Source organism: Ruegeria sp. HKCCD7251 (genome assembly GCF_013031165.1).
Classification (GTDB): domain Bacteria; phylum Pseudomonadota; class Alphaproteobacteria; order Rhodobacterales; family Rhodobacteraceae; genus Ruegeria.
In genome coordinates this window covers 114,252-171,541 of sequence record NZ_WPZC01000005.1, presented here as the reverse complement: position 1 = coordinate 171,541, position 57,290 = coordinate 114,252, and the positions used below count along the sequence as shown (strand labels likewise).

Sequence of the window (57,290 nt, the reverse complement as noted above, 5' to 3'; positions counted from 1 at the left end):
GTAAGGCGGAACAAGGTTTGCGATATTGCGGTGAATGAAGAACTCACCCTGATCAGCCCCGAAGATCGAAGTGACATGAACCCGACTATCGCAGCACGAAATCACCATGGCGCGCGGACGCTGTCCCTCTGTAGCAAGACGGCGATACCAGACCTGGTTCTCGGAATAAGTGGTGGCTTTCCAGCCATGATACCGTTTGACCAGATAATTCGGCAAAGGCTTGGCATGATCCATGTTCGTGTCCCTGATTTGTTCGCTGTGGGCTGCTCTAGCCCGAATTCGAGGAAAATTCGAGCAATTATCCCTCAGGAACGCAAGGTTTTGCAAAGAAGTTCTCGGTCAAAGTCGCCTTGTACCGTGGGGGTATAGTGAATTGGGGAATAAGTGGTGGAAAATATAATCACGCTTGAACACAAAGAAACTGTCCGACTGGACCCGGACCGGGTGAACGGGTTGTATCGGCAGCTTGGAGAAAAGAATGCACTGGACGTGTTGTGCCGCACGGTCGAGGAGCTGGCCGTTCGCCTGTCGAATTGCGAACGGTTCTGGCGGCAGCGCGATTGGACCGGGCTGCGAAAATGTTCGCGGTCGTTGGTGGCGATAGCCGACCAGGTCGGCATGACAGCACTGGCTGATGTCGCAGATGACGTCGCCCGGAACGTAGATGCAGGAGATGCGGTCGCCACGGGCGCCACCCTGTCTCGTCTGATCCGCGTGGGCGAGAAATCCCTGACGGTGATCTGGGATCAGCAGGACCTTTCTGTCTGACAGGGGCTTGCAGATGGAATGTGGGCGGCTAGGCTGGGCGCAAATCGAACCAGCCGAGTTACCCATGACCCTGACCTTTGCCTCGCCCTCAGACAATTCTGTCCCGCTGCACGTGATCGCCCAACCCGATCTGGATGATTGGGTAAAGGATCAGCCTGATGCCGTGCAGAACTGGGTCACGAACAACGGGTTTACGGGGGCGATGGGCCAGACCTTGTTGGTTCCCGGAACGGACGACGCGCCGCTTTACGCTTTGGCGGGGTATGGCAAACCCGCAGGCCGCGCCCGCAAGCGTTTTCCACTGGCGGCTGCGGCAGAGGCTCTGCCGAAAGGCACCTATCACATCGCTTCGGGCGTTCCCAAGGACGCTCTGGAAACCGAATGCTTTGGCTGGTTGATGACCGGATACGCATTTGACCGCTATGCCAGTCAGTCGCCGGCCAAAGCCCGGCTGGTTGCCCCCGACGGCATTGATGCCGCGCGTCTTGAGGTTCTGGCCAAAGCCGAAGCCCTGATCCGGGATCTGGTCAACACCCCCGCGTCGGATATGGGGCCAGAGCAATTACAGGCCGCCTCCGAGGGCCTCGCGCAGGAATTCGGCGCATCCTGTTCGGTGATCGCAGGCGATGCGCTGCTGGATCAGAACTTTCCGATGATCCACACGGTTGGCCGCGCTGCCGCGCAGGAACCGCGGCTGATCGAGATGAACTGGGGCACAACAGGGCCAAAGCTGACCTTGGTCGGTAAAGGTGTGTGCTTTGACACGGGCGGTCTGAACCTGAAACCCGGCGCGTCGATGGGGTTGATGAAGAAAGATATGGGTGGTGCCGCCAATGTTCTGGGGCTGGCCCGTATGATCATGGCGCTGAAGCTGCCGCTGCAACTGCGGGTTCTGATCCCCGCTGTCGAGAATTCGGTGTCCGGAAACGCCTTTCGGCCCGGCGACATCCTGACCTCGCGCAAGGGCCTAACGGTCGAGATCAACAATACCGACGCCGAAGGTCGCCTTGTTCTGGCAGACGCGCTGGCGCTTGCGGACGAAGGGACACCGGACCTCGTGATCTCGATGGCGACGCTGACCGGGGCTGCGCGCGTGGCGGTTGGAACCGATCTTGCGCCCTATTTCACCGACAGCGACGCCGCGGCAGACGCGCTGACCCGCGCGGCGCGCAAGGCCGCCGATCCGGTCTGGCGCATGCCGTTCCACGACCCGTATGAAGGGTTGATCGAGCCGGGCATCGCCGATCTGGACAACGCCCCGGCCGGTGGGTTTGGCGGTTCCATTACCGCCGCGCTGTTCCTGCGTCGCTTTGTAGGCGACAGCCGTTACATGCATTTCGACATCTTCTCATGGCAGCGCAGCAACGAACCCGGTCGCAGCAAGGGCGGGTTTGGCCAAGGGCCCCGCGCCTTGTTGACGGCCTTGCCCGAGATGCTGGACCTATGACACGCCAACGCATCATCCAACCGGTTACCGACCTGTTGCGCGAGCCGGACGGTCCGCGCGACCGACAGTTGCTTTTTGGTGACGCTGTCGAGCTCTCAGAACGGGCAAACGGCTGGAGCCGGGTCATCGCAGAAAAAGATGGCTACGCGGGCTGGGTCCGCTCGGAACAGCTTGGCCCGGACCTAAGCGCAACGCATTGGATCACGGCACCAGCCACCCACGCCTATGCTCGGCCAGACATGAAAAGCCCCGACCGGACCTCTTTGAGTTTTGGAAGCAGGGTTGCGGCCACGTCCGAGGTAAATGGCTTTCTGGACACCGAGCTTGGGTTCATCCCGACCGTTCACGCCAAACATGTGGGCGTTCCGCTGACCGATCCTGTTGCAGTAGCCGAACTTTTTCTGGGCACACCCTATCTTTGGGGCGGAAACAGCCGGTTCGGGCTGGATTGTTCAGGACTGGTTCAGGCCGGGCTGCTAGCCTGCGGACAACCCTGCCCAGGAGACAGTGGCGATCAGGAACGCGAAGTTGGTCATCTGCTGCCGCAGGGCACCCCTCCTCAGCGCGGCGATCTGCTGTTTTGGAAAGGGCATGTGGCCTGGGTTTATTCCGAGGATATGCTGCTGCACGCCAATGCTTTCCACATGGACGTGACGTTTGAGCCAATGGAACAGGCGATCACGCGCATTCTGGAACAGGGTGACGGGCCGGTGACGGCCCATAAGCGGCTCTAATCAAGGTCAACTGAACGGATCAGCTTTCGCTCAAGCACGCGCAGCACCGTGCGCAGATCGTGGCCGCGTTTCAGGATTCGGCCATCCATGCCCACGACCGAATACATCCCTTGTTTCTGTCGAAGCCGGGGGTGTTTCTCGACCCGATAGATGGGATGTTCCGCAGTTCGGCGAAAGATCGAAAACACGGCCATGTCCCGCAAGTTGGAAATACCGTAATCGCGCCATTCTCCGGCGGCGACCATCCGGCCGTAGACGGACAGAATATGGGACATCTCATGCCGGTTAAACGCGACGGGCATCTGGGCCGAGTTTGCAGAGAACCGGCTGGGAGGCTGCATGTTCATACCCCAAGCCTTGCCGGAAAACGCGTCTGAATCAAGTCCGGCGACACCCGGGTGTGATATTTTTGGATCGCTCTAACGCCGCTGACCAACCTGTTGACAGATCAGGATGACCGGCAACAGCCCCACCGCCAGGATGACCAGAGAGGGGACCGCAGCCCCCTCGAGCCGTTCATCCGAGGCCAACCGATAGGCCTGCACCGCCAGCGTATCAAAGTTGAACGGGCGCATGATCAGGGTCGCGGGCAGTTCTTTCATCACGTCCACAAACACAATCAGCAGCGCCGTCAGCAAGGACGGTGTCAGGATAGGAAGATGAACCCGGCGCAATGTTCCCAGCGGGGTTTGCCCCAAAGACCGCGAGGCCGCGTCCATGTTGGCATGAACTGTGCTTTGCCCACCTTCATAAGCGCCGAGCGCCGCCGCCAAGAACCGCACCATATAAGCGGCGACCAGCAGCCATATTGAGCCCGTCACCAGCAAACCCGTCGAAACATCAAAGGTCGCCCGCATCCAAGCATCCAGTGCATTGTCGAAACTGGCAAATGGCACCATCAGGCCCACCGCAATGACACCTCCGGGCACCGCATAGCCCAACCGCGCCATGTACCCCGCGCCAGATGACAACCGCCCGGGGCGCAACCGCTGAAAGAATCCGACGGTGATCGCGGCGCAAACCGTAATCACGGCGGCAGTACCGGCCAAAGTCAGCGAGTTCTTAATGAAGCCGATATAGCGGCGCGACAGCAGGTTCTGCTCTGACTCCAGCCCCATCTGAATCAAGATGAACACCGGCAGCAGGAAGCCCAGAAGAACCGGAATGGCGCACAGCGTAAAGCCCGCAGCAGCCTGCCAGCCCTTTAGCCGCGCCGAGGGCAGTGACGCATGACTTTTCCCTGCCTGATAGTATTTCGCCTTACCGCGCTGCATCCGTTCGGCCACGGCCATGACCAGCGCAAAACCCAGCAGGCACAAGGCCAACTGCGCGGCGGCAGCGCGGTCTCCGATGGAAAACCAGCTTGTGTAGATACCGGTGGCGAATGTTTGCACGCCAAAATAGGCGACAGTGCCGAAATCGGCGATGGTTTCCATGATCGCCAGCAGCACACCCCCCGCAATTGCCGGGCGCGCCATGGGCAGCGATACGTGCCAGAACGCCAGCCAAGGGCTTTTGCCTAACGCCCGCGCCGCAAGAAAAGCCGTGGCGCTTTGCTGAAGGAACGCGGCGCGGGCCAGCAGGTAGACATAAGGATACAGCACGAGGATCAGCATCACCGCCGCACCCTCGGTCGAGCGTATCTCGGGGAACCAATAGTCGCGCGGCCCCCAGCCGGTCACATCGCGCAGGGTGCTTTGGACAATGCCGGGGTGATCCAGAATGAACGTATAGGCATAGGCCAGCACATAGGCCGGAAAAGCCAGCGGCAACACCAGCGCGATTTCCAGGAACCGAACGCCGGGAAAGCGTGTCATGGTCACAAGCCACGCAGCACCGACACCGATGGCAAACGTACCAATCGCCACCAGAACGACCAAAATCACCGTCGTAAGCGCATAGCGCGGCAAAACGGTCTGCAACAGGTGCGAGATCGTATCCGTTCCGCCCGTTGCAGCCGCCAGAACGACGGCGAGCATCGGCAACAGGCAAGCGGCCGCAACAAGACAGGCGACCGTGCCAACCAGCCGGGTACCAAACGCGCCGTGGTTGCGCGTGCCATGTTCTGAAACTTCTATGTCGGCCATGATCCCGGCTTGTAACTGGCGAATGCGCAGAGTTGGCCATTAATCGACCAAAACGCTAAGAAACACCAGTCTACAGGGGAACAAATCTGCGGCACAAACTGCCGCAGACTTTATTCATAGACCCGCTGATCCTCGATCACCAAACCATCCTTGGGCAGCGAACCGGGTTCAACAACCTCGATCGCGCCTTTTAGCTTCAGCACTTCGATCACGGATTTGGCATAGGTCATGTCATCTCCGCTGGGGCTTTCAATCTGAACGGTCATTGTATCCATCTCGCCCTGACGGGCTGCGATGACACGCGCCTTTACGATCTCGGCGTGTTTGTCGACCAGCGCGGCCACCTGTTCAGGACGCACGAACATGCCCTTGATCTTGGTCGTCTGGTCGGCACGACCCATCCAGCCTTTGATCCGCGCATTTGTACGACCGCAGGGCGACTGGCCGGGCAGGATCGCCGACAGATCACCGGTCGCGAACCGGATCAACGGATAATCGGGGTTGAGCGAGGTTACGATCACCTCACCCACTTCACCCTCGGCCACAGGGATGCCGGTGCCGGGGGTCACGATCTCGACGATGATGTGTTCGTCCAGAATCATCCCCTCCATCGCAGGGCTTTCGTAAGCGATATTGCCCAGATCAGCGGTGGCATAGCATTGCAGGCACGAAATCCCGCGATCCGCATATTCCTGACGCAAGGATGGGAACAGCGCGCCGCCTCCCACAACAGCCGTAGCGAATTGCAGGTCCACACCCATCTCATCCGCTTTATCCAGTATGATCTTCAGATAGTCGGGCGTTCCGGCATATGCGGTGCAACCCACATCACGCGCGGCGGTCACTTGCAGCTCGGTCTGGCCGGTGCCTGCGGGCAACACGGCGGCGCCCACGGCCCGCGCGCCGCTTTCAAATATCATGCCGGCAGGCGTCAGGTGATAGCCGAAACAGTTCTGCACGATATCGCCCGGCCCCACGCCTGCCGCGTGCAGGAACCGGCCCATGCGCCACCAATCGGGATCGGTGTTGCCCGGTTCGTAGATCGGACCCGGAGACTGAAACACATGATGGAAATGCCGCGCCGGAGTGACCGTGAACCCGCCGAACGGAGGTCGCTGAGCCTGTGCCTGCGCCAGTTCAGATTTGCGTAGAACCGGCAGTTTGACCAGATCTTCGATGGTTTTCACCGCATCGGTATCCACCCCGGCCAGATGAGCCTGAAACCCCGGCGCGGATTGGGCGCGTTCCAGCTGAACTCGCAACCCTTGCGCCTGATCGGCTGCGCGCTGATCGGCTGATCGGGTTTCGAGTGCGTCGTAGTAAGTCATCGCCAGATCCTCCACCCGCTCACAACCACCTCTTGCGGCGGCGGTATGAGCGTACATCTCGGAAACTTTTTCGGCCTTCATCGGACATGCCCAGATAGAACTCTTTCACGTCCGGGTTTTCACGCAACTCATCGGCAGGACCGTCCATAACGACACGGCCCGATTCCAGAATGTACCCGTAATGGGCGAACCGCAGAGCAACGTTTGTATTCTGTTCGGCCAGCAGGAAGGACACGCCCTCTTTTTCATTGAGATCCTTCACGATGCCAAAAATCTCTTCGACCAATTGCGGGGCCAGCCCCATTGAAGGCTCGTCCAGCAGGATCGTTTCCGGCCGCGACATCAACGCCCGGCCCATGGCAACCATCTGCTGCTCACCGCCCGAGGTATAACCCGCCTGCGACCGGCGCCGTTCAGCCAGACGCGGGAAGTAGGTGTAAACCAGATCAAGGTCTTTCTGGACCGCAGCCTTGCCGTCCTTGCGGGTATAAGCTCCGGTCAGAAGATTTTCCTCGACCGTGAGGTGTTCGAAACAGTGACGGCCCTCCATCACCTGAATCACGCCTTTTTCAACCAGATCCGCCGGATCGCTTTCATGCACGCTTGCGCCGCGATACTTGATCGACCCTTTGGTGACTTCGCCCCGTTCCGAATGCAGCAGGTTCGACACCGCCTTGAGCGTCGTCGTCTTGCCCGCGCCATTACCACCGAGCAGAGCAGTAATACCGCCTTTGGGAACGGTCAGGCTGACACCCTTAAGGACGAGGATCACATGGTTGTAGATCACCTCGATATTGTTGACTTCAAGCAGGGTTTCCGCCTGCACGTCAGTGGTTTGAGCCGCATCCAGCATCAGCGCGTGTCCTCGTGCGAGTGTTGGGGTCGGGACGGCGGTCTGCCGCCGCCCCGGATTTCAGTACGTCGGATCAGCAGCGCGATCCGATGTTGTTTTCCGACGCATAAGCGCTCGAGTCTTCGTCGATCAGCGGACCGATCACGTCGCCATCGGTTGCCTTGAACTCGGAAATCAGGCTCCAGGTTTTGTTGGCCGCATCCCATTGGGTCACACCAACCAGAGCGTCCCCGCCGTGGTTCTCACACGAGACCGAGAATGCCGGACCAAAACCAGGCAGACCCAGTTCGGTCATCTTGGCTTCGTTGATTTCCAGCGCCTCCATACCGTCGCGCATCATCGCAGGGGTGATGTCGGCAGTACCGTGGATTTCCTGCGCTTTCTTGGCAGCTTCGGCCGCAAGCATCGCGGCATAAAGACCACGGTTGTACAGAACCGTACCGACCTGATCGCCAGCACCGGCAGCTTTACCCGCATCGACGACATGCGTCTTCAGATCGTCAAAGACCGGGAAATCCGTGCCCACGTTGTGGAAGGTCAGCGCCTTATAGCCGTTTGCGGCCTCGCCCGCTGGCAGCACATCGTTTTCAGAACCGGACCACCAGATACCGATGAAGTTTTCCATCGGGTAACGGATGTTGGCAGCTTCCTGAACGGCCACCTGGTTCATGACACCCCAGCCCCACATCAGAACATAATCGGGGCGATCACGGCGGATTTGCAGCCACTGCGATTTCTGTTCCTGGCCCGGATGGTCAACCGGCAGGGCGACAAGCTCAAAGCCATGCTTGGCCGAAAGCTCTTCCAACGTGCGGATCGGTTCCTTGCCATAGGCCGAGTTGTGGTAGACCAGAGCAATTTTCTTGCCGCTCAGGTCCCCGCCATTCTCTTCCAGCAGGTAGTTCACCGCGCCCGAGGCACCATCCCAATAGTTTGCAGGATAGTTGAACGTGTGGCTGAACACATCGCCGTTCTTGGCGGACGTACGGCCATAGCCCATCGTGTGCATCGGGATGCCGTCTGCCGTGGTCTTAGGGATCAGCTGATACGTGATACCGGTCGACAGCGGTTGATAGACCAGCGCACCTTCGCCCTTGGTCGATTCATAGCATTCCACACCTTTTTCGGTGTTATACCCTGTCTCGCATTCAATCACCTTCGCCGGAACGCCACCGATCCCGCCGTCACGTTCGTTCAGCAGGGTAAAGTAATCCGCATACCCATCCGCAAACGGAATACCACCCGCCGCGTAAGGTCCGGTACGGTAGCTGAGTGACGGGAATACGAGATCGGCCATAACCGGTCCTGCCGCCATTACGGCGCCCAGCGCCACGGTTGCCAATTTCAATTTCATCGGGTTTCTCCTCCCTTGGTTGGTCCGATGTTGGGTTCGGGCTTTGCACCCGTTATCTGATTGGGCCTGCCCCTAGTGCGGGAATGGCCAGAGTCTGAGTTTCTCTTTGGTGACGCGCCACAACTGCGCCAGCCCATGTGGTTCCAGGATCAGGAACATGATGATCAGCCCACCGACGATCACCAGCTGCAAATGCGCCACGATATCCGTGGGCCAACCCAGCATATCCGCGCCAACCACTTTCAGGACCACCGGCAACAGCACAAGGAACGCCGCCCCCGCAAAGGACCCGAAGATAGAGCCCAATCCCCCGATAATGATCATGAACAGAACCAGGAACGATTTGGTAATGCCGAACACCTCGCCAACCTCAACCGCGCCGAGGTAGACCGCAAAGAACAACGCGCCCGAGATGCCTACAAAGAATGAGCTGACAGCAAAGGCGGTCAGTTTCGCCTTTAGAGGGTTCACCCCGATGATCTCGGCCGCGATATCCATATCGCGGATCGCCATCCACGTACGCCCGGTAGTGCCGCGTGTCAGGTTGCGTGCGATCACGGCGCAGACGGTCAGAAAGATCAGGCAGAACAGATACGTGGCCCATGCCGGAGCATTCGGTCCAGTGATGATGATCCCGAACACATCGCGTTCCGGTGCGTTGATCTGACCCGACGCCGAGTAGTTGTAGAACCACGGCACCCGGTTGAACAGCCACACAAGAAAGAACTGCGCGGCCAGCGTCGCCACCGCCAGATAGAACCCCTTGATCCGCAACGATGGAAGACCGAACAGAACGCCGACAATGGCCGTGATACCACCTGCCAGTATGACATGGATAAACATGCTGACGTCAGGAAAGGCCGTCATCAGCTTGTAGCAGGCATAAGCCCCCACCGCCATGAAGCCGCCCGTACCAAGGCTGACCTGCCCGCAATATCCAACCAGAATATTCAGGCCGATCGCCGCGATCGCGTAGATCAGGAACGGCAGCAAAAGCGCGTTAGCCCAGTAATCGTTGATGATGAACGGTATGATCCCGAACGCGACCGCCAGAACCACATAGTACCGATACCGGTCGAACTTGATCGGGAAAGTCTGGCTGTCATCCACATAGGAAACTTTGAAGTCTCCGGCTTCACGATAGAACATGTGTCACTTTCCCCATTGTTCCTGCGCCCGGTTCCGGGCTGCGGCGTCCAGTTGATTGGACCCTTTTGCGTATCCGCTCGCCTCTGACGCGCGCACCAGTTTCATGTAGGCCATGATGCCCGTGACCAGCCCGGCAAAGGCAAGGATCGCAGCGACAACCAGTTGGGTTGCGGTCAGATCGTCCGAGGTGACGGCGATATAGCCAAAAGCCCAAAACCCCGACCACGCGATCACATTGATGATGGCAATCATTTTCTGCATCGCTACACCCTCTCGATGATCTTCTCACCGAACAGACCCTGCGGTCGGAATACAAGGAAGATCAGCGCCAGAACATAGGCGAACCAGTTCTCGGTCGCGCCACCGACCATCGGGCCGATTGCGAATTCAAACAGCTTTTCACCCACTCCGATGATCAGCCCGCCCACAATCGCACCGGGGATCGAGGTAAAGCCGCCCAGCATCAGCACCGGCAACGCCTTAAGCGCGATCAGCGACAGCGAGAACTGAACGCCCGACTTGGTGCCCCACATGATCCCGGCGACCAGAGCGACAAACCCAGCAACCGACCAGACCATGATCCAGATGAAGTTAAGCGAGATTCCCACCGACAGCGCGGCCTGATGATCATCCGCCACCGCTCGCATCGCCCGACCCTGCTTGGTGTATTGGCTGAACACCACCAGCGCGGCCACCAGCAGCGCCGCAATCAAGGTCGCCACGATGTCCAGGTTGTCGATGAAGAAGCCATAGCCAAAGATGTTGAACGTGGTCTCGTCGATCCACAGGTTGATGCCTTGTGGCAGGCCAACGTCCAGGGTCTTGATCTCGGATCCCCACATCAGGTCGGCCACGCCTTCAAGCAAATAGGCCAGACCGATGGTCGCCATGAACAGAATGATCGGTTCCTGACCAACCAGATGGCGCATGACGAACCGTTGCACCGCCCAGGCAAGGAACACCATCACGGCCATGGTCAGCAGGATCGCCAGCAACGCCGGGACATTCCACCCGAAATAGTGGATATGCGTCCCGAAGATCGCGTTGATCAGATGCGCGAACGGCACTTGCCCATTCATGATCCCGACAAGGGTCATGGCCGCGAACAGGGCCATAACACCCTGAGCATAATTGAAAATCCCCGAAGCCTTGTAAATAAGCACAAAGCCCAGTGCGACCAGCGCATACAGAACCCCGGCCATCAGGCCATTCAGGATGACCTCCATCGCGAAAATCAGCTGATCAGGCATGTTCGCCCCCTCTCATGTCTGTCAGTTGGTCAGTCATGGCTCACCCCCAAATAGGCGTCGATGACTTCCTGGTTGTTGCGCACCTCGTCCGGTGTGCCGTCCCCGATCTTCTTTCCGTAATCCATCACGACAACCCGGTCGCTCAGATCCATCACCACGCCCATGTCGTGTTCGATCAGGGCGATGGTGGTGCCGAACTCGTCATTCACATCCAGGATAAAGCGGCTCATGTCCTCTTTTTCCTCGACGTTCATGCCTGCCATCGGTTCGTCCAACAGCAACAGCTTGGGTTCGGCCGCCAACGCACGGGCCAGCTCTACGCGTTTTTTCAATCCGTAAGGCAGGCGCGACACCGGAGTTTTCCGGATGTGTTGGATTTCAAGAAAGTCGATGATCTTCTCGACCGCCTCGCGGTTTTCGGTTTCTTCCGCCTCGGCTTTCCCTTTCCACAGCGCCTGCTGGAAAATGTTGGTCTTCATGTAACCCAGCCGCCCTGTCATGACGTTATCCAGAACGCTCATGCCTTCGAACAGGGCAATGTTCTGGAAGGTTCGCGCAATCCCCTGTTGTGCCACCTCAAAAGGCCGCATCGGAGGGCGCTTCGCCCCGTGAAACCAGACCTCACCCTCTTGCGGGACATAGAACCCCGATATCACGTTCAGCATCGAGGACTTCCCCGCGCCGTTCGGGCCGATAATGGCGCGGATCTCACCTTCGCGGATGTCGAACGAGATATCCTTGATCGCGACCACACCACCGAAACGCAGGGTGATATTCTTCATCTCCATCACCACGCCGCCGATCTTGCGGCCATCCTCGGTGACATATCCTTCGGAACTATCCAGCATCAGTCACTCCCTGACTTGCGCAAAAACGGGACGGAGGGCGGGGCGACGACCGCAGGTCGAGCGGCGCTCGAACGGCCCTCATTCCGCCGCCACCTTGTGCTGTGCCGCCGGTACAACCGCTGCGTCGATGATTTGCAGCGTAGCGCTGATCGACCCTTTGCGCCCGTCCTCATAGGTCACTTCGGTCGTCGTCGAGACATTGGGCGAGCCATCATAGAGGGCGGCAATAATGTCGTGGAACTTCTCCTCGACGAACCTGCGCCGCACTTTGCGGGTCCGGGTCATCTCACCATCATCGGCGTCCAGTTCCTTGTGCAGAACCACAAAGCGATGCACCTGACAGCCCGACAGCATCTCATCGGCCGCAACCGACTTGTTCACCTCTTCCACATGGGCCTTGATGGTCTCTAACACACGGGGATGGCTGGTCAGTTCCTGATACGACGCATAGGCAACGTTGTTGCGTTCTGCCCAGTTGCCTACCGCCATCAGGTCAATATTGATGAAGGCCACGCAACGATCCTTGCCGTTTCCGAACAGCACAACCTCAAGAATATCAGGATAGAATTTCAACTTGTTCTCGACATATTTAGGCGCAAACATCGATCCGTCGGCCATTTTGCCCACATCCTTGGCGCGGTCGATAATCCGCAGATGGCCGCTGCTTTCCTCGATGAACCCGGCGTCCCCGGTCGCGACCCAGCCCTCGGCATCCTTGGTGGAGGCGGTCGAATCCGGGTTGTTGTAATACTCCACAAACACGCCCGGCGAGCGGTAGTGAATCTCGCCACTGTCATCGACCTTCAGCTCGACCGCGGGTGAGGGCACACCAACCGTATCGGCGCGCACTTCGCCATCGGGCTGCTGGGTGATGAACACCGTGGCCTCGGTCTGGCCATAAAGCTGTTTGAGATTGATCCCCAACGAGCGGTAAAAGTCGAAAATCTCGGGCCCGATCGCCTCACCCGCCGTATAGCCCACCCGGAACCGCCCATAGCCCAGCGTATCCTTGAGCGGGCCGTAAACCAGCATATTGCCCAGCGCGTATTTCATCTTGTCGCCAAAACTGACCGGCTTGCCATCCAACAACAGGCCACCGACTTTTTTGGCGTGGGCCATGAAATTATGGAACATCTTCCGCTTCAGGCTGCCCGCGTCCTCCATGCGGATCATCACATTGGTTAGCTGGGTTTCGAAAACGCGCGGTGGGGCGAAGAAATAGGTCGGCCCGATTTCGCGCAGGTCGGTCATCATTGTGTCGGCACTTTCAGGGCAGTTCACGCAGAAGCCGCACCAATAGGCCTGACCGATGGAAAAGATGAAATCACCCACCCAGGCCATGGGCAGATAAGAAAGAATATCCTCATTCCGTGTCAGGTGGTCGAACTCAGAGGAATTCTTTGCGCTTTCGATCACGTTACGGTTCGACAGCACCACGCCCTTGGGCTTTCCGGTCGTACCCGAGGTATAAAGCATCACGCAGGTGTCGTCATAGGTGATCGCGGCGATCCGCTTATCCAGCTCGGTGTCGAACCGTGCGTGTCCCGCGCCGCCTTCGGCCATAATGTCGTCCAGCGCGTTCATCTGGGAATGGTCGTATTTCCGCATCCCGCGCTTGTCGGTATAAAGGATGTGTTTGACCTGATGCAGGTTTTCCTGAATCTCGATGACCTTGTCGACCTGCTCCTGATCACCGCAAACGACGTATTTCGCGCCGCAATGTTCCAGCACATAGGCCATCTCTTCGGCGACCGAGTCCTGATACAGAGGCACCGGTACAGCACCCACCATCTGAGCGGCTACCATTGACCAATAATGCGCCGGGCGGTTTCGCCCGATCACGGCGATATGGTCACCCTTTTCCACGCCGATTTCCAGAAATCCCAGCGCCAGTTTACGGATTTCAGCGGCGGCCTCGGCCCAGGACCAGCATTGCCAGATCCCGAATTCCTTTTCCCGGTAGGCCGGGGAATCCCCGAACTGCGTCGCATTGCGGTGTAACAGCGCCGGAAGAGAGGTCATCCCTTCAGCGCCCGACTGCGTCTGAGCCAATCTCTTTCTCCTCCCTATCCAACCCCTCCCTTGGGTCGGAAATGGCGGGTCCGGTTCAGACCCGGACACCACTGCCCCTATGACGGGACACGAGGACGATCAGCGGCAAGTTTTGCCTGATGTTTTCTCAATTCTTACGAATTGTAACAGGGGGGTGCGGTACAGCGCTCAGACATATCTCTACCCTTGTCGCCGCAAGGCTGAAGAATGTGTCAGGAATTTCAAGATTATGTCGAATTTCCGAGCCAATTCCCACTTAACCAACTGAATAAATTAGGTCATTGGGAAATTATGAGGACACTTTATGAAACGCATTGTTCTTTCGAGTATCTTGTTAACTGCTGCTGCGGGCTGCGCTCCTGAACCCGTTCAAATGGCTGCTCCATTTCATTACAACGGGAATTACTACATGGCCGGAGACAATGCCTGTGCAAGGGTGACACAAGTCGCTAAAGGAAGGGTCATGTGCACAAACAAGGCTGGTAAAATACCGGATACCGGGATGCGATGACCGACCAGCAGTTACAGATGTATAGGCACAATCAATTAATGGCACAGCAGAGACGCGCTCAGGCCGCTGCGGAACAGGCCGCTCTCATGCAGCAGATGCAACACGCCTCGAATTCCATTCAGTTATCAACGCCGCAGTATACGCCAATGCCTGCTCCGGTAGTGGCGCCAATCAGCATGCCCGGTAGCAATACTATTTCTTGTATCAGTGTTTCGGACGGCTTTTACACAAACTGCCGCTACTAAAATCACGTAGTTAAGAACCCGTACCGCTGTATGCAGGTCGTCTATCCTTGCGGGCCCGCTAAATTAGTTGGCCCGTGATACTGTGTTGGGAATCTACAACCAATCCCGCAAAATTGGGATCAGCGGCACATCCGCAGCTGGCATTGGGTAATTCCGCAACTCATTCGCACGCACCCATTTCAACGCCTGCCCTTCTTTCGACTGCGGTATCCCCTCCCACTTGCGGCAGGCAAAAAGCGGCATGAGCAAATGAAAATCGTCATAGCTGTGGCTGGCAAAAGTCAGTGGCGCAAGGCACGAGGCCCAGGTGTTGATCCCCAGTTCTTCCTCCAGCTCGCGGATCAGGGCGGCCTCGGGGATTTCGCCGGGTTCGATCTTTCCGCCGGGGAACTCCCACAAACCAGCCATGGACTTGCCCTCCGGGCGCTGCGCTAGCAGCACCCGGCCTTCGACGTCGATCAGGGCGACAGCCGACACCAAAACGGTCTTCATGAACGATAATCCGCGTTGATCTCGATATAGCCGTGGGTCAGATCGCAGGTCCAAACGGTGGATGCGCCCTCGCCCAAACCCAGATCGACCGCGACCACCAAGTCTTGGCCTTTCATATAAGCGGCCGCGTCTTCCTCGCGGTAGTCAGGGCTAACCCAGCCTTTCTCGGCCACCAGAATATCGCCGAAAGAAATGCTCAGCAGGTCGCGGTCGGCGGCGGCACCGGATTTCCCGATGGCCATGACCACGCGGCCCCAGTTGGGGTCTTCGCCCGCAATCGCCGTTTTCACCAGCGGTGAGTTGGCAATCGCCAGCCCATGCACCTTGGCATCCGCGTCCGAGACCGCGCCAGTCACACGGATTTCCACGAATTTCGTGGCCCCTTCGCCGTCGCGCACCACCTGCTGTGCAAGGTCCAGCATCACAGCCTCAAGCGCCTGCGCAAAACTCGCGTTGCCAGTGGCATCCACACCCGAGGCCCCGGTTGCACATAACAATAGGGTATCCGAGGTCGAGGTATCGCTGTCCACGGTGATACAGTTGAAGGTACGATCCGTTTGCGTGCCCAGCATCGACTGCAGCGCCGATTGCTCGACCAAGGCGTCGGTGAAGATGTAAACCAACATCGTCGCCATATCCGGCGCGATCATACCAGAACCCTTGGCGATCCCCGCAATAGAGACTGTTTTTCCATCAATCTCAACCTGCGCCGAGGCCCCCTTGGGGAAGGTGTCGGTGGTCATGATCGCCCGCGCAGCATCCTCGATCGCGTGGCGGCTGAGGCCCGATTTCAACGCTTCAAGCTGGGCGGTGATCTTGTCATGGGGCAGCGGCTCACCGATCACGCCAGTTGACGAGGTGAATACCCGTTCCACCGCAACACCAGTGGCTTTGGACACGGCTTGCGTCAGCTCGGTCACCGATGTCTGGCCGTGATGCCCGGTGAACGCATTGGCATTGCCTGAATTCACAAGGATCGCCGCCGGGCCATCGCTGGCCCCGCCGATTTTGTCCTGACAATCCAATACGGGTGCCGCGCGGGTGGCCGAGCGCGTGAACACCCCCGCCACCGAGGTACCGGGATCCAGCACCGCCAGCATCACATCGGTCCGGCCCTGATAGCGCACGCCCGCTTCAACCGTGGCAAAGCGCACCCCGTCAATCGCGGGCAATTCAGGAAACGCCGCCGGAGCCAGCGGCGAAACTTTGGTGATCGTCGCCACGGTCGCTTACTCCTGAATCAACTCAATCTGACGAACGACGTCGGGGCTTACCCCTTCCAGTTCGGGCCGCTCGATCTGTGCTGCCTCAGTCAATTCTTCGATACGAGCCTGAATCGCTTCGTTTTGAACCGTCTGTGTCAGTTCATCGCGGATGGCATCCAGCTCCGGGGCTTCGGATTTGCGTCTGTCATTCAATGTCACGACATGCCAGCCGAACTGGGTTTGCACCGGGTCGGAAACCTGACCTCGCTCCAGTTCCAGAACAGCGGCCTCAAACTCGGGCACCATCTGGCCTTTGCCGAACCATCCCAGTGAACCGCCATTGGGTCCCGACGGGCCTGTCGATTTCTCTTTGGCCAGTTCAGCAAAATCCGCGCCGTCATCAAGCTGTGTCTTGATTTCCTTTGCCTCGTCTTCCGTCGCCACAAGGATGTGGCTGGCGTTGAATTCATCCTCGCCCTCAAACTGCGCATACTGCGCGTCGTAGGCAGATTGGATGGCTTCCTCGGTAACCGCATCCTCGACCAACGCATTCACGGTCTGAACTGCCAGCAACGACCGGGTCTCATTCGCCAGCGCAAGGGCGTTCAATTTCGTCAGCGCTTCCTGCTGCTGTCCCAGCAATTGCTGCTGAACCAGTTGCTCGATGATGAAGTCGTACAGAATATCGTCTTCAATCTGCTGATAGTTGGGCGGCAGGGTCGCAACAGTGGCGATGACATGGCCCAAAGTGATCTCGTCCCCGTTCACGCGGGCAACAACCGTACTGGCATCAGGCTGTGTTTCGGCGGCCAGCGGCAGGGCCATCATGGCAGTCAGGGCCAGAGATGGCAGAAAAGTGAAGCCTTTGGGCATTGAATCATCCTATTTCTTTGCCACGACGGGGCGCAGCGTTGACACTCAGGAACCTGCCGCTTACATCGCTTTGAAGCCTTGGACAGGGCCGCCTTTCACCCCCCGTATCTATGGGTTGCGCGCAAGGTGGGCAAGCCTGTCGCAACCAAGACAAGAACAGATTCGCTGGAGTGAACATGCTGGGACTCGGAACGCTCGCCAAAAAGGTGTTCGGAACACCGAACGACCGCAAGATCAAGGCGACCCGCCCGCTGATCGAACAGATCAATGCGCTGGAGCCCGAGTTCGAGAAATTGTCCGATGAGGGTCTGATCGAAAAGACTGCCGAGCTGCGCAAACGCGCGCTGGACGGCGAGAGCCTGGATGCCCTTCTACCCGAAGCCTTTGCCAATGTCCGCGAAGGGGCCAAGCGCGCCTTGGGTCTGCGCGCCTTTGACGTGCAGTTGATGGGCGGGGCCTTCCTGCATCAGGGCAACATCTCGGAAATGAAAACGGGTGAGGGCAAGACGCTGGTCGCCACTTTCCCCGCTTATCTGAACGCACTGACCGGCAAGGGCGTTCATGTTGTTACGGTGAACGAATACCTGGCCAAGCGCGACTCGGAATGGATGGGAAAGGTGTTCGGCGCTGTCGGCATGACCACTGGTGTTATCTGGTCGGGCCAGCCCGATGCCGAGAAAAAAGCCGCCTATGCCTGTGACGTGACCTACGCCACCAACAACGAACTGGGCTTTGACTATCTGCGCGACAACATGAAGGCCGATCTGGCCGAGATTTATCAAGTCCACCACAATTTTGCGATCGTGGACGAGGTTGACTCGATCCTGATTGACGAGGCTCGGACGCCGCTGATCATCTCGGGCCCGTCACAGGATCGGTCCGAGCTTTATACCACGATTGATGCGCTGATCCCGTCCTTGCAGGACGACCATTTCTCGTTGGACGAAAAATCCCGCAGCGTGACCTTTACGGATGAGGGCAACGAGTTCCTCGAGCAGCAACTGATCGCCGGCGGACTGATCCCCGAAGGCCATTCGCTGTATGATCCTGAAAGCACCACGGTTGTTCACCATGTGAATCAGGGCCTGCGCGCGCACAAGCTGTTCACGCGCGACAAGGATTACATCGTGCGTGATGGCAACGTAGTTCTGATCGACGAATTCACCGGCCGTATGATGCCGGGCCGCCGTCTATCGGAAGGTCTGCATCAGGCCATCGAAGCCAAGGAAGGTGTGCCTATTCAGCCGGAAAACGTGACGCTGGCCAGCGTGACCTTCCAGAACTATTTCCGTCTGTATGACAAGCTGGGCGGTATGACCGGCACCGCGCTGACAGAGGTCGAAGAATTTCAGGAAATTTACGGTCTGGGCGTGGTCGAAGTTCCGACCAACAAGCCGATTGCCCGCGTGGATGAAGACGACCAGGTTTATCGCACCGCTGGTGAAAAATACGGCGCGATGATCCAGGAAACAAAGGAAGCGCAGGAACGCGGGCAGCCCGTCCTTCTGGGCACCACCTCGATCGAAAAGTCTGAGCTTCTGAGCCAGATGCTGACGAAGGAAGGTGTCGAGCACAACGTCCTGAACGCGCGCCAGCACGAGCAAGAGGCGCAGATCGTCGCCGATGCAGGCCGGTTCGGTGCCGTCACCATCGCCACCAACATGGCGGGCCGCGGCACCGACATTCAGCTTGGCGGCAATGTCGAGATGAAGGTCCTGCAGGCGTTGGCTGAAAATCCCGAGGCCGACCCTGCCGAGCTTCGCTCTGCCGAGGAATCCCGCCACGCAGAAGAGAAAGATAAGGTTCTGGCTGCAGGTGGTCTTTATGTCATGGCGTCCGAACGCCACGAAAGCCGCCGCATCGACAACCAGTTGCGCGGCCGTTCCGGCCGACAGGGTGATCCGGGCCGCACCGTGTTCTACCTGAGCCTTGAGGATGACCTGATGCGCATCTTCGGGTCGGAACGTCTGGATAAGGTCCTGCACACGCTGGGCATGAAGGAAGGCGAGGCAATCATTCACCCTTGGGTGAACAAATCGCTGGAACGCGCGCAGTCCAAGGTCGAAGGGCGCAACTTCGACATGCGCAAGAACGTCCTGAAATTCGACGACGTCATGAACGACCAGCGTAAGGTGGTCTTTAGCCAGCGGCGCGAGATCATGTCGTCGGATGACCTGTCCGAAATCGTGTCGGATATGCGGGAACAGGTGATTGACGACCTGATCGATGAATACATGCCACCAAAATCCTACGCCGATCAGTGGGACACCGAGGGTCTTCATGAGGCGGTCAAAGACAAGCTGACCATCGACGCCCCCGTGCAGGACTGGGCAGCCGAAGAAGGCGTAGATGACGAACAGGTGCGCGAACGCCTGATTAATGCCTCGGACGAGATGATGGCGCAGAAGGCCGCAGCCTTTGGCCCCGAGAACATGCGCAACATCGAAAAGCAGGTGTTGCTGAACACGATCGACAGCAAGTGGCGCGAGCATCTTCTGACGCTGGAGCATCTGCGCTCGGTCGTGGGATTCCGCGGTTACGCCCAGCGCGACCCGCTGAACGAATACAAGAACGAAAGCTTCCAGTTGTTCGAAGGCATGTTGGACAGTCTGCGGGAAACTGTAACCCAGCAATTGTCGCGCGTCCGACCGCTTACCGACGAAGAACAGCGCGAGATGTTGGCGCAAATGCAGGCGCAGCAGGCACAGGCGCAACAAGCCGTCGATCAGGCGGTGGATCAGGCCGAAGCAGAGGCCGAGGCAGAAGCCTCGGGTGATGCGCGCCCCGGCTTTGTCGAAGATGACCCTAGCACATGGGGCAACCCGTCGCGCAACGACAGATGCCCCTGCGGATCAGGGAAAAAGTTCAAGCATTGCCACGGTCGTCTGACCTGACGCCGACGTAATTCAGACACAATGAGTCCGTTTCACGGCCACATATTGGCCGTGATTCATCTCCAGTATGCGACTCGCTCCTTCAACTGGGGAGGGTGTCTTGTTTGTAATTAAGAACTACGTGACCACCGGGGGCACGGTCGCCTGCGCCCTTGCGATCGGTTACCTGATGCAGAATGGATCACCTGCGCAGCCGAACGGTACGCAGACCGTTGTCAATGCGACCGCAATGACAGACCAGGCTTCGATCATCGCCGGGCTGGAGGATATTGTTCTGACCTCCTCGTCTCCAGCCACGGACGCGACCCAATCCAGAAAATCCCTGCAACCCAACCGTTCGGCCCCCTCAGAACCGATGGATTGCAATCTAAGCGCGCGGGCGCATGCCGTTCCGGGTGCAGCCGCCGCGCTGACTGTCAGGGCGCCCTGTCACGCCAATCATCGGGTTGACGTGCTGCACAGTGGCCTGACCGTGACGCAGATGACCGACGAAAACGGGCGGATGGAGCTGACGCTTCCGGCGTTGTCCGAATATGCAATCTTTCTGATCTCGGTCGACGATCAGAATGGTACGGTCGCAACCACGCATGTCCCGGACCTGAACCAATACAACCGGATTGCCCTTCAGTGGACGGGCGAGACCGATCTGCAAATCCATGCCCTTGAATTTGGGGCAAGCTATGGCGGCGCGGGTCATGTTTCCTCTGATCCGAATGCGCAGGGCGCGGGCAATGTCGTTACTCTTGGCCATTCCGGTCTGGAAAGCGCGCGCAATGTCGAAGTGTATTCCTTTCCAGCCGCTCAGATCAGCCAGTCAGGGTCAATTGCCCTGACGGTCGAAGCCGAAGTGACAGACGCCAACTGCGACCGCGATCTGAGCGTTCAGTCCTTTGAATTGCGCTCGGATCGCCGGCTGACATCGCGCGAGATGACGCTCAACCTGCCGAATTGTACACAAACGGGTGAGTTTCTTGTGTTGAATAATCTGATCGAAGACCTGACAATCGCCGCAAATTAAACGCAGGCAGGCTCGATCTTCTTATGACCTTTCTTCGTGTGGCGGTCGCTGCACTTATTTCGCTGACGCTATCCAAAAACGTGTCCGCGCAGGATATCACCCTGACATCCCACGACGGTAAGGTTGAGGTTGTCGGCAATCTGCTTGGCTTTGATGGTGAGTTCTATCGGGTGGACACTCCGTTCGGAACGCTGACCGTTGATGGATCAGGCGTCACGTGTGACGGCCCAGCATGCCCCAGCCTGACTGATTTCGTGGCAGAGGTGCGTTTCTCAGGCTCGTCCGTGATGGCCGAAAAAGTTCTGCCGGCACTGATCACAGGTTTCGCCCGGCAAGAGGGGTTGCTGGCCACGTCTCATGATTCCGAGTCTGGCAACCTCGTGATCGAGCTGCAGAAAACGGGTCGGAATGCACCGCTGGGGCGGTTCTTTTTCAGCGCAAACAACACAGGGCAGGGTTTTGTCGATCTGACCAATAACGAGACCGACATCGTGATGGCCCTGCGCGAAATACGCGATGATGAGCAAACCGCGGCAGAGGCGGCTGGTCTGGGCGACCTGACCCACGTGCGCCGGTCGCGTGTTGTGGCATTGGACGCGCTGGTCCCGATCGTTGCAATGGATAATCCCGTGCGGCAGATTTCCCCATCCGATCTGGTTCGGGTTTTTGCCGGAGAGATTATGAACTGGGCCGAATTGGGGGGGCCGGATGCGCCGATCTCAACCCATTTGCCTAGTGCTGGTTCAGGACTGGCCCAGATTGCCGAGGACCAGTTGTTTGTGCCATCAGACGCAGCCCTGTCGGAAAGCGTGGTTCGCCATATTCACAGCGGTTCGCTTGTGCAAAAGGTGGCAAAAGACCCGTTCGCCGTCGGGTTGGCAAGTCAGGCTGAACTGGACACTGTTCGTGCGCTGCCGTTGACCGGGGGGTGCGGTCATGCGCTTTCTGCCACGCGGCAGACTATCAAGACCGAGGATTATCCCCTTACTTCGCCTATGTTCCTGTATCTGCCCAACCGCCGCCTGCCCCGGATCGCAAGGCAGTTTCTGGCCTATACCCAAAGCGATGCGGCACAGTTACAGATCCGAAACTCTGGTTTTGTCGATCAAGCCCCGGAAATGATGCGGATCGGGTTACAAGGGGATCGGCTGGCAAACGCCATAGCGTCAGGCGGCCCCGAGGTCGGGCTGGACGAATTGCAGCGCATGATCGAAACGCTGCGTCCCCTCTCACGCTTGTCACTGTCCTTTCGGTTTGAGGCGGGGTCGTCCCGGCCTGACGCGCAATCGCGGTCCAACATACGGCAACTGGCACAACAGATTGAATCCGGGGCATTCGATGCGCGCAAGCTGACCTTTGTCGGGTTCAGCGATGGCGACGGTCCCGCCGCAGGCAATGCACGTATCGCCCTGCTGCGCGCGAAAACGGTTCGCAATGCAGTGGTGGCAGCCGTCGAGACCACGGTGCCAGACAGCGTCGAACTGAATGTGGATGCATTTGGTGAAGCGATGCCAATGGCTTGCGATGACACGAATTGGGGCCGCAAGGTCAATCGCCGGGTCGAGGTCTGGGTCGAGTGACAGCTACAGATACCCTTCGGAGCGGAAACTCAGCTCATTTGATTTTCCGATGATCAGATGATCGTGCAGCGTCAGCCCTAAGGCTGTGCACGCATCCTGAATTCGGTTTGTCATGTCGATGTCCGATTGCGACGGCGTCGGATCACCTGAGGGATGGTTATGCACAAGGATCAGGGCCGAGGCGTTTAGCTCAAGCGCGCGTTTGGCGACCTCGCGCGGGTAGACTGGCACATGGTCCACCGTGCCCTTGGCTTGTTCCTCATCCGCGATCAGCACATTCTTGCGGTCCAGAAAGAACACCCGAAACTGTTCAGTCTCGCAGTGCGCCATGGTTGTGTGGCAATAGTCCAGCAAAGCATCCCAGCCGGAAATCACGTGCCGGTGCATCACCCGCGCCCGTGCCATCCGGTGGGCGCAGGCTTCGAGTATCTTGAGGTCGGTGATCACCGTATCGCCCACGCCTTTGATCTGCCGCAGCCGTTCTTCTGGCGCAGTCAGAACGCGGTTGAAATCGCCGAATGTGTCCATGAGGGCACGCGCCAGAGGTTTAATATCCTGCCGAGGGATCGCGCGGAAAAGGACCAGTTCCAGCAACTCGTAATCCGGCATGGCAGCCGAACCGCCAGCCATGAACCGTTCGCGCAGCCGCTTGCGGTGATCCTTGATATAAGACGGCAACTTACCCGTCGGCAAAGGTTGCCCCGGGGCTTCGTCAAAGTCGAACAATGAGGGGGCTTCGGCAAAGGCATCCTGAGTCATACTCAAAGATTGGCTCAGAATCAGTTTCTGAATGGTTAACGCGCCTCGCCCGCCATGCGCGCAGTGGCCCGTCGGACAATCAGGTGCAAAAGGATGGAAAATACCCCCAGCGTCAGCATCGCAGCAAACATCAGATCGGTTTTGGCGCGCCCATTGGCCAACAGCATCAGATAACCCAACCCTTGCGAGGACCCGACCCATTCGCCGATCACCGCCCCGATCGGAGCATAAACGGCCGCCAGCCGCATCCCCGAGGCCAGCGACGGCAGCGCGGCGGGTATACGAATGTGCCACAACACGGCGCGGGGGCTGGCCTGCATGGTGCGCGCAAGGTCCAGATACCCTTGTGGCGTCCGCATCAGCCCGTCAAAGAAGGAGGACGTGATCGGGAAGTAGATGATCAACACGGCCATGGCGACCTTGGACCACAACCCGTATCCCAGCCACAGGGTCAGTAAAGGTGCCAGCGCGAAAACCGGCAAGGCTTGGGTAAAGACCAGCATCGGCTGCACCAACACCCGCGCCGCGCGTGAATTGGCCAGTTGCAGGGCGGTCAGAACCCCCAAAACCGTCCCAAAGGCCAGACCGATCACCACCTCAACCGCCGTAATCCACGTGTGTTCCGCGATGATCCAGCGATTCTGCCACCATGTCTCGGCAACTAAAGCAGGGCCGGGCAGGATGAATTTCGGCAACCCGGTCAGGCTGACGATCGCCTGCCAAAGAACCAGCGCAAACACGGTTGCAGCAAGGGCCGACAGGATCTTCATGCAGCCTCTCTCAGCAGTCGCAACAAAGCACCCTGCGTTTCCAGCGTTTCCTGATCATCCACATGGCGCGGCGCAGGCGCGGCAGGGGGATCGCATGAGGTCAGCCCCTGCGGTGTCATCACCACAATGGATTGACCCAGCCGCGCGGCCTCGCCCGGATCGTGGGTCACCAAAAGAACGGTCCTGCCCTTCAGCGCATCGGCGGCAAGGTCCTGCATATCGGCTCGTGTACGCGCATCCAGGGCCGAGAACGGCTCATCCAGCAAAACGATGGGCCGATCCTCCATCAGGGTTCGCGCCAACGCGACCCGCTGGCGTTGCCCCCCAGACAGTTCTGACGGTCTCTTGGCCATGTGATCCTGAAGCCGCATCCGTTCGATCAAACGGTCCCTGCGTTCGATATCGGGTGTCTCACCGCGCAGCCGCGCGCCCAATGATACGTTCTGCGCAACTGTCGCCCACGGCAACAACAGATCGTCCTGCGCCATATACGCGACGCGATCCGCCACGGTCTGACCATCACTTGCGGTAATTCGGCCATCAAAATCCGCACCCGTATCAAGCCCTGCGATCAAACGCAGGACTGTGGTCTTTCCAACACCCGACCCCCCCAGCAAACAGGTCCACTGTCCCGACCCAAGGGTCAGGCTAAGCGGCGCGAACAGCGTCGCTCCGTCAATGGTGGCCGTGCCGCTTATGGTTAGATCGGGTGCAGGGGTCATGGTGTCAGGCCCATTTGCCAGAAATTGACCTCTAGCTCTGTGGCGGTTCGGAAGGTCTGGCACAGCCTGTCCCACCGGGGCGAAGTTTCAAAATCCGGTCCAATACGTCGTATTAGAGCCTGATCCAGCAACGTTCCTACCGCCTTGCATGCCTCTTGGTAGTCCGGGCCTGCATAGGTGTTGATCCAGTCGCGATAGGTCTCCGACGTGGCCTCGATCGCCAGCCGTGCTCCGATCTCGCCATAGCCCATCACGCAGGGCGCTAGGGCCGCTAGCAGATCCAGCAAATCGCCGCTATAACCCGCCTCGAGCACGAACCGCGTATAGGCCAAATTCTCGGCACGTTCAGGGGTGGCGAACAGTTCCTCGCCCGAGATACCTTCGGCCTCGCATATACCAATATGAAGCTGCATTTCCTCGGCCACCAGCGCGTTCACGGTACCGACTGCAGTCAGCATCTCGGAATGGGTTTCCGATTTTACCACCGCCAAGGCCCAGGCACGAGAAAAGTGGATCAGAAACACATAGTCCTGACGCAGATAGTGCAGGAACGCGTCACGCGGCAGGCTTCCGTCCTTCAGCCCTTCGACAAAAGCGTGGCGGGTATAGTCCCGCCACGGCCCTTGCGCCGCCTCGCGCATCAGCGCGAAGGCCTTGCCGTACTCGCTCATTGCGCAGTCACGTCGATGGTGATGTCGCTGACCGGGTTGATGCTGTCGATCATGCCGCTGTCCTTGAGGAATTCCTCGAACCGAGCATACCGGCCAGCGTCAAAACCCGCCGGACGCAGCGCAAAACGGGGCAGAGTGTCGACCCATGCGCGTGCATTCAGTTCGTCCTGCAGCTCAGGCGACGTGGCGGCGAAAATCTCCCAGCTTTTTTCGGGGTTGTTGACGATGTACTGGGTGGCTTTCTCGGTCGCTGCCAGAAAACGGGCGATCATGTCGGTGTCCATCTTGTCGGGATTGGCGACATAGATCAGTTCATCATAGGGCGGAACGCCTTCTTCCTCGATATAGAAGCAACGGCCTGCGACGCCTTCGATATCCATCTGGTTCAGCTCAAAGTTACGGAACGCGCCGATCACAGCATCGACCTGACCGGTCATCAGCGACGGCGACAGCGAAAAGTTGACGTTGATCAGCTCGATATCGTCCAGTGCAACACCATGTGCGTTCAGCATCGCGGTCAGGATCGCCTCTTCCACGCCTGCGACCGAGAATCCGACCTTCTTGCCCTTGAGATCGGCAAGCGATTTGATCGGGCCGTCCTCAAGCACCAACAGACAGTTGAGCGGCGTCGCAACCAGAGTGCCCACCCGCTTGAGCGGCAGCCCCTCGTGGATCTGCAGATGCAGTTGCGGTTGATAAGACACGGCCAATTCCGCCTGACCCGCAGCAACCAGACGCGGGGGCGCAGACGGGTCCGCTGGTGGGACGATCTCGACCTCAAGCCCCTCATCTGCGAAGTAGCCATTTTCCTGAGCGACGATGATAGGACCGTGGTCGGGATTGATGAACCAGTCCAGCAGCACGGTCATCTTGTCCTCGGCCCATGCAGGCGCGGCGGCTAGCAGAGCGATGGCTGTGATCAGCTTTTTCATGTCTCGCGTTTCCTTCTGTTCACGAGGTTGCGGCCGCGACGAGGACAATCTCGCCGGACCAATCCGGTTGTAATTCTTCGGCGGCGCGCCAGGCGCGCAAACCTGTGGCGCAGCACAAAGCCAGTGTTTTCTCTTTGTTAGGCTCTGATTTTAACGCGTTGAGCGACAGGCGCTGCGCATTCGGATGCACGGGTTTCGGTGCTTCGTCTTCGCCGCGTAGTTCAACGATCAAGTCGTCCTCGGTCAGATCGCCCGGGGAGACAAATCTGAAATGCCGATCGGGCTCGGGCGCATTGTCAAAGCGAAAAGTGGTGCTGCGCAGGGTTCGCGCGTCGAACTGAACCATCTGACCCAAGGGCGAGGGGTCCAGCCCCAATATCAGGTTCAGCGTAATTTGCGCCTGCATCGCACCGATCATTCCCACAACGGGCCCCAAAACGCCCGCTGTTGCGCAACTTGCCCCATTGTCCGGCGCATCCGGAAACACAGCGCGCAATGACGGGGCACCGCCGCAGAACCCGCAGACATAACCCGACAGACCCAGAACCGACGCGGTGATCAGTGGTTTTCCCGCGCCAAAACACGTGTCGGACAGGATATAACTGGCGGCGTAACTGTCAGCACAATCCAGAACCACATCTGCCTGCGCCACCAAGTCGGCTGCGTTTTCCGTTGTTAGGGCCTGTTCACTCGCAATTACGTTGATCTCGCCATTCAACGCGCGGCACCGTTCAGCAGCGACCGCAGCTTTGGGCCGCCCACAATCCGCTTCGGCAAACAACGTCTGGCGGTGCAGGTTTGACAAGGCAACCGTGTCACCATCTACAATCGTGATCTGCCCGATACCGGCACCGGCAAGTAGGGGAAGAACCGGTGCCGCCAGACCTCCGGCGCCAATCACGATAACCCGCGCGTCGGACAAGCGCGCCTGACCTTCGGCCCCGACTTCGGGCAACAGGGTTTGACGCGCGTAACGGCTCATCGCGTGACCTCGATCCATTGGCGCACGCGGGCTTTGGGGTCGGCGTTTAGGGTGATATCTGTCACGACCGAAACGATATCCGCACCCGCCTGCAATACGCTCTGTGCACGCTCCACACTCATGCCACCGATACCGACAAGGGGAATGTCGCCTACCCGTGCCTTCCACTCTGTTACGCGCGGCAAACCCTGCTGTTCCCATTTCATTTTCTTCAGAATCGTCGGGTAGACAGGGCCAAGCGCCACATAATCCGGGTCCATCGCCAGAACACGCTCCAGCTCATCATCGTCATGGGTGGACACACCCAGCTTCAACCCAGCCTTACGGATGGCTTTCAGGTCGGCATCGTCTAAATCCTCCTGACCCAGATGAATCCAGTCACACCCCGCATCAATGGCGGCCTGCCAATAGTCGTTCACTACCAGCACCGCGCCGTGTGCTCGACAGAGGTCCAGTGACGCAGAAATCTGTTCCCACACCACCTCATCCGGCTGATCTTTGATCCGCAACTGGACCAGTTTGACGCCCAGCGGCAACATGCGGCGCAACCAGTCGGAGTGATCGAAAATTGGGTAAAACCGGTCCAGCGTCATGACAGAAACGCCTTTCCGATCACTGGGGTCGAAGGTTCAGCCATATCTCGGGCCTCGATCGGATCGGCCTCATGCGCCAGTTGCCCCGCCTCGATCGCCAACATCATGGCCCGCGCCATCGCCGCCGGGTCGCCCGCCCGCGCCACGGCTGTATTGAGAAGCACCGCGTCATACCCCAGCTCCATCGCGTGTGCCGCGTGACTTGGCAGGCCGATCCCCGCATCAATCACCAACGGGACATCAGCAAACTCGGCGCGCAGCGCGCGCAGCGCGTATTCGTTGTTCAGCCCGCGCCCCGACCCAATCGGCGCGCCCCAGGGCATCAGCACCTCGCACCCGGCCCCCAACAGGCGTTCTGCCACAACCAGATCGTCAGTGGTGTACGGGAAGACCTGAAACCCATCTCCGGTCAGGATGCGGGCCGCCTCGACCAATTGAAACACATCCGGCTGCAGGCTGTCGGTATGGCCTATCAGTTCAAGTTTGATCCACTTGGTATCAAACACCTCGCGCGCCATATGCGCCGTAGTCACGGCCTCTTTAACGGTATGGCAGCCAGCGGTGTTGGGCAGAACCAAAACGCCAAGGTCGCGGATAATTTGCCAAAACGTCTGCCCGGCACCAGATTCGCGCCGCAAGGACACGGTGGCGACCCCAGCTCTACTTTCCCGAAATGCTTTTTCTAGTATTGCCGGGCTGGGATACTGCGCAGTCCCCAGCATCAATGGATTCGGCAGTTTGGTGCCATAGAACGTCTTCACCTTCAGCCCCCCTGCATCGGCGCAACAACTTCGACCCTGTCGCCGTCAGTCAGTTTATGGGCGACGCGTAGGGTCGACGGTACAAAGTCTTCATTCACCGCCGTCGCGACACGACCAGTAAACCCGCATTCCAGCAACAAGTCCGACAAGGTTTCGGCGCGCACCTCGCGTGGTTCACCGTTAAGCACGATCTTCATCGACCATCTCCGAATGTTTGTTCTCAAGCGCCAGATCAGCCACACCCTGCGCAAGTGCCGGGGCCAACAGGTAACCATGACGATACAGCCCGTTCGCATAAATCGTATGCCCCAGACGCCGAATGCGCGGCAGGTTGTCGGAGAAAGCCGGGCGCAGATCGACACCGATTTCCAGCACCTCCGCTTCTCCGAAGGCGGGGTTCAGCGCGTATGCGGCGCTTAACAATTCCAACATGGACCGCGCGGTGATGCGGCTGCTGTCCTCAGATTCGATCATTGTCGCGCCCAGCATGTAGCCGCCATTGCCGCGCGGCACGATGTAAAGCGGCATCCGCGGGTGCAACAGGCGTACGGGCCGAGACAGGGTAACGTCAGGGCACCGGATCACAAGCATCTCACCCTTGACCCCACGAAGGTCATGCAATGTCTCGCGCGCGTGCAAACCCCGACAATCAATGGTGTTTTTCAAACCAGGCGGGGCAAGTTTCTGATGAAATACCACACCCTCTGATTGCAACCGCCGATACAGGTCCAGCAGCGCGCGACGCGGATCCAGATGCGCCTCGTTCGAAAAGAACAGGCCCTTAGGAAAATCCGTTAAATCAGGCTCTAATTCGACTATTTCCGGCTGATCGACGTCCTTAAATCCATGCGTCCGACGCGAGAACCGGCGCAGATCAGGCAAATCTCTTGAATTGGCAACAACCAGAGTACCGCGCCGATGTACCACGGTGCGCGTGCCCCACCATTCCAACGCGCCTTGCCCCAGGCGCAGCACTGGTTCCTCGGCATTTTCATACTCGCACCACGGAGCCAACATACCGCCAGCCCACCAGGAACACCCATGCGCACCCGGAGGTCCGCCGGGGTCAAAAACCTGTACCTTCGCGCCACGCGACACAAGCTCGCTGGCGACGGTCAAACCGGCAACACCGGCCCCTAAGACCGACCAAAGCGTCATGCCGTCCACACCCGATGAAAGTGATGAACCGGCCCGTGGCCCTGTCCGATATTCAGCTCATCCGCCTTAGCGATTGCCCCCTGAAGATACTCATGCGCCTGCGCGACCGCATCGGGCAGTGCAAGACCTTTGGCCAATCCCGCAGCAATCGAGGATGACAACGTGCAACCGGTGCCGTGCGTGTTGCGGGTCTCAACACGTGGGGCTGTATATTCGCCAACAACGCCCGAAGCGTCCAGCAGTACATCGTGGCAAATATCCTCTACGCCATGACCGCCCTTCATCAATACGGCCTTTGCCCCCAATGCACACAAGCTACGCCCCTGATCCGCCATTTCCGCAGGAGACGTAGCCGCTGCGCTGCCCAACAGACACGCAGCTTCCGGCAAATTGGGCGTCAATACCGAAGCGCGAGGTAAGAGCACATCCCGCAAGGTTTGGACCGCGTCCTGCGCCAACAAGGCATCCCCCGACTTGGCGACCATCACGGGATCCAAAACAATCGGACCTTCAAAAGCTGCGATGCTGTCGGCCACGGTATGGATAATCTCAGGTGTCGCCAACATTCCAATCTTGATGGAACCAACCTTCAGATCAGTCAGAACAGCATCAATCTGCGCGGCGATAACCTCCAGCGGTATTCCATGCACGGCGGTCACCGCACGGGTGTTCTGCGCCGTTACCGCCGTAACAACACTCGCGCCAAACACACCCAGCGCCGACATCGCCTTAAGATCGGCCTGTATTCCGGCGCCGCCGCCGCTGTCCGATCCTGCAATTGTCAATGCAATAGGCGCCATTTGGTTGCTCCAGTTCAGTAGGGGCAACGGTGGCGTGGATAACGTCAGTAAACTGTACGACCGTTCCCTCCGCCGGTATTGCCCGGATCAGGTTCGATGGGTTGGCGCATTTGCACCTCTCAGCCCCATGATCAGGGCACCCCAACGGTTGGCGCAGAACATCTCAGGCGCGGTCGGATTAATCAAGAGGATTCTGCGAGGCTCTGCCTCGCGCTCCGGGATATTTCTGGCCAGATGAAGAACGGATCCCCTGCTTCATCTGGCTAAAAATATCCCGGGGGAGTCGCCCGAATGGGCGGCGGGGGCAGAGCCCCCTGACTGAAGGCTTCAGCCCTTCATCCCGTCCCAGAACGATTTCACTGAAGAGAAGAAGCTTTTGGATTCGGGATGATTGTCTTCGCCCAAGTCGTCGAACTCTTTCAAAAGCTCTTTCTGACGGCTGGTCAGGTTCACCGGTGTTTCCACCGCCAATTCGATGAACATATCGCCGACACCGCCACCACGCAGCGCAGGCATACCCTTACTGCGTAGACGCATCTGTCGGCCCGACTGACTTCCAGCCGGAATCTGCACGCGACCACGGCCGCCGTCGATCGTCGGCACCTCGATCGACCCACCAAGCGCGGCCTTTGCCATGCTGACGGGGACGCGGCAATAAAGGTTCACGCTGTCACGTTCGAACAGTTTGTGATCCGAAACCTCGACAAAGATATAGAGATCACCCGGAGGGCCACCACGCAACCCGGCCTCACCCTCGCCTGCCAGACGAATGCGAGTGCCGGTTTCAACACCGGCAGGGATGTTCACGGACAATGCGCGCTCTTTTTCGACGCGGCCTGCGCCGCCACAGGATTTACAGGGATTCTTAATGATCTGGCCAAGGCCCGAACAGGTCGGACAAGACCGTTCTACCGTGAAAAAGCCCTGTTGCGCGCGGACCTTGCCCATGCCGGAACATGTGGGGCAGGTTGTAGGCTCGACGCCACTTTCCGCGCCCGAACCGTCACAGGCGGAGCAGGCAACTGCAGCGGGGACGTTGATGGTTTTCTGAAGCCCCGAGAATGCCTCTTCCAGCGTCACGCGCAGGTTGTAGCGTAGGTCTGATCCACGTGCAGCACGACGGCCGCCGCCGGCCCCGCCACGCTGACCACCCATGAAATCACCGAACAGGTCGTCAAATACGTCAGAAAATGCGCTGGAAAAGTCGCCCTGACCAAACCCACCACCGGGACGGCCACCACCACCCATGCCGTTTTCAAACGCGGCATGGCCAAAGCGGTCATAGGCGGCCTTTTTCTCGGCATCTCGCAGAACGTCATAGGCTTCGTTCGCTTCCTTGAACTGCGCCTCGGCATCCGGGTTGTCCTTGTTGCGGTCGGGATGCAATTCCTTGGCTTTCTTGCGAAAGCCTTTCTTGATCTCGTCCGCTGATGCGCCCTTTGATACGCCGAGCACATCATAGTAGTCGCGTTTTGACATCAGTATTTCCTTCTGCCTCAACGTAATCGGGCCGGCCCGACAACCGGACCGGCCCGAATTGGCCCGGTTACCCGTTAGTTACGCTTGTCGTCGTCCAGATCTTCGAACTCGGCGTCGACAATATCATCATCGCCCGGCGCTGCGTCTGCCGCTGCAGGCTCATCCTCACCTTCTTCGGCTTGCGCCTTGTAAATGGCCTCGCCCAGCTTCATGGCCGCTTCGGTGACGTTCTGGATGCCCGACTTGATCTTGTCGGCATTCTCGGTTTCCAGCTCGTCTTTCAGCGCGGCAATCGCCAACTCGATGGCTTCGATGGTGGTCGGGTCGACCTTGTCGGCATGCTCTTCCATCGACTTCTCGGTCGAATGGATAAGGCTTTCCGCCTGGTTCTTGGCGTCCACCAGCTCGCGGCGTTCCTTGTCGGCCTCGGCATTTTCCTCGGCGTCCTTGACCATCTTTTCGATGTCCGCGTCGGACAGACCGCCCGAGGCTTGGATGGTGATCTTCTGCTCTTTGCCGGTGCCTTTGTCCTTGGCCGAAACCGACACAATGCCGTTGGCGTCGATGTCAAAAGTCACCTCGATCTGAGGCATACCGCGCGGTGCGGGCGGGATATCTTCCAAGTTGAACTGACCCAGGATCTTGTTGTCCGCAGCCATTTCACGCTCACCCTGGAACACGCGAATGGTCACGGCGTTCTGGTTGTCCTCGGCGGTCGAAAAAACCTGAGACTTTTTCGTCGGGATGGTCGTGTTGCGGTCGATCAGACGGGTGAACACGCCACCCAGCGTTTCAATACCCAGCGACAGTGGGGTAACGTCCAGCAGAACCACGTCTTTAACGTCGCCCTGCAGAACACCGGCCTGAATGGCGGCGCCCATGGCAACCACTTCGTCTGGGTTTACGCCTTTGTGCGGCTCTTTACCGAAGAATTTGGTGACCTCTTCGATCACTTTCGGCATCCGGGTCATACCACCGACCAGAACAACCTCATCCACGTCGCCAGCCGACAGACCCGCATCTTTCAGTGCAGCCGCGCAAGGCTTCATCGACTTCTTGATCAGATCGCCCACCAGCGATTCCAGCTTGGCACGGGTCAGTTTCATGACCATGTGCAGCGGCTGGCCGTTGGCGCCCATCGAGATGAACGGCTGGTTGATTTCGGTCTGCGAGGTCGAGGACAGTTCGATCTTGGCTTTCTCGGCAGCTTCTTTCAGACGCTGCAGGGCCATCTTGTCTTGCGACAGGTCGACGCCATGCTCTTTTTTAAACTCATCCGCCAGGTAGTTGACGATGCGCATGTCAAAGTCTTCACCACCCAGGAAGGTGTCGCCGTTGGTCGACTTGACCTCGAACAGGCCATCGTCGATTTCCAGGATGGTCACGTCGAAGGTACCGCCACCAAGGTCATAAACCGCGATGGTTTGGGTTTCTTCCTTGTCCAGACCATAGGCCAGAGCGGCCGCTGTCGGTTCGTTGATGATCCGCAGCACTTCCAGACCAGCGATTTTACCAGCGTCTTTGGTAGCCTGACGCTGTGCGTCGTTGAAATAGGCTGGAACGGTGATAACCGCCTGCGTGACTTCCTCACCCAGATAGCTTTCGGCGGTTTCCTTCATCTTGCCCAGAGTGAACGCCGAGATTTGGCTTGGGGAGTACTTTTCACCACGGGCTTCAACCCATGCGTCGCCATTGCCGCCATTGACGATGGCATAAGGCACCATTTTCTTGTCTTTTTCGACTTCTGCATCATCCACACGACGGCCGATCAGACGCTTGACGCCAAAGATCGTGTTGTCGGGGTTGGTGACCGCCTGACGTTTTGCAGGCTGACCGACCAGTCGCTCATCTTCGGTGAAGGCGACGATCGAGGGCGTGGTCCGCGCCCCTTCGGCGTTTTCGATGACCTTCGGCTGCGAGCCGTCCATGATGGCCACGCACGAGTTGGTGGTTCCGAGGTCAATCCCGATTACTTTACTCATATGTTCAATCCCTTTCTCTTCAAGGCGATGTCCGAGGTCCGGACCCGTTATGGCACCCGCCCCCGATCTGATTTGCGCAATAGCCCTACACCATCACGCGTCCCGGCGTATATAAGGGCGGGACCAAAAGCCTGCAAGCGGTGTAAATCGCAGGTTTTCGGGATTCTGTGGCCTTTTTTCGCAAGGTTTTGGCAAGGATTGAGGATTCTGCGATGGCGCGGCTGATTTTGCGCGATTTCGACATCAGAAAAGCCTATCTGGACAGCACTGAACAAACAGGGCTGGTCGAGGTACTGCGCCCGATTCTGAAGTCCGCGCCTTTGTTCCGGCCTGTTACGCCCTCGGGCAAGGAAATGTCCGTTCGCATGACCTCGGCCGGATCGTTGGGTTGGGTGACAGATCGCGCGGGCTACAGGTATCAGTCGCAGCATCCCAAAGGGGTCAGTTGGCCGTCAATCCCCGAACCCATTCTTGCAGTCTGGCGCGATCTGGCCAGCGCGGAACGTGACCCGGATTGCTGCCTGATCAACTATTACGGCGAAAATGCCCGAATGGGGCTGCATCAGGACAAGGACGAAGCAGATTTTTCCTGGCCGGTTCTCTCAATTTCGCTTGGCGATGACGCCTTGTTCCGCATTGGCAACAGCGCCCGAGGCGGCAAGACCGAGTCGATCTGGCTGAACTCGGGCGATGTCGTGATTATGGGTGGCCCTGCGCGCCTGACCTATCACGGCGTGGATCGCATCCGGTTCGGGTCATCCAAGCTGTTGCCGAAAGGCGGAAGGATCAACCTGACCCTTCGCGTAGCCAGTTAGCGGCGCGCGTTCCAGCTCTGCGAGATTTGCTGGCGCGTGTAGAAAATTCCCAACAGACCAATCAGCAACAGCGTCAAGCCAACCCAGATTGGATATTCCCAGTTGGTGTTGCGCGGAAAATAGTTCCGAAACACAAATCCGCGGCACTGGTCGATGATATGAAACAACGGGTTCCACGCAAACATCGTCAACATGAAACCGCCCAGCGCGTTTGCCACGAACATCTTTCCCGAAAAGACCATGTTCAATCTGCGATAAATCGTGCTCAGAATCGTCGAAGTCGTTGGAAACCACGGCTTCAGGGCCATGAACACCACACCTACAGCGCACCCCGTGAACCAGGCCAATATCAGCATGTAGAACGCACCGCCTGGATCTTGAACTTCCAACGGGGCAACGACGACTATGTAACCGAACAGGATCACAAAAATAGATACCAACTGCGTATAAAGCGTTCCAAACGCGGCAGCCAACAGAACCACCATCATGTTCATCGGCGAATGCAGCATCATCGGGTTGTCGCCGGTACCAACACCGGACACTGCACCAACCGCTTTGACATGTGTGAGGAACAGAAAGATACCCGACAGCAGAAACAAAATGAACTCACCCCGAACCTTCGCAACGCGGGTCCCAAGAAAGGACATTATCAGGTAAAAGACAGTGAGCAGTGCCAGAACCTGAATGACATTCTTCACAATTGCGATAATTGCGTTGGAATGACCCGCGCGGATGTTGCGCACGACGGCGTGAAACACCAGTTCAGCCGTTGTGAACGCGCCACCCAAAAGGGTCTGATTTCGCTTAAAATAAAACACGCGTGCGTCGTTTCCTGCCCAATCGCCTGTAAACTGTCACGAAATTCTTGCCGATCCGTAACTGGCACATCATAAGGCCGACAGAATATTCAATCAACAAATCACAGGAACGGAGCATTTTTGTGACGTACGACGCCCTTATCCCCGTCATCCGCCGATTGGCTTTGGAAGCTGGCGACAAGATCATGGAAATCTATAATTCGGATGATTTCGACGTGAAGGTCAAATCCGACTCCAGCCCAGTGACCGAAGCTGATGAGGCCGCAGACGCCCTGATCTCGGCGGGTTTGCGCGACGCTTTCCCGAATATTCTGCTGGTGACCGAGGAACAGGCAGACTCGCACTCGGAAAAAGGCGACACGTTCCTGATCGTCGACCCACTGGACGGGACCAAGGAATTCATCAACCGCCGCGGCGATTTCACCGTGAACATCGCACTTGTTGAAAATGGCACGCCGACCCGAGGTGTGGTCTATGCCCCTGCCAAAGGACGCATGTTTTACACGCAACCCGACGGACAATCGGTTGAGGAAACCGGCGCGCTCGATAAGGACAATATCGGCGAAACGACCTCGATCTCAGTCTCTAAACCGGACAATTCCGCACTTTTGATCGTGGCTTCGAAATCACACCGGGATCAGGCGACCGAGGATTACATCAATAAGTATCAGGTGCAGGACAGCAAAAGCGCCGGCTCATCGCTGAAATTTTGTCTGGTGGCAACGGGTGAGGCCGATCTGTACCCCCGCGTCGGCCGCACGATGGAGTGGGACACAGCCGCAGGTCACGCCGTTCTGGCAGGCGCTGGCGGTAATGTGGTTCGCTTTGACGACCATACACCTCTGACCTATGGCAAGGACGGCTATGCAAACCCGTTCTTCATCGCCTACGCTCCGGGTGTTGACCTGAAGGAAGCCTGATGTCCGTTCTGATCGCCATTCCCGCCCGCTATGCCTCGACCCGCTATCCGGGCAAACCCCTGGTTCCCCTGACCGGAGCAAGTGGCAAAGCAATGACCCTGATTGAACGGTCATGGCGCGCGGCCTGTTCCGTATCCGGTGTGGACAAGGTGGTTGTCGCCACCGATGACGACCGCATCCGTGACGCGGCCGAAGAATTCGGGGCCGAAGTTGTCATGACCTCGGAATCTTGTGGAAATGGCACCGAACGCTGTGCAGAAACCCACGCCAATCTGGGCATGGGCTATGACATCGTGGTCAACCTACAGGGCGACGCACCGCTGACCCCGCATTGGTTCGTCGAAGACCTGATCGCAGGGCTGCGCGACGCACCAGATGCAGGCGTCGCCACACCGGTTCTGCGCTGCGACGGTGATGCGCTGAACAGCCTTCTGAACGATCGCAAGCACGGGCGCGTCGGCGGCACGACCGCCGTCTTCGCCGCAGATCACAGCGCCATGTATTTTTCGAAAGAAGTGGTTCCCTATACCGCCCAGACCTATGCATCGGCGGACGACACCCCAGTTTTTCACCACGTCGGCGTTTATGCCTATCGTCCCGATGCTCTGGCTGCTTACCCCACATGGCCCGTTGGCCCGCTGGAACAGTTGGAAGGTCTGGAACAACTGCGCTTCATGGAAAACGGGCGCAAGGTTCTTTGCGTCGAGGTTGAAGCCAAGGGTCGTCAGTTCTGGGAACTGAACAACCCGCAGGACGTGCCGAAACTGGAACAGATGATGGCCGCCATGGGGCTGGACTGACCGCGGTGCATATCAGAAATAATCGGCCTTTCTGGGCGGCAAGACAAATTGGACTTTTGAATGACTAATATTCTTGTGACCGGCGGTGCCGGCTACATCGGGTCGCATGCCTGCAAAGCGTTGTCGCAAGCAGGATACACGCCTGTGACCTTTGACAACCTGATTACCGGTTGGCAGGACGCTGTGAAATTCGGCCCCTTTGAACAGGGCGACCTATTGGACCGCGCCCGGCTAGACGAGGTTTTCGCCAAATACCAGCCCGCCGCCGTGATGCATTTCGCGGCCCTCAGCCAGGTGGGTGAGGCGATGTCGGAACCGGGCAAATACTGGACCAACAATGTCACCGGATCGCTGTCTCTGATCGAGGCCGCCGTTGCCGCCGGGTGCCTGAACTTCGTGTTCTCATCGACCTGCGCCACTTATGGCGAACACGACAATGTCGTGCTGGACGAAAACACGCCGCAGGAACCGCTTAACGCATATGGTGCATCCAAACGGGCGATCGAAGATATTCTGCGCGACTTTCAGGCAGCGCATGGTCTGAACCACGTGATTTTCCGGTATTTCAACGTTGCAGGCGCGGACCCTGACGGTGAGGTGGGCGAATTCCACCGCCCTGAAACTCATCTGATCCCGCTGATGCTGGATGCCATCGACGGCAAGCGCGACGGCCTGACGGTGTTTGGCACCGACTATGACACACCGGACGGAACCTGCATCCGCGACTATGTCCATGTCTGCGATCTGGTCGATGCGCATGTTCTGGGTCTGAACTGGCTGGAACAGGACAAGGGCAGCCGCGTGTTCAACCTTGGGACAGGCAGCGGATTTTCCGTGATGGAGGTTATCGGACATTCCACGTCCGTCACCAATCGCGACGTGCCCTATTCCATCGGACCGCGCCGGGCCGGGGACTGCACCAAGCTGGTCTCAGGGTCGGTGCGCGCCGGTGACGAACTAGGCTGGGCGCCGAATAGATCTACGTTAGAAACGATGATTGCCGATGCGTGGCGCTGGCATCAAAACGGCCATTACGAGAAATGAGCCCCCTGTGACCGGTACCGAGGATATTCTGCCGCCCCTTTCATGGGTGCAGAAGTACCGGCTGCGCCTGAAACGACGGCGGCTGTTGTGGAGATCATTTCGCAGCCGCCGCCAGTTGACTCCGCTATTGGATCGAACCCGCGCGATCAAACCGGGCGACATTCTGGCCTTTACGACCCTTCGGAGCGAAATTACCCGCCTGCCCTGGTTTCTGCGGCACTATCGGGCCTTGGGTGTGGATCACTTTCTGATTGTGGATAACGGCAGCGAGGACGGGTCGGTCGTGTTTCTTTGCGACCAGCCGGACGTGTCGCTGTGGCAGACGCATGCCGGCTATCGCGATGCGCGGTACGGGCTGGACTGGCTGACCTGGTTACAGATGCGGCATGGGCACGAGCACTGGACGCTAATGGTGGATGCCGATGAGCTGCTGATCTACCCAGAGCATGATACGCAATCCCTTCATGATCTGACGTCCCTTCTGGACCAACAGGGTCGCGACGCGTTTGGCGCGCTGATGCTGGACCTTTATCCCAAGGAACAGCTGGGGGTTCAGGGCTATGAACCCGACACTGACCCAACTGCAGTTCTGAGCTGGTTTGACCCCGGTCCTTACCGCGCAAAACGGCAATCTCCCTTGGGAAATCTATGGGTACAGGGCGGCGCGCGCGAACGAATGTTCTTTGCCGACACGCCGCGGCAGTCCCCGACATTGAACAAGCTTCCTCTGGTTCGGTGGTCCCGGCGGTATGCTTACGTAAATTCGTGCCATTCGGCTTTACCGCGAAAATTGAACGCCGCCTATGACGGTCCAGATGACAGCAGACCGTCGGGCGTATTACTGCACACCAAGTTTCTGCCCGAGGTGATCGAGAAATCGAAGGTCGAAAAAACCCGGCGGCAGCATTTCCATAACCCCGATCAGTTCGCGGACTATTATGACGGGATAATTAATCGCCCCTTAATGTGGACACCTCAGTCAGAGCGTTACACAGGCTGGAGGCAACTGCAGCAGCTTGGGCTGATGGGCAATATTGATTGAAAATTCGGCCTCTTCGGCTAACGGCTTGTAAATGCGTTGCCTCGATAGATGGAAAAGTGGCATAATCCGATAATGACCCGGCACCACTCTGGCTGATCCAGGCCCCGGGTATGCTCGCGTAAATCAAAAGGTAGGGCAGTCACGTGAGCCTGTTAGATTCTTACCGAATGAGATTGCGGCGCAAGCGCCGTATATTGCGCTGCCTTAGAAAACGGCGTGATCTTACGGCCGTTTCGACGAAAACACAGAATATCAAACGGCGTGATGTCCTGTTGGTGAGCGTCGTGCGAAACGAAAAAATTCGCCTGCCATTCTTTCTGGAATATTACCGCCGTCTGGGGGTCAATCACTTTTTGTTCGTCGACAATGACAGTGATGACGGAACCGGCGCATTTCTAGCCGATCAACCGGATGTTTCAGTCTGGCGGGCTGATGCAAGCTATAAGCGGGCTACGTTCGGCATCGACTGGTCGAATTACCTGCTGCGCAAATACGCGCATGGTCATTGGGTTCTGACAGTCGACCCGGATGAGTTCTTTATTTACCCGTTCTGCGACACCCGCCCGGTGCGGGCATTGACCGATTGGCTGGACGGATGCGCCGTACGCAGTTTTGGCACGATGCTGATCGACATGTACCCGCGTGGCCCTGTTGAAGCCGAACCCTACACTGAGGGTCAGGACCCGTTCGAAATCGCCCGCTGGTTCGACTCGGGCAACTACATGATCACAAAGAACCACGACTACGGAAACCTGTGGATTCAGGGCGGCCCACGCGCGCGGGTGTTTTTCCGGGACAACCCATCCAAAGCCCCCGCGCTGAACAAGATACCGCTGGTCAAGTGGGACCGGCGCTATGTTTATGTCAGTTCGACCCACTCTCTGCTGCCGCGCGGCCTGAACCAAGTTTATGACGAATGGGGCGGCGAAAAGACCAGCGGGGCGCTGCTGCATGCCAAGCTGATCGACACTTTGGGAGATAAGGCCCGCGAAGAAATGGAGCGCGGCCAACACTATCGAAGATCGGGGGAATACCGCGCCTATGCTCAAGGGTTGGAAGACCAGCCCGTCTTTTGGTGCGACTGGTCCGAGAAATACATCAACTGGCGGCAGCTCGAAATTCTGGGGCTCATGTCCAAAGGAAACTGGGCATGAGCAAACTTGGCATCGTCATGCTAGTTCATTCTGCGCTGCACCGGGTCGAGCAGGTTGCGCGCCATTGGGCCACCGCCGGGTGTCCTGTTGTCATTCACGTCGATCAAAAAGTCTCGGACAAGGCATATTCCGATCTGGCCACATCCTGTGCGGACACGCCGCTCATCCGATTTTCCGAGCGACACACGTGCCAGTGGGGTGGGTGGAGCATCGTGGCAGCCTCGCAATCCGCGGCCGAACTGATGCTGGACGCGTTCCCGGATGTTCACCACGTTTACTTGTCGTCGGGTGCCTGTCTTCCACTGCGACCGGTTTCCGAACTCGTTGACTATCTTGCGGAACGTCCACGCGTGGATTTCATCGAAAGCGCAACCACTGCCGATGTTAGCTGGACCATCGGAGGGCTGGATCAGGAAAGGTTCACGCTGAGGTTTCCGTTCTCGTGGCGCAAGCACCGCAAGCTGTTCGATCTGTACGTCCGGCTGCAACGAGCGCTTGGGATGCGGCGCCGCATCCCCAAAGGATTGGTGCCACACATGGGCAGCCAATGGTGGTGCCTGACCCGTCAGACGCTGTCCGCCATTTTGCAGGACCCCAAGCGCAAGGTGTATGATCGGTATTTTCGCCGGGTCTGGATACCCGACGAAAGCTATTTTCAGACATTGGCGCGCCTTTATTCGATCCAAATCGAAAGTCGGTCACTCACCCTGTCCAAATTCGACTATCAGGGGCGCCCGCATATCTTCTACGACGACCACCTGCAGCTTTTGCGCAGGTCTGATTGCTTTGTGGCCCGTAAGGTCTGGCGCGACGCGGATCGACTGTATCAGTCCTTTCTCGCCGATCAGGCTGGCACAATGAAACCAGCAGAACCCAATCCGGGGAAGATCGACCGCGTATTCTCAAAGGCGGTCGAGCGCCGCACACGGGGACGGGACGGGCTGTATATGCAAAGCCGCTTTCCCCGTCATGGCAGCGAGAATGGCCTGACCTGTTTCCCATATTCCGTCTTTCAGGGCTTTGCTGAACTGTTCGAGGATTTTGAGCCTTGGCTGACTGAAACAACAGGCGGGCGCGTGCACGGCCACCTTTTCGCACCCAGCCGGGCAGAGTTCTCGGGCGGAGAAACCATCATAAACGGCGCATTGAGCGATTGTGCGAAATTGCGGGACTATAACCCGACCGCCTTTCTATCCAACCTTGTCTGGAATACCCGAGGCGAGCGGCAGTGTTTTCAGTTCGGGCCCCGTGATACACAAAAGATCAACTGGTTTCTGGCGCGTGACAAGAATGCCCAAGTCTCGGTGATCACCGGCGCATGGGCCATCCCTCTGTTTCGGTCCAACCTGAATTTCTCGGACATTCGCAACGAGGCCGCCCGGCTTCAGCAGATCGAAACCAAACAGCTTGAGGTTTTGAACTCGGTGTGGACCAAGGCGCGGGTTCGAACGTGGTCTCTTGCGGAATTTGTTGAAACACCGATGGAACCGCTTCAGACGGTGGTCGGCGAAATAGGCATTCAAAACCAAAGCCATCTCACACAGACCCCGACCATGGTTGACCTTTCGGGATTTGGCCAATTCCTGCAAAACCTCAAGAACCAGGGGATGCATCCCTACATGATGGGCGACTTTCCGTCAGACGACGTGTTCGGAAAACAGGTCAGGCCATATCCAAAACCTTATTTGGTGCGATAACCGGATATGAGCCAAAAATTCGACTATTTCGTTATTCTTGCCGCCATGCGCACGGGCTCAAACCTGCTGGAGGCCAACCTGAACGCATTGGACGGGGTCACCAGCCACGGCGAGGCGTTCAACCCGCATTTCATAGGGCGATTGAAAACCGAAGAACTGCTGGGCATTTCGATTGAGCAGCGGGACCAGAATCCGACCGACCTGCTGGACGCGATCCGCGAAGCGCCTTGTGGCCTGAATGGTTTCCGCTTTTTTGATGGCCACGATCCACGCGTGTTAGAGCCTGTTCTAAGCGATCCCCGCTGCGCCAAGATTATCCTGACGCGAAATCCCTTGGACAGTTTCATATCGTTGCAAATTGCGCGGGAAACCAAGCAGTGGCAGCTAAAAAACGTGAAACGCAGGCGTGAGGCCCGCATCGAATTTAAAGTGGTCGAGTTTCAGAAATACCTGGACCAACAGCAGAATTTCCAACTTTTGCTGCTTCATCACCTGCAAGACTCGGGTCAGACCCCATTCTACATCGCGTATGACGATTTAAATCGGCTGGAATCGCTGAATGGTCTGGCAGAATGGCTGGGTGTTGCCGGGCGGCTTACGGAACTTGATGACACGCTGAAACCTCAAAACCCCGAGGCGACCCAGTCCAAGGTCACAAACCCGGATCAGCTTGAGCGTGACTTGTCCCAAGTCGACAGGTTCAATCTGTATCGCACCCCCAATTTTGAACCCCAGCGTGGTCCGGCAGTAGCCAACTACGTGGCCGCGCCGAACACACCACTGATGTACCTGCCTGTGCGCGGAGGGGTTGAAGCACAGGTTTCGCAATGGCTGGCTGATCTGGATGGGGTGGACATGGATGCCCTGATCACCAACCAGAACCGAAAGCAGGCACGGAGGTGGATGGTTTCCCATCCCGGTCACCGGAAGTTCACCGTGCTGCGCCATCCGTTGGCCCGTGCGCATTCCGTTTTTTGTTCTAAAATCCTAAGCACCGGACCGGGTTCTTATCTGAAGATCCGCAATATGCTGCGCAATCGGTTCAAAATTCCCATTCCAGGCCAATTGCGCAAAGACAACTACCCTATCGACCAACACCTAGAGGCATTTTCCGCTTTCTTGCAGTTTCTGCGCCAGAACCTTGCGGGTCAGACGCCGGTTCGCGTTGACGGAATGTGGTGCAGTCAGGCGCAGGTGTTGGAAGGAATGGTGTCATTTGCCCTGCCCGATGTGATCCTGAGGGAAGAAGAACTGGCATCAGCCCTTCCCAATCTGGCCCGGTCGCTGGGGCACGAAACCCCGCTGGTGCCAACAATAACCGACCCTGACAGCCCTTACACGCTAGGCGAGATCTACGACGAAGCGCTCGAAACGCTGGCGGCAGATGCCTACCAGCGCGACTATATGCAATTCGGATTTGGTGCGTGGAAACCTGTTAAGGGCGCAGAGTGATCAGCGTACCGCGGTTCACCATTGCGTAGATTTCTTCAATCTCTTCATTCTTGACCGCAATGCATCCGGCCGTCCAATCCGGCGTCTTTTTCGCGCGTTTGCGTTCAGATCGCTTGTTGGGCTGGCCGTGGATAAAGATATCGCCACCGGGATCAACGCCTGCTGCCTTTGCCTGTGCAACGTCATCCGAGTTTGGGTAAGAAATCCCGAGGGACAGGTGATAACTGCTGTTGGGATTGCGGCGGTCGATCAGGTACGTGCCTTCGGGCGTGCGACCATCACCGCGTTTGGTCTTGGTCCCCGCGGGCGCAAAACCCAGATCCACCTTGTATTCTTTTAGAACGTGTTCGTTGTGCAGAAGATACATCTTCCGCGCACTTTTGTTGATGACCAAAGATGTCACTTCTGGTCCATCATATGTCAGAAATCTGGGGTTTGCCGAGGCGCAGGCCGAAAGGCCCAGCGTTGCCATAGCACCCAATCCAAATGCTCGACGATCCATGTTTCACTGCCTGCCGTTTTGTTTTTTTCAGGATTATGCCAGAAATCCGAAAAACTGAAATCACTTTTTGATGTTCGACTGCTCAATTAAGCGACGTTCGATGGATTCAAGGCGCTCTAGCACCTCATCGCGGTAGGCATCGGTCTTTACCTCATCCTCGGCGTGGTGGGCATCTTGCATCGAGTTCACGATCAAACCCACCAGCAAGTTCACAACGGCAAAGGTCGTGACCATGATGAATGGCACAAAGAAAACCCACGCATAGGGATAAACCTGCATAACCGGGCGCACGATGCCCATCGACCAGCTTTCCAGCGTCATGATCTGGAATAGCGTATAGGCTGACAGGCCAAGATCGCCGAACCAGTCCGGGAAAGACTCCGAGAACAGCTTGGTCGAAATCACCGCGCCAATATAAAACAGGATCGCCATCAGAAGGAACACACTGGCCATGCCCGGCAAGGCTGAAATGAACCCTTCGACCACCCGGCGCAAACGGGGCGCAACCGAAATCACGCGCAGCACCCTGAGAATACGCAGCGCCCGCAAAACCGACAGGCTGCCCGCACTGGGCACAAGGGCGATGCTCACAATCAGGAAATCAAAGTTGTTCCACCCGTTCTTGAAAAAATTCCGCCCCGTGGCAATCAGCTTCATCGAGATTTCGGCAACAAAGATGGCCAGACATAGCTGATCCAATGTCACGATCACCGGGCCTGCCAGCTCCATCAGGGTCGGAGATGTCTCCATCCCCAGCAGGACCGCATTGAACAGGATGACTCCGGTGATGAAATGGCCAAAAGCCGGGGCGTCGATGATTGTCTGCAGGCGTTGGGTGATCCCCATTCGGGTGCTCTCCTGTCAGGGTTATGAGTTCAGAGTAAAGCGGGCGGCAAGTTCGACATGTGACGACCACCGAAACTGGTCAACCACTTGTACCCATTCAAGGGTGTAACCCGCGTTAACCAGCGTTTTTGCGTCACGGGCGAATGTAACCGGGTTGCAAGAGACATAAGCAATCACTGGGCGTTTTACCTGCGCCAGCTCGGACACCTGCGCCTCGGCCCCTGCGCGCGGCGGGTCCAGCACGATCGCGTCAAAATGCCTAAGTTCATCCGGCATCAAGGGTCGGCGGAACAGGTCGCGCGCCTCGGTCGTTACCCGCTTCAGCCCTTTAGCCTTGCGCCACCCCTGATCCAGCGTGGCCGACATTTCGGCCTCGCCTTCCACTGCGTGAACTTCGGCGGTCTGCGCTAGTGGAAGCGAAAAGGTACCGCTGCCTGCGAACAGGTCGACAACGCGCTTTGCCCCCTCGGTTGCCTGCAAAACAGCCTGTAATAGAGCCTGTTCGCCGTCCTTGGTGGCCTGCAGAAACGCGCCGGGCGGAGGTACGACTTCGGCCGTCCCAAAGCGTTGAACCGGCTGCTGCCGCGTGGCGATAACCTCGTCATCCCAACTGAGCCGTGCAAGACCATGGTGTTCGGTCGCCTGCGCAAGGGCCAGCTCAAGCGGGCCGTCCAATGGCTTGCCGCCTTTGACTGCCACGTCCAGACCACCCTCGGACAGGGTCAGCGTCACGGCCAGAACCCCTTTTCGGCTGCCCCCCAGCAGGGCCAACGCCTCGGCCACCGGGATCGCGGCGATCAGGTCGGGATGCAGCAAATGGCAATCCGGGATTTCGGAAATCGTATCGGATGCGCGGCCATGGAACCCAGCCAAAGTGCCCTTTTTCGTGCGCCGCACAGCAACGGTTGCCCGACGCCGGGACCGTTCGGGTGAGGTATGGATTGGGCGCATGTCCGCTTCGATCCCCTGCGCATCCAGCGCCTTGCGCACAATTTCGACCTTCCAGTCGGCGACAAATGCGTCTGATGCATGTTGCAGTTGGCATCCACCACAAGACTTGTAGTGGCGGCACGGCGCCTTGACCCTTTGATCCGAGGGGGTTTCGACCCGGACCTCGGTCAAAAGCTGCCCGACAACGGTGCCGCTGACCGCTTCTCCCGGCAAGGTGCGCGGTGCAAAAACGGGGCCTTCGGCAATGCCATCCCCCTGATGACCAAGGCGCGTTATGGTGAATGTCTGCGTCATGATCCGCCTGATACCGGGGCTTTGCCCGCAACAAAACCCCTTTGACACCGTCACGGTCGGGTTGAACATAAAAACGCCGCCGGACCACCCGAGCCAATCAGCTAAAAGCTATTCCGCAGCCTCTGCTTGAATGAAGCCACCAGACTGACGATGCCAGAACCGTGCATAAAGGCCGCCCTGTTCCAGCAGATCGTCATGAGTGCCGGATTCGACAATGCGCCCCTGATCCAGCACGATGATCCGGTCCATCTCTCGCAGCGTTGAAAGCCGGTGTGCAATCGCAAGGACGGTCTTGCCCCGCATCACGCGGTGCAGGGCGGCTTGGATCGAGGCTTCTACCTCGGAATCCAGCGCAGATGTCGCCTCATCCAATACAAGGATCGGCGCGTCTTTCAGGATCGCACGCGCCAGGGCGATCCGCTGGCGCTGTCCCCCGCTGAGTTTTACGCCACGCTCACCCAGATGGGCATCATATCCTGTGCGACCGTGGGCGTCCTGCAAGCCAAGGATAAATTCGTGCGCCTCTGCCTTTTGTGCCGCGGCGATCATCTCGGCTTCTGTGGCATCAGGACGGCCATACAGGATGTTTTCACGCGCCGAGCGGTTGAACATCGCAGTTTCCTGCGTGACCATACCGATATGCCTGCGCAAGCTGTCCTGTGTCACTTGACGTACATCCTGACCGTCGATGCGAATTGTGCCCTTTTCCCCGTCATAGAGCCGCAATAGCAAGGAAACCAAAGTTGACTTCCCTGCCCCGGAAGCGCCGACTATGCCCAGCTTCTCACCCGGATATACGGTCATATTCACATCGCTTACACCGCCGACATCGCGCCCATAAGCAAAGCTGACATGGTCAAACTCGATCCGACCGTCCTGCACCTGCAGATCGGACGCGTTTGCTGTGTCCACAATCCGGTCCCGTTTGGCGAGAGTCATCATTCCATTCTCAATCTCACCGACATTCGCATAGAGGCCCATCAGCGTGAAACTGACCCAGCCTGTCATCTGGGCAATACGGATAGAAACTGCGCCCGCCGCAACGATGTCGCCTGCCGTTGCAATTCCCGCCTGCCACAACCAGATCGTTGCGCCCATCAGCACAACCGGCAGCACACCTGCCAGCGTCATCAGAATGAACCTGAAACTGGCAGACAAACTACCGAACTCCAGCGACCGTTCCCGCAGGTCGACCATCGCATTGCGGGCAGCCTGATCTTCGTAGGCAGAATGCGCAAACAGCTTTACGGTCTTGATGTTCGTGATGGTGTCGACCACCTGCCCCGACACCATCGCCCGCGCCCCAGCCCGCGCGGCCGAGCGTTTGCGGATGCGCGGCAAATACCAGCGGATAAGCAGGAAATAAACGGCGAGCCAAGCCGTGAAGGGCAGCATGACAAGCGGATGAATAGACCCTAACAAAAGGAGTGAACCTACAAGCGAGGCGAGGGCAAAGACGATCGCACTGATGGTCTCGGACACGACCGACGCCATCGCATTCGAAGTTTGCATCTGCTTCTGGGCGATCCGTCCGGCGAAGTCGTCGTCGAAATAGGTGACGGACTGCCCCAATGTCCAACGGTTCAGCTTGGCCAGAACCAGCGGCGTGATATTGGGCATTACGATGTAATTGTTCGACAGTGAGGACAACCCGAACAATGCCGGGCGCAACAGCATGAAAAAGGCAACTGCGCCGAATATCATCCACATGTTGCTAGCGGTCAGAAAGCTCTCGGGCCCGCCTGCGGTTGCAATGTCGACCACCAATCCCAGAATCCAGGCAGTTCCGGCCTCCATCGCGCCAGCGGTTGCGGAAAAGAAGGCCGCGACAAACAGCATGGGCCACGCGCCGGACAAGCACCAGCGAATGAACGCCCCCAGTGTTTGCGGCGGGGGCGTTTCGATGTTTTTGAACGGATTTATGAGGTCAGCGATCCTCATTCCGCGGCCTCCGGGTTCAGGAAGCCCCCAGATTGCCGCGCCCAGAACTGGGCGTAAAGCCCACCATGGGACAACAGCTCGGCATGGCCGCCTTGCTCTACAATTCTTCCGTCGTCCATGACCAGAATGCGGTCCATCTGGGCAATGGTACTCAGCCGGTGGGCAATGGCGATCACGGTTTTACCTTGCATCATGCCGTAAAGAGTTTCCTGTATCGAAGCTTCGACCTCGGAATCTAGGGCAGATGTCGCTTCATCCAACAGCAGGATCGGCGCATCCTTCAGGATCACACGCGCCAAGGTCACCCGCTGACGTTGCCCACCAGACAGTTTCACTCCGCGCTCACCCACATGCGCGTCATAACCCGTGCGCCCTTGTGGGTCTTGCAGATCAAGGATGAACTCATGCGCTTCGGCCTGTTTGGCGGCGGCGATCATCTGAGCCTCGGTCGCGTCAGGACGACCATAGAGGATGTTATCTCGGACCGAGCGGTGCAGCAGCGCGCTGTCTTGTTGCACCATGCCGATATGACTGCGCAAACTGTCCTGCGTGACCTGCGCGATGTTCTGACCGTCGATCAGGATCGCACCCTGCTCGACGTCATAAAACCGCAAAAGTAGCTTTACTAGGGTCGATTTCCCGGCTCCGGACCGCCCGATCAGACCGATCTTTTCACCCGGCTGAATGGTTAGATTGACGTGGTCCAAACCCCCGGTCTTGCGCCCGTAATGGTGGGACAGATCACGAATGTCGATCTGACCATTGGACAATTGCAACGGTTTGGCGCCCGGCACATCCAACAGATCAATGGGTTGCGCAATCGTCTGCATCCCCTCGGCCACAACACCAAGCTGACGGAAAAAGCTGGTCAGCGCCCACATGATCCAACCGGTCATCGCGTTCAGCCGCAGAGTCAAAGCGGTAGCCGCCGCGACCACCCCAACCGAGGCGCTGCCCTGCATCCATAACGCAATCGCCCAGCCAACAACTCCGACAATCAACAGACCGTTCAGTGTGACCAGAACCGCATCCATGATTGTGAAAATCCGCATCTCGATCTGGAAGGTTCGGCGTGTTTCTTCGATGGCTTCGCGGGCATAGTCCAGTTCCTGCGCGTCATGGGCGAACATCTTGACCGAGTGGATGTTGGTGTAGCTGTCGACCACCCGCCCCGTCACGGCAGACCGCGCATCGGACGCCGCCTGCGACGCGGGACCTACCCGAGCAACCGTCCAACGAACCAGCAATCCATACAGGACAAACCAGACCAGCAGTGGCAGCAAAAGGCGCGGATCAGCCGCCATAAGCAGCACCGCCGCCCCGATCAAATAGGCCAGCGAGAAAGAGATCGCGTCAAAGACCTGAAACACCGCTTCGCCCGCTGCCGGGGGCGTTTGCATGATCCGGTTGGCGATGCGGCCCGCAAAGTCATTCTCGAACCAGCCCACGGACTGACGCAGCACATGTTTATGCGCGCGCCAGCGGATAAGGGTGCCAAAGTTCGGCAGAATCGTGTTGTTCAACAACAGCACATCCACGACATGCAACATGGGCCGCAGCAAAAGGACAAAAAGGGCCATCAGGATCAGTTCAGTCCCGTGGGCCTTCCACACCTCGGCCGGCGGTCCGGTCAACAGGTCAACTACGCGACCCATATAGTAGATCAGCCCGACCTCAACTGCCGCTACGATGACTGAAATCAGCCCCGCCCAGAAGAATACCCGATAGAACGGCTTGGAGTATTCCAACATGAATGGCCACAACCGCGTGGGCGGCGTGTCAGCTTCCTTGTAGGCGGCAAAAGGGTCAACGAGGTTTTCGAAAAAGCGAAACATGGAGAGTGCTCCGATTGAGCAGAAAATTGGTCATGCGAAGAAAGATGGCGCTAGAACACCACCCCAACGGGTCAAGGTGTCCCGGCTTTAGCCGAACCAGATCCCGTAATACATTCGCATCCCTCCATTTAAGTGACAGGCGAACGTAAGCACAAAGACTGCGACTTGTCATCCCTTTTTGAGACTACGCCTCAGCCGCTCAGCAAATCGTCGCGGGTCAGCACGAAACCCGAAGCAATCCAGCGGGCCTCAAGCTCGGCCAGTTTCCGGCCCAGCGCGGGGCCGGTGAATTCGGGGATCAGGTCTGACGCGGTGATTGGAAATTCGGCTTTGGCCCCGGCGTGAAGGTCGGTGCGCATCTCCTCGGACCAGGGCTGTTCGAAAAAGGCGCATCTCAGAAGCACTTTGTGCAGACCGCTTTCCTCGCCATATCGGAACCCAAGCTCTGCGGTAGACGCGTTCCCGCTTGCCTCATCCCGCATCTGAGTAAGTCGCTGAAGCTGCGCCTTGCTCAGGCGCAGGGTCTTTGCAATTTCGGGCGTCGCAATCGCGGCGAGCCGCCGGATGGGATCTGGTGCGGCGCCTGCCTGCTGCTCCAACATAATCAGTGGCGCAAGGGCCCGATCATCTGCACCCGGCACAAGTTGCGCCAGAACGCCGACGCTGCGCATGGCTGCGACAGAGGGTGCAGGATCGGGGGCACCCAGCAATTTCAAAAGCTCGGCCCCGACACGTTCGCGGGACAAATCCGACAATCCGTCCAAATTGGACGCAATCGCCGCCAGAGCATCCGCGTCAAACCCAGCCTCTGCATCACCATACCAAGCGTGGAACCGAAAATAGCGCAAAGACCGCAGGTAATCTTCACGGATGCGGTGTTCTGCGGTTCCGATGAAGCGCACCCGCCGTGCCCGCAAATCCGGCAGGCCATTCAGTGGATCCAATACCGTCCCGTCAGGCTGCGCATAAAGTGCGTTCATGGTGAAGTCCCGGCGTGCCGCGTCCTCTTGGATATTGTCCGAGAACGCCACAACCGCGCGGCGGCCATCAGTTTCGATGTCACGGCGGAAGGTGGTGATCTCATGCGGGACGCCATCACAGACCACCGTGATCGTTCCATGATCAATCCCGGTTGGGATCGCTTTCAGCCCCGCGTTTTGCGCAAGCTCGACAACCTGCTGCGGGCGGGCGTCCGTCGCAATGTCGATATCGGACACGGCCGCGCCCAAAAGCGCATTTCGCACACAGCCACCGACAAACAGCGCCTGCGCCCCGCCGTCCGTCAACACCGCGCAAACCTTTTGTGTCGCCGGATCGGAAACCCAGCTTTCGGAAATTTGCGTCATTCGCTCACCCGCGCGGCCAGACCCCGTAGCATGCGGGCCGTCGCGCCCCAAATATAATAGGGACCGAACGGCACCGTAAAATAATACCGTTTGTGACCCCGCCAGCGACGCGACTCAATAATGTAGTTTGCGGGATCAAGGACATGCGCCAGCGGGACCGAAAACACCTCATCCACTTCGCCCGGTTCCGGTACCGGCTGAAACCTGTCCCGCAGAATGGCGAGTACCGGGGTGACCGTGAAGGATGTCACTGTCTCATGGGTCGGCAAATGGCCCAGAATGTCCGGCAGGTCCGGAGGCAAACCGATCTCCTCCCGCGCCTCACGCAGGGCGGTGGCCGTGACATCGGCGTCACCTTTGTCCTGCTTGCCGCCCGGAAAGGCAATCTGACCTGGATGATGTTTAAGCGCTGACGAACGCTTGGTCAGGATCACACGCGGAGTGTTTCCGACAACGGAAACCGGAACCAGAACCCCCGCCGGGCGCAGCTTCCGACCTTCCGGCAATACAGTGTCGGGGTTCAGGTCAAAATCACTTGACCCGTCGCCGGGGCGGCTCAGCGCCGCCCGCAGCACGTCTGTCGGATCAGGGCCGGTCAGCATCAAAACCGACGGTGCCGGGATCCAGCACGTAATGCGCGCCGCAGAACTGGCAGTCTGCGGTGACTTTGCCCTCGGGCGTCGTCATCTTTTCAATGTCCTTCGCCGAATAGATCGACAGGCTCTGCCGCACGCGATCTTCAGAGCAGGTACATCCGAATTGCACCGGCTGGGCGTCATAGACGCGGGGCTGTTCTTCGTGAAACAAGCGCACCAGCAAGTCGGTCGGCGCGGTTGACGGGCCGATCAGTTCCAGATCCTCGACCGTATCCAGCAGGATATTCACGCGGCCCCAGTTTTCACCTTCCTCGCCATCGACCAGATCGCTGGTGGTCAGAATGTCTCCGGTGCCTTCGCCCGTTGCCGCAAACGGCGAGGCTTTGGGCATATGCTGCAGCATGATCCCGCCCGCGCGCCAATGTTCGCCAACGCCCGGTTCGGTCGATTTTCCAAAACTCAGCGAGAACCGTGTCGGCAACTGCTCGGACTGGGCAAAATAGGCTTCGGCACAGGCGCTGAGCGACCCGCCGGCCAAGGGAGTGATCCCTTGATAGGGATGCGTACCTTCGCCCTGGTCGATCATGATCGCAAAATACCCTTCGCCCACCTGATCGAACGGGCTGGCATCGGTCAGCCTGTCCCGATCAAAGCTGGCATAAGCCCGAATGCGCGCCGGTTCGCCTTCTTCGGTGGGCGCATAGTAATCGGTGGCAATCATGCGAACGGCGCCCTTGGACTGTACCTGAAGGGACAGCTTCCAGCGCAAGGACACCGTCTGACCGATCAACGCGGTCAGCAGGGCCATCTCAGCGACCAGAGCCTCGACCTTTTCGGGATAGTCGTGTTGTTTCAGGATGCCATCCAGCACCCCGTCCAGACGGGCCACGCGGCCACGCATGTCCGATACATCGAGTTGAAAGGGCAGGACGGTATCGTCCCACGCGATTTTGGTTCCAAGAGACATGGGGTTTCCTTACACGCCACAGGTTGGCATACCGCCAGCATATAGGTCGAACAATTCGGGTTGTAAGGGGCAATACATGATCAGACGGTTCGGTGAAACCCCACAAGCGGGTCGTAAATACATACGAAGGGTCGGCGTTTACGCGTTGTTGCCCCGGGGTCGGCACCTTTTGCTGACTTGTCAGATGGAACCCGGCCCTGATCTGCAATTGCCCGGCGGCGGTATTGATCCCGGCGAATCGCCTATAACGGCCCTTCACCGAGAGGTTTTCGAAGAAACAGGCTGGCTGGTGGCCAATCCACGTCGTGTCGGCGCATTTCGCCGGTTCGCCTATATGCCGGAATATGACTTATGGGCAGAAAAGGTCTGTCTGATCTACCGCGCTCGTCCCGTCCGCAATATCGGCGCCCCGACCGAACCGTTTCACGAAGCGTTGTGGATGTATACTGCAGACGCGGTTGAGATGTTGGGCAATGGCGGCGACCGTCATTTCGCCAGTTTGCATCTGGATACGCTCTAGGGCCCTCCGTATTCGAAAAATACGGCCGAGACATCGTCATCCATGCTGCTGCCGGGGGCCATGGCTTGGGTCAGGTCTCGAAAGATGTTGTCAAGAAAATCGGACCCTGCGGCACCCTTGGTGCATTTGATCGCCATTTGACGCAGCCCTTCTTCTTCAAGCAATTGCCCATCCGCCATCGTGCATTCCGTAAAGCCGGCGGAATACAAAAGAAGCCTGTCGCCGGGGTTCAGATAGGTTTCAATCCGCTGAAAAGACACGTCCGGCAACAACCCGATTGGCAGCCCGCCTTCGCCCAGAAACGCAGTTCCTCCATCCTGACGAAGCACCAATGGGTGGGGATGGCCCGCCTGCACCATTTTCAAGTGCCCGTTGCGCAGGTCGATGATCCCATAGACCATGGTAAAGTATTCTTCGATCCCGGCATCCGCCATCAATCGGGAATTCAGGGTCTCGGCGACCTTCTCGGGCTGCAACAGCGCATAGAATTTATCGAACCGCTTTTCCATCGCTACATTCTGGTCGAAATGCTTGCTGGACAGATACCCGCCCAGCCGCGCTGTCATCATGGCCGAGGTGATGCCGTGGCCCGACACATCAATGCTGTAAAATCCCAACCTGTTCACACCGGGTGAGAACATGCCGACAAGATCGCCGCCGATGTGACCGCAGGGTTTCAGCAACAGGCTGACTCGGGAATTCCCGAAGCTGCGCGTCAGTTCCGGCACCAGAGATTCCTGAATCTTGCGGGCCTGCATCAGGTCTTTGTCGATGGCGTCATGCGCCAGCTTCAGGTCTTCCAACGCTGATTCAATCAGGCGATTTTTCTCGGACAACTCGCGCTGCATATCCAGAATTCGGGCGCCTGCTGAAATACGGGCTCGCAATTCGTCCGCCTCGAGCGGCTTAATCAGAAAGTCGTCTGCCCCGGCGTCCAGCCCGCGCGCGACCTCTTGCTTTTCGCTCTTGGAGGTTAGCAGGATGAAATAGCTGTACACCTCTCGATTCAACGACCGAAATGCCCGACAGAATTCCAGGCCGCTCATCCCCGGCATGACCCAATCGCTCAGGACCAGGTCCGGCGATTCCTTTGCGCAGATTTCCAGCGCGGCAGCGCCATTATCCGCCTCAAGAACCTGAAACCCCCATTTCTTGAGCGAGGCCACAAGAATGCGCCGCTGAAGTCGGCTGTCATCTACGACAAGCACCTTCTGGATCACTCCAAAATCCAACTCTGACCTGGCTTCTGCTTGACTGACCTCTGCCACCCGAATCCTCTGCTCCCTAGCTGCACCCCCCGCGCAAAAAGACCGTAGGCTTCGGCTATTTAACATCAGGTGAAGGTTGATTTTTGCGTCGCTTAACTTGCCCTTTACCGGTACAACGCTACCAAAATCATGTCGCGGTTTTGTTTTGGAGATTTCGGGCATGATCAACTGGTCCAGGGTCAATCAGTTGCGGAACGAAGTGGGCAGCGCCGAGTTTGGCGAGGTCGTTCAGATCTTTCTGGACGAAGTGCAAGAAGCGATCGACCGACCGGAACAGGACACGTTACGGAAAGACTTGGAACAAAACCTGCATTTTCTCAAAGGCAGCGCCCTGAGCCTTGGGTTTGACCACTTCTCAAGGCTGTGCCAGGACGGTGAGCGGTCGGCGGCCTCTGGCCAAGCGGTCGAAGTCAACCTGCCTGAAATTCTGACCGCATTTGAAGAATCTCGCACCCGTTTCCTGACCGAAAAGGCGCAGAACCTGACTTAGATGACAAACTGCGCCAGCGTTTCGTCGTCTGTTATGTCGGTATAGGTGAATCCTGCCTCATCCAGATGCGCGAAAAGACGTGCAAAATTCTCGGGCTTCCGGGTTTCGATGCCGATCAGGACCGAGCCGAAATTGCGCGCGGATTTCTTCATATACTCAAATCGGGCAATATCGTCGTCCGGGCCAAGGATATTCAGAAATTCCTTCAACGCGCCGGGACGCTGCGGCAAGCGCAGAATAAAGTACTTCTTCACGCCCGAGTAGCGCTGCGCCCGCTCTTTCACTTCGGGCAGACGCTCAAAATCGAAATTCCCGCCCGAGGTGACGCAAACCACGGTCTTGCCGCGAATGAAGCTTTGCACGTCAGCAACCGCCTCAACCGCAAGGGCACCCGCAGGTTCCAGAACAATGCCTTCGACATTCAGCATTTCAATCATCGTGGCACAGATGCGATCTTCGGACAGGACCAACACATCCGAAAGATGGCGTGACTTGAGCAATTCAAACGGCTTGGCACCAATCCGACCAACCGCGGCGCCGTCAACGAAATTGTCTACGTGATCCAGCGAAACCGGGTGACCCGCCGCCATCGCCGCATGCAGGCACGCCCCACCTTTGGGCTCGACAAACAGGCAATGCGTTCGATCGCCAAACCACGTCGCCACACCTGATGACATTCCTCCACCCCCAACCGGCAGGATGACGTGGTCTGGGACGTGGCCCAGTTGCTCTTCGATCTCAACCGCAAGGGACGCCTGCCCCTCGATTACGTCCTCATCATCGAAGGGTGACAGAAAATAACCGCCCTGCTGCGCACACCACTGTTGCGCCGCTGCCAGAGTATCATCGAAATAGTCTCCAGACAGATGAACTTCGATATTGTCGCCGCCGAAGATGCGGGTTTTTTGAATTTTCTGCTGCGGCGTTGTCACCGGCATGAAGATCACACCGCGCACGTTCAGGTGTTTGCACATGAACGCCACACCCTGCGCATGATTGCCTGCGCTGGCGCAGACGAAAAGGTCATGCCCCTTTTGCTTGCGCATGGCGTTGAACGCACCGCGAATTTTATACGACCGCACCGGGCTTAGGTCTTCACGCTTGAGCCAGATATCAGCCCCATAGCGGTCAGACAGGTGGGCATTCCGCTGCAGGGGCGTCGGCGGAAAAACCGATCGCATTTCCTGTTCGGCGGCGCGGGCACGGGTCATTAAGTCACTCATGACGGATTCACTGCCGCATCACCGCCGAAAGCGCAAGGAATACATATGTGTACGAGCGGCTAGGTCAGTTCACGCTTTTCGATGAACACACCGAACATCGTGGTCAAAATACTGACATTGATCAGCGGCAACACCAAAGTACCGAAGAACAGGGTCAGCAAGATGCCCAGCAGGGGAATGAACGCGAGCGCGGTGAACGCAAGCTGCACCAGAAACTGAAACAGAAAGTTCACGATAAGAAGCAGGATGATTGCACCGCCCATTCCTTGTGTGCTGTTCCATGCATCCCCAAGCGTTACTGGATGGCCAATCGCAGCCGCTGGCAGAATGATCGAAAGGCGATAGAATGCAACGATCAGAAAAAAGGCGAAAGCGACCATTACCACCAAAGTCAGTGCGCCAGCTCCCATCGCGGCCATAACCATGCTTAGCGGCAAGAAGGCAAGGCCCATCAGCAGGCCCAACAGCAACA

General features: G+C 58.0%; 55 protein-coding genes and 1 riboswitch (2 of these 56 cut by a window edge). Of the genes, 16 read left to right on the top strand and 39 right to left on the bottom strand.

Features of this window, described 5'->3' with window-relative positions:
* On the bottom strand, positions 1-234 hold the 5' end (the start) of the coding sequence (locus GOX75_RS14325; RefSeq protein WP_171123916.1) for a carbonic anhydrase. The gene continues 417 nt to the left of window position 1, outside the view; 234 of the gene's 651 nt are visible here — the first part of the coding sequence; the start codon lies at positions 232-234; its stop codon lies beyond the left edge, outside the window.
* A gap of 150 nt (positions 235-384) precedes the next feature.
* Here GOX75_RS14325 and GOX75_RS14320 point away from each other — a divergent pair, with 150 nt between their 5' ends.
* The 3 genes from GOX75_RS14320 (at position 385) to GOX75_RS14310 (ending at position 2,949) form a co-directional block, all read left to right on the top strand.
* Complete coding sequence (locus GOX75_RS14320) at positions 385-768, top strand: hypothetical protein (protein WP_171124184.1); 384 nt, start codon at positions 385-387, stop codon at positions 766-768.
* Positions 769-832: 64 nt separating this feature from the next.
* Positions 833-2,215 (top strand): M17 family metallopeptidase, encoded by a 1,383-nt coding sequence (locus GOX75_RS14315; RefSeq protein ID WP_171124182.1) that lies wholly within the window; start codon positions 833-835, stop codon positions 2,213-2,215.
* A complete protein-coding gene (locus tag GOX75_RS14310) occupies positions 2,212-2,949 on the top strand; it encodes a C40 family peptidase (RefSeq protein WP_171124181.1) in 738 nt (245 codons plus the stop codon). The genes GOX75_RS14315 and GOX75_RS14310 overlap by 4 nt, the downstream gene beginning before the upstream one ends.
* Here the strand turns inward: GOX75_RS14310 and GOX75_RS14305 are convergent.
* The 13 genes from GOX75_RS14305 to GOX75_RS14245 form a co-directional block, all read right to left on the bottom strand.
* Entirely contained in the window at positions 2,946-3,296 is a 351-nt protein-coding gene (locus tag GOX75_RS14305; protein ID WP_171123908.1) for a DUF2794 domain-containing protein, read from the bottom strand. The genes GOX75_RS14310 and GOX75_RS14305 overlap by 4 nt on opposite strands.
* Positions 3,297-3,368: 72 nt before the next feature.
* Positions 3,369-5,036: an iron ABC transporter permease gene (locus tag GOX75_RS14300; RefSeq protein WP_171124179.1), complete on the bottom strand. Its 1,668-nt coding sequence runs from the start codon at positions 5,034-5,036 to the stop codon at positions 3,369-3,371.
* A 110-nt stretch (positions 5,037-5,146) separates the two neighbouring features.
* Positions 5,147-6,364 carry a phenylacetate--CoA ligase family protein gene (locus GOX75_RS14295; protein WP_171124176.1) on the bottom strand — a complete coding sequence of 406 codons (1,218 nt, stop codon included), beginning with the start codon at positions 6,362-6,364 and terminating at the stop codon, positions 5,147-5,149.
* 19 nt (positions 6,365-6,383) lie between these two features.
* Positions 6,384-7,217 carry an ABC transporter ATP-binding protein gene (locus GOX75_RS14290; protein ID WP_171123903.1) on the bottom strand — a complete coding sequence of 278 codons (834 nt, stop codon included), beginning with the start codon at positions 7,215-7,217 and terminating at the stop codon, positions 6,384-6,386.
* A gap of 73 nt (positions 7,218-7,290) precedes the next feature.
* Complete coding sequence (locus tag GOX75_RS14285; protein WP_171123900.1) at positions 7,291-8,571, bottom strand: ABC transporter substrate-binding protein; 1,281 nt, start codon at positions 8,569-8,571, stop codon at positions 7,291-7,293.
* A 72-nt stretch (positions 8,572-8,643) separates the two neighbouring features.
* Positions 8,644-9,720, bottom strand: coding sequence for a branched-chain amino acid ABC transporter permease (locus GOX75_RS14280; RefSeq protein ID WP_171124175.1), 1,077 nt, complete (start codon positions 9,718-9,720; stop codon positions 8,644-8,646).
* A gap of 3 nt (positions 9,721-9,723) precedes the next feature.
* Positions 9,724-9,981 carry a hypothetical protein gene (locus tag GOX75_RS14275; RefSeq protein WP_171123896.1) on the bottom strand — a complete coding sequence of 86 codons (258 nt, stop codon included), beginning with the start codon at positions 9,979-9,981 and terminating at the stop codon, positions 9,724-9,726.
* A 2-nt stretch (positions 9,982-9,983) separates the two neighbouring features.
* Entirely contained in the window at positions 9,984-10,970 is a 987-nt protein-coding gene (locus GOX75_RS14270; RefSeq protein WP_171124173.1) for a branched-chain amino acid ABC transporter permease, read from the bottom strand.
* A 29-nt stretch (positions 10,971-10,999) separates the two neighbouring features.
* Complete coding sequence (locus tag GOX75_RS14265; protein WP_171123892.1) at positions 11,000-11,818, bottom strand: ABC transporter ATP-binding protein; 819 nt, start codon at positions 11,816-11,818, stop codon at positions 11,000-11,002.
* A 78-nt stretch (positions 11,819-11,896) separates the two neighbouring features.
* Positions 11,897-13,840, bottom strand: coding sequence for an AMP-binding protein (locus GOX75_RS14260; RefSeq protein ID WP_171124286.1), 1,944 nt, complete (start codon positions 13,838-13,840; stop codon positions 11,897-11,899).
* An 879-nt stretch (positions 13,841-14,719) separates the two neighbouring features.
* Positions 14,720-15,118, bottom strand: coding sequence for a (deoxy)nucleoside triphosphate pyrophosphohydrolase (locus GOX75_RS14255; protein ID WP_171124171.1), 399 nt, complete (start codon positions 15,116-15,118; stop codon positions 14,720-14,722).
* Positions 15,115-16,341: a bifunctional glutamate N-acetyltransferase/amino-acid acetyltransferase ArgJ gene (gene argJ, locus GOX75_RS14250; protein ID WP_171124169.1), complete on the bottom strand. Its 1,227-nt coding sequence runs from the start codon at positions 16,339-16,341 to the stop codon at positions 15,115-15,117. Before argJ ends, GOX75_RS14255 begins: the two co-directional genes overlap by 4 nt.
* Before the next feature lie 6 nt (positions 16,342-16,347).
* A complete protein-coding gene (locus GOX75_RS14245) occupies positions 16,348-17,196 on the bottom strand; it encodes a peptidylprolyl isomerase (protein WP_171124167.1) in 849 nt (282 codons plus the stop codon).
* Between the two features lie 176 nt (positions 17,197-17,372).
* On the opposite strand from GOX75_RS14245, the gene secA reads away from it, so the two are divergent.
* From secA to GOX75_RS14230, 3 genes are all read left to right on the top strand, one after another.
* On the top strand, positions 17,373-20,090 hold the full coding sequence (gene secA / locus GOX75_RS14240) for a preprotein translocase subunit SecA (RefSeq protein WP_171124165.1): 2,718 nt from the start codon (positions 17,373-17,375) through the stop codon (positions 20,088-20,090).
* A 100-nt stretch (positions 20,091-20,190) separates the two neighbouring features.
* Positions 20,191-21,108: a hypothetical protein gene (locus GOX75_RS14235; RefSeq protein WP_171124163.1), complete on the top strand. Its 918-nt coding sequence runs from the start codon at positions 20,191-20,193 to the stop codon at positions 21,106-21,108.
* A gap of 23 nt (positions 21,109-21,131) precedes the next feature.
* The gene (locus tag GOX75_RS14230; RefSeq protein ID WP_171124162.1) at positions 21,132-22,688 is read left to right on the top strand and encodes a phosphate ABC transporter substrate-binding/OmpA family protein; all 1,557 of its coding nucleotides are present in this window, start codon (positions 21,132-21,134) and stop codon (positions 22,686-22,688) included.
* 3 nt (positions 22,689-22,691) lie between these two features.
* Here the strand turns inward: GOX75_RS14230 and radC are convergent, their stop codons facing one another.
* The 13 genes from radC to dnaK form a co-directional block, all read right to left on the bottom strand.
* Positions 22,692-23,447 (bottom strand): DNA repair protein RadC, encoded by a 756-nt coding sequence (gene radC, locus GOX75_RS14225; RefSeq protein WP_171124284.1) that lies wholly within the window; start codon positions 23,445-23,447, stop codon positions 22,692-22,694.
* Between the two features lie 35 nt (positions 23,448-23,482).
* Positions 23,483-24,217 carry an ABC transporter permease gene (locus tag GOX75_RS14220; RefSeq protein ID WP_171124160.1) on the bottom strand — a complete coding sequence of 245 codons (735 nt, stop codon included), beginning with the start codon at positions 24,215-24,217 and terminating at the stop codon, positions 23,483-23,485.
* Positions 24,214-24,939 (bottom strand): ABC transporter ATP-binding protein, encoded by a 726-nt coding sequence (locus GOX75_RS14215; protein ID WP_171123875.1) that lies wholly within the window; start codon positions 24,937-24,939, stop codon positions 24,214-24,216. Before GOX75_RS14215 ends, GOX75_RS14220 begins: the two co-directional genes overlap by 4 nt.
* The gene (gene tenA, locus GOX75_RS14210; protein ID WP_171124157.1) at positions 24,936-25,610 is read right to left on the bottom strand and encodes a thiaminase II; all 675 of its coding nucleotides are present in this window, start codon (positions 25,608-25,610) and stop codon (positions 24,936-24,938) included. The genes GOX75_RS14215 and tenA overlap by 4 nt, the downstream gene beginning before the upstream one ends.
* On the bottom strand, positions 25,607-26,542 hold the full coding sequence (locus tag GOX75_RS14205; RefSeq protein WP_171123870.1) for an ABC transporter substrate-binding protein: 936 nt from the start codon (positions 26,540-26,542) through the stop codon (positions 25,607-25,609). The genes tenA and GOX75_RS14205 overlap by 4 nt, the downstream gene beginning before the upstream one ends.
* Before the next feature lie 19 nt (positions 26,543-26,561).
* Positions 26,562-27,524 (bottom strand): HesA/MoeB/ThiF family protein, encoded by a 963-nt coding sequence (locus GOX75_RS14200; protein WP_171124155.1) that lies wholly within the window; start codon positions 27,522-27,524, stop codon positions 26,562-26,564.
* On the bottom strand, positions 27,521-28,117 hold the full coding sequence (locus GOX75_RS14195) for a thiamine phosphate synthase (RefSeq protein WP_171124153.1): 597 nt from the start codon (positions 28,115-28,117) through the stop codon (positions 27,521-27,523). The genes GOX75_RS14200 and GOX75_RS14195 overlap by 4 nt, the downstream gene beginning before the upstream one ends.
* Positions 28,114-28,878 (bottom strand): thiazole synthase, encoded by a 765-nt coding sequence (locus GOX75_RS14190; protein WP_171124151.1) that lies wholly within the window; start codon positions 28,876-28,878, stop codon positions 28,114-28,116. Before GOX75_RS14190 ends, GOX75_RS14195 begins: the two co-directional genes overlap by 4 nt.
* A 2-nt stretch (positions 28,879-28,880) precedes the next feature.
* The gene (thiS, locus tag GOX75_RS14185) at positions 28,881-29,075 is read right to left on the bottom strand and encodes a sulfur carrier protein ThiS (protein ID WP_171123862.1); all 195 of its coding nucleotides are present in this window, start codon (positions 29,073-29,075) and stop codon (positions 28,881-28,883) included.
* On the bottom strand, positions 29,059-30,036 hold the full coding sequence (locus GOX75_RS14180; protein ID WP_171124149.1) for an FAD-dependent oxidoreductase: 978 nt from the start codon (positions 30,034-30,036) through the stop codon (positions 29,059-29,061). Before GOX75_RS14180 ends, thiS begins: the two co-directional genes overlap by 17 nt.
* Entirely contained in the window at positions 30,033-30,836 is an 804-nt protein-coding gene (gene thiD, locus GOX75_RS14175) for a bifunctional hydroxymethylpyrimidine kinase/phosphomethylpyrimidine kinase (RefSeq protein ID WP_171124148.1), read from the bottom strand. Before thiD ends, GOX75_RS14180 begins: the two co-directional genes overlap by 4 nt.
* Positions 30,837-30,883: 47 nt before the next feature.
* A riboswitch (TPP riboswitch) is annotated at positions 30,884-30,990 on the bottom strand.
* Between the two features lie 173 nt (positions 30,991-31,163).
* Positions 31,164-32,315: a molecular chaperone DnaJ gene (dnaJ, locus tag GOX75_RS14170; protein ID WP_171124146.1), complete on the bottom strand. Its 1,152-nt coding sequence runs from the start codon at positions 32,313-32,315 to the stop codon at positions 31,164-31,166.
* 74 nt (positions 32,316-32,389) lie between these two features.
* Positions 32,390-34,297 carry a molecular chaperone DnaK gene (gene dnaK, locus GOX75_RS14165; RefSeq protein ID WP_171124144.1) on the bottom strand — a complete coding sequence of 636 codons (1,908 nt, stop codon included), beginning with the start codon at positions 34,295-34,297 and terminating at the stop codon, positions 32,390-32,392.
* Between the two features lie 212 nt (positions 34,298-34,509).
* On the opposite strand from dnaK, the gene GOX75_RS14160 reads away from it, so the two are divergent.
* Positions 34,510-35,112: an alpha-ketoglutarate-dependent dioxygenase AlkB gene (locus tag GOX75_RS14160; RefSeq protein ID WP_171123852.1), complete on the top strand. Its 603-nt coding sequence runs from the start codon at positions 34,510-34,512 to the stop codon at positions 35,110-35,112.
* On the opposite strand, the gene GOX75_RS14155 is transcribed toward GOX75_RS14160, so the two are convergent.
* Complete coding sequence (locus GOX75_RS14155; protein WP_171123850.1) at positions 35,109-35,930, bottom strand: ABC transporter permease; 822 nt, start codon at positions 35,928-35,930, stop codon at positions 35,109-35,111. The genes GOX75_RS14160 and GOX75_RS14155 overlap by 4 nt on opposite strands.
* A 122-nt stretch (positions 35,931-36,052) precedes the next feature.
* Here GOX75_RS14155 and cysQ point away from each other — a divergent pair, with 122 nt between their 5' ends.
* The 7 genes from cysQ to GOX75_RS14120 all read left to right on the top strand — a co-directional run bounded on the left by cysQ (position 36,053) and on the right by GOX75_RS14120 (position 44,039).
* Positions 36,053-36,850 carry a 3'(2'),5'-bisphosphate nucleotidase CysQ gene (gene cysQ / locus GOX75_RS14150; protein ID WP_171124142.1) on the top strand — a complete coding sequence of 266 codons (798 nt, stop codon included), beginning with the start codon at positions 36,053-36,055 and terminating at the stop codon, positions 36,848-36,850.
* On the top strand, positions 36,850-37,650 hold the full coding sequence (locus GOX75_RS14145) for a manno-octulosonate cytidylyltransferase (protein WP_171123846.1): 801 nt from the start codon (positions 36,850-36,852) through the stop codon (positions 37,648-37,650). The genes cysQ and GOX75_RS14145 overlap by 1 nt, the downstream gene beginning before the upstream one ends.
* 60 nt (positions 37,651-37,710) lie before the next feature.
* Positions 37,711-38,694: a UDP-glucose 4-epimerase GalE gene (gene galE, locus GOX75_RS14140; protein ID WP_171124140.1), complete on the top strand. Its 984-nt coding sequence runs from the start codon at positions 37,711-37,713 to the stop codon at positions 38,692-38,694.
* 7 nt (positions 38,695-38,701) lie between these two features.
* On the top strand, positions 38,702-39,736 hold the full coding sequence (locus GOX75_RS14135) for a glycosyltransferase family 2 protein (RefSeq protein WP_371808181.1): 1,035 nt from the start codon (positions 38,702-38,704) through the stop codon (positions 39,734-39,736).
* A 167-nt stretch (positions 39,737-39,903) separates the two neighbouring features.
* On the top strand, positions 39,904-40,890 hold the full coding sequence (locus tag GOX75_RS14130; protein ID WP_171124283.1) for a glycosyltransferase family 2 protein: 987 nt from the start codon (positions 39,904-39,906) through the stop codon (positions 40,888-40,890).
* Entirely contained in the window at positions 40,887-42,587 is a 1,701-nt protein-coding gene (locus GOX75_RS14125) for a beta-1,6-N-acetylglucosaminyltransferase (protein WP_171124136.1), read from the top strand. The genes GOX75_RS14130 and GOX75_RS14125 overlap by 4 nt, the downstream gene beginning before the upstream one ends.
* A 6-nt stretch (positions 42,588-42,593) precedes the next feature.
* On the top strand, positions 42,594-44,039 hold the full coding sequence (locus GOX75_RS14120) for a nodulation protein NodH (protein WP_171124134.1): 1,446 nt from the start codon (positions 42,594-42,596) through the stop codon (positions 44,037-44,039).
* Here the strand turns inward: GOX75_RS14120 and GOX75_RS14115 are convergent.
* From GOX75_RS14115 to GOX75_RS14080, 8 genes are all read right to left on the bottom strand, one after another.
* Positions 44,023-44,541 carry a murein L,D-transpeptidase family protein gene (locus GOX75_RS14115; protein WP_171123838.1) on the bottom strand — a complete coding sequence of 173 codons (519 nt, stop codon included), beginning with the start codon at positions 44,539-44,541 and terminating at the stop codon, positions 44,023-44,025. The genes GOX75_RS14120 and GOX75_RS14115 overlap by 17 nt on opposite strands.
* 60 nt (positions 44,542-44,601) lie before the next feature.
* The gene (locus tag GOX75_RS14110) at positions 44,602-45,387 is read right to left on the bottom strand and encodes an ion transporter (RefSeq protein ID WP_171124132.1); all 786 of its coding nucleotides are present in this window, start codon (positions 45,385-45,387) and stop codon (positions 44,602-44,604) included.
* A 21-nt stretch (positions 45,388-45,408) separates the two neighbouring features.
* Complete coding sequence (locus tag GOX75_RS14105) at positions 45,409-46,632, bottom strand: class I SAM-dependent RNA methyltransferase (protein ID WP_171124130.1); 1,224 nt, start codon at positions 46,630-46,632, stop codon at positions 45,409-45,411.
* Positions 46,633-46,740: 108 nt separating this feature from the next.
* Entirely contained in the window at positions 46,741-48,573 is a 1,833-nt protein-coding gene (locus GOX75_RS14100) for an ABC transporter ATP-binding protein (protein WP_171124128.1), read from the bottom strand.
* The gene (locus GOX75_RS14095) at positions 48,570-50,408 is read right to left on the bottom strand and encodes an ABC transporter ATP-binding protein (RefSeq protein ID WP_171124127.1); all 1,839 of its coding nucleotides are present in this window, start codon (positions 50,406-50,408) and stop codon (positions 48,570-48,572) included. The genes GOX75_RS14100 and GOX75_RS14095 overlap by 4 nt, the downstream gene beginning before the upstream one ends.
* Before the next feature lie 191 nt (positions 50,409-50,599).
* On the bottom strand, positions 50,600-51,754 hold the full coding sequence (locus GOX75_RS14090) for a CCA tRNA nucleotidyltransferase (RefSeq protein WP_171124125.1): 1,155 nt from the start codon (positions 51,752-51,754) through the stop codon (positions 50,600-50,602).
* On the bottom strand, positions 51,751-52,356 hold the full coding sequence (locus GOX75_RS14085; protein ID WP_171124123.1) for a CoA pyrophosphatase: 606 nt from the start codon (positions 52,354-52,356) through the stop codon (positions 51,751-51,753). The genes GOX75_RS14090 and GOX75_RS14085 overlap by 4 nt, the downstream gene beginning before the upstream one ends.
* Positions 52,340-53,317, bottom strand: coding sequence for an Hsp33 family molecular chaperone HslO (locus GOX75_RS14080; RefSeq protein ID WP_171124121.1), 978 nt, complete (start codon positions 53,315-53,317; stop codon positions 52,340-52,342). Before GOX75_RS14080 ends, GOX75_RS14085 begins: the two co-directional genes overlap by 17 nt.
* A 76-nt stretch (positions 53,318-53,393) precedes the next feature.
* Between GOX75_RS14080 and GOX75_RS14075 the strand changes: the two genes are divergently transcribed.
* Positions 53,394-53,837, top strand: a complete 444-nt coding sequence (locus GOX75_RS14075; RefSeq protein ID WP_171124119.1) for an NUDIX hydrolase — start codon at positions 53,394-53,396, stop codon at positions 53,835-53,837.
* Here the strand turns inward: GOX75_RS14075 and GOX75_RS14070 are convergent.
* Positions 53,834-55,057, bottom strand: a complete 1,224-nt coding sequence (locus GOX75_RS14070) for a PP2C family protein-serine/threonine phosphatase (protein ID WP_371808180.1) — start codon at positions 55,055-55,057, stop codon at positions 53,834-53,836. The two genes, GOX75_RS14075 and GOX75_RS14070, sit on opposite strands and share 4 nt — an antisense overlap.
* 208 nt (positions 55,058-55,265) lie before the next feature.
* Between GOX75_RS14070 and GOX75_RS14065 the strand changes: the two genes are divergently transcribed.
* Positions 55,266-55,595: an Hpt domain-containing protein gene (locus GOX75_RS14065; RefSeq protein ID WP_171124115.1), complete on the top strand. Its 330-nt coding sequence runs from the start codon at positions 55,266-55,268 to the stop codon at positions 55,593-55,595.
* On the opposite strand, the gene ilvA is transcribed toward GOX75_RS14065, so the two are convergent.
* On the bottom strand, positions 55,592-56,818 hold the full coding sequence (gene ilvA, locus GOX75_RS14060) for a threonine ammonia-lyase IlvA (protein WP_171124113.1): 1,227 nt from the start codon (positions 56,816-56,818) through the stop codon (positions 55,592-55,594). The two genes, GOX75_RS14065 and ilvA, sit on opposite strands and share 4 nt — an antisense overlap.
* 59 nt (positions 56,819-56,877) lie before the next feature.
* On the bottom strand, positions 56,878-57,290 hold the 3' portion of the coding sequence (locus GOX75_RS14055) for a hypothetical protein (protein WP_254428807.1). The gene runs 373 nt beyond the window's last position; 413 of the gene's 786 nt are visible here — the last part of the coding sequence; its start codon lies beyond the right edge, outside the window; it ends in the stop codon at positions 56,878-56,880.

What these genes read in the sequence shown, in the direction of transcription:
- secA (WP_171124165.1), top strand. Translation starts at nt 17,373, where the DNA reads ATGCTGGGACTCGGAACGCTCGCCAAAAAGGTGTTCGGAACACCGAAC.
- galE (WP_171124140.1), top strand. Translation starts at nt 37,711, where the DNA reads ATGACTAATATTCTTGTGACCGGCGGTGCCGGCTACATCGGGTCGCAT.
- GOX75_RS14215 (WP_171123875.1), bottom strand. Translation starts at nt 24,939, where the DNA reads ATGACCCCTGCACCCGATCTAACCATAAGCGGCACGGCCACCATTGAC.
- GOX75_RS14260 (WP_171124286.1), bottom strand. Translation starts at nt 13,840, where the DNA reads ATGACCTCTCTTCCGGCGCTGTTACACCGCAATGCGACGCAGTTCGGG.
- tenA (WP_171124157.1), bottom strand. Translation starts at nt 25,610, where the DNA reads ATGAGCGAGTACGGCAAGGCCTTCGCGCTGATGCGCGAGGCGGCGCAA.
- GOX75_RS14105 (WP_171124130.1), bottom strand. Translation starts at nt 46,632, where the DNA reads ATGACGCAGACATTCACCATAACGCGCCTTGGTCATCAGGGGGATGGC.
- GOX75_RS14290 (WP_171123903.1), bottom strand. Translation starts at nt 7,217, where the DNA reads ATGCTGGATGCGGCTCAAACCACTGACGTGCAGGCGGAAACCCTGCTT.
- GOX75_RS14095 (WP_171124127.1), bottom strand. Translation starts at nt 50,408, where the DNA reads ATGTTTCGCTTTTTCGAAAACCTCGTTGACCCTTTTGCCGCCTACAAG.
- GOX75_RS14115 (WP_171123838.1), bottom strand. Translation starts at nt 44,541, where the DNA reads ATGGATCGTCGAGCATTTGGATTGGGTGCTATGGCAACGCTGGGCCTT.
- GOX75_RS14180 (WP_171124149.1), bottom strand. Translation starts at nt 30,036, where the DNA reads ATGACGCTTTGGTCGGTCTTAGGGGCCGGTGTTGCCGGTTTGACCGTC.
- dnaJ (WP_171124146.1), bottom strand. Translation starts at nt 32,315, where the DNA reads ATGTCAAAACGCGACTACTATGATGTGCTCGGCGTATCAAAGGGCGCA.
- GOX75_RS14315 (WP_171124182.1), top strand. Translation starts at nt 833, where the DNA reads ATGACCCTGACCTTTGCCTCGCCCTCAGACAATTCTGTCCCGCTGCAC.
- GOX75_RS14230 (WP_171124162.1), top strand. Translation starts at nt 21,132, where the DNA reads ATGACCTTTCTTCGTGTGGCGGTCGCTGCACTTATTTCGCTGACGCTA.
- GOX75_RS14300 (WP_171124179.1), bottom strand. Translation starts at nt 5,036, where the DNA reads ATGGCCGACATAGAAGTTTCAGAACATGGCACGCGCAACCACGGCGCG.
- GOX75_RS14285 (WP_171123900.1), bottom strand. Translation starts at nt 8,571, where the DNA reads ATGAAATTGAAATTGGCAACCGTGGCGCTGGGCGCCGTAATGGCGGCA.
- thiS (WP_171123862.1), bottom strand. Translation starts at nt 29,075, where the DNA reads ATGAAGATCGTGCTTAACGGTGAACCACGCGAGGTGCGCGCCGAAACC.
- GOX75_RS14255 (WP_171124171.1), bottom strand. Translation starts at nt 15,118, where the DNA reads ATGAAGACCGTTTTGGTGTCGGCTGTCGCCCTGATCGACGTCGAAGGC.
- GOX75_RS14090 (WP_171124125.1), bottom strand. Translation starts at nt 51,754, where the DNA reads ATGACGCAAATTTCCGAAAGCTGGGTTTCCGATCCGGCGACACAAAAG.
- GOX75_RS14275 (WP_171123896.1), bottom strand. Translation starts at nt 9,981, where the DNA reads ATGCAGAAAATGATTGCCATCATCAATGTGATCGCGTGGTCGGGGTTT.
- GOX75_RS14265 (WP_171123892.1), bottom strand. Translation starts at nt 11,818, where the DNA reads ATGCTGGATAGTTCCGAAGGATATGTCACCGAGGATGGCCGCAAGATC.
- GOX75_RS14130 (WP_171124283.1), top strand. Translation starts at nt 39,904, where the DNA reads ATGAGATTGCGGCGCAAGCGCCGTATATTGCGCTGCCTTAGAAAACGG.
- GOX75_RS14125 (WP_171124136.1), top strand. Translation starts at nt 40,887, where the DNA reads ATGAGCAAACTTGGCATCGTCATGCTAGTTCATTCTGCGCTGCACCGG.
- GOX75_RS14245 (WP_171124167.1), bottom strand. Translation starts at nt 17,196, where the DNA reads ATGCCCAAAGGCTTCACTTTTCTGCCATCTCTGGCCCTGACTGCCATG.
- GOX75_RS14310 (WP_171124181.1), top strand. Translation starts at nt 2,212, where the DNA reads ATGACACGCCAACGCATCATCCAACCGGTTACCGACCTGTTGCGCGAG.
- GOX75_RS14100 (WP_171124128.1), bottom strand. Translation starts at nt 48,573, where the DNA reads ATGAGGATCGCTGACCTCATAAATCCGTTCAAAAACATCGAAACGCCC.
- GOX75_RS14200 (WP_171124155.1), bottom strand. Translation starts at nt 27,524, where the DNA reads ATGAGCCGTTACGCGCGTCAAACCCTGTTGCCCGAAGTCGGGGCCGAA.
- ilvA (WP_171124113.1), bottom strand. Translation starts at nt 56,818, where the DNA reads ATGAGTGACTTAATGACCCGTGCCCGCGCCGCCGAACAGGAAATGCGA.
- GOX75_RS14065 (WP_171124115.1), top strand. Translation starts at nt 55,266, where the DNA reads ATGATCAACTGGTCCAGGGTCAATCAGTTGCGGAACGAAGTGGGCAGC.
- GOX75_RS14205 (WP_171123870.1), bottom strand. Translation starts at nt 26,542, where the DNA reads ATGAAAAAGCTGATCACAGCCATCGCTCTGCTAGCCGCCGCGCCTGCA.
- GOX75_RS14220 (WP_171124160.1), bottom strand. Translation starts at nt 24,217, where the DNA reads ATGAAGATCCTGTCGGCCCTTGCTGCAACCGTGTTTGCGCTGGTTCTT.
- thiD (WP_171124148.1), bottom strand. Translation starts at nt 30,836, where the DNA reads ATGGCGCCTATTGCATTGACAATTGCAGGATCGGACAGCGGCGGCGGC.
- dnaK (WP_171124144.1), bottom strand. Translation starts at nt 34,297, where the DNA reads ATGAGTAAAGTAATCGGGATTGACCTCGGAACCACCAACTCGTGCGTG.
- GOX75_RS14270 (WP_171124173.1), bottom strand. Translation starts at nt 10,970, where the DNA reads ATGCCTGATCAGCTGATTTTCGCGATGGAGGTCATCCTGAATGGCCTG.
- GOX75_RS14110 (WP_171124132.1), bottom strand. Translation starts at nt 45,387, where the DNA reads ATGGGGATCACCCAACGCCTGCAGACAATCATCGACGCCCCGGCTTTT.
- GOX75_RS14145 (WP_171123846.1), top strand. Translation starts at nt 36,850, where the DNA reads ATGTCCGTTCTGATCGCCATTCCCGCCCGCTATGCCTCGACCCGCTAT.
- GOX75_RS14085 (WP_171124123.1), bottom strand. Translation starts at nt 52,356, where the DNA reads ATGCTGACCGGCCCTGATCCGACAGACGTGCTGCGGGCGGCGCTGAGC.
- GOX75_RS14305 (WP_171123908.1), bottom strand. Translation starts at nt 3,296, where the DNA reads ATGAACATGCAGCCTCCCAGCCGGTTCTCTGCAAACTCGGCCCAGATG.
- radC (WP_171124284.1), bottom strand. Translation starts at nt 23,447, where the DNA reads ATGACTCAGGATGCCTTTGCCGAAGCCCCCTCATTGTTCGACTTTGAC.
- GOX75_RS14280 (WP_171124175.1), bottom strand. Translation starts at nt 9,720, where the DNA reads ATGTTCTATCGTGAAGCCGGAGACTTCAAAGTTTCCTATGTGGATGAC.
- GOX75_RS14195 (WP_171124153.1), bottom strand. Translation starts at nt 28,117, where the DNA reads ATGACGCTGGACCGGTTTTACCCAATTTTCGATCACTCCGACTGGTTG.
- GOX75_RS14295 (WP_171124176.1), bottom strand. Translation starts at nt 6,364, where the DNA reads ATGACTTACTACGACGCACTCGAAACCCGATCAGCCGATCAGCGCGCA.
- GOX75_RS14120 (WP_171124134.1), top strand. Translation starts at nt 42,594, where the DNA reads ATGAGCCAAAAATTCGACTATTTCGTTATTCTTGCCGCCATGCGCACG.
- GOX75_RS14080 (WP_171124121.1), bottom strand. Translation starts at nt 53,317, where the DNA reads ATGTCTCTTGGAACCAAAATCGCGTGGGACGATACCGTCCTGCCCTTT.
- GOX75_RS14160 (WP_171123852.1), top strand. Translation starts at nt 34,510, where the DNA reads ATGGCGCGGCTGATTTTGCGCGATTTCGACATCAGAAAAGCCTATCTG.
- GOX75_RS14075 (WP_171124119.1), top strand. Translation starts at nt 53,394, where the DNA reads ATGATCAGACGGTTCGGTGAAACCCCACAAGCGGGTCGTAAATACATA.